Here is a 57301-nt window from a genome sequence, read left to right on the forward strand (position 1 = left end):
CGGGCGGCGCTGCGTCGGGCGGCGCTGAGCCGGGCGCGCTGAGCCGGGCGCGCTGTGCCCCGACGACATCGTCGACGTCGCACGACGTCGATCTCGTCGCACCACGTCGCGACGCCCCACGGCCCACCCCGGCCAGCGCCCGGCCCGCCCGCGCCCGCCCGGCCCGCGCCCGGCCCGCCCCCGCGTCAGCGAGCCGCCGCGAGACGCGCCAGGCCCTCGTCGATCGTCACCGACGGCGTCCACCGCAGGTCGGCGCGGGTCCGACGCTGGTCGAACCAGTGCGCCGTCGACAGCTGCTCGGCCAGGAACCGGGTCATCGGCGGTTCGTCCTGCCCGGGTCGGACCCGCCAGACGACCTCGACGAGCGAGCCGGCGGCCCGTGCCACCGCGGCCGGCACGTGCCACCGCGGTGCCGGCACGCCCGAGGCGGTGCAGATCCCGGCGAGCAGGTCCGCGACGGGGCGCGGTTCGCCGTTCGTGACGACGTAGGCGTTCCCGTGCACCCGCTCGTCCGCCGCGCGGTCGAGCGCGGCGACCATCGCGGACGCCGCGTTGTCGACGTAGAGGGTGTCGATGAGCGCTGCACCGGAGTCGAGCAGCGGCAGCCGACCGGCCCGGGCCCGTTCGACGATGCGCCCGACGAGCTGGGTGTCCCCCGGCCCCCACACCAGGTGCGGCCGGACCGCGACCACTGCGAACCCCGCCGCGTCGGCCCCGAGTGCGAGCAGTTCCGCGGCGGCCTTGGTCCGGGCGTAGTCGCCCCGGGCCCGGGTCGGTTCCGCGGGACCCGCACCGGCGCCGGTGAGCGAGCTGCCTGTGTGCGCGACCGACGGCGACGACACGAAGACGAAGCGCTCGGCCCCGGCGTCGCGTGCCGCGTCGAGCAGCAGCCGGGTGCCGTCGACGTTGACCCGTCCGAACTCGGCCGGGTCGCCCGCGAGCGACACCTTCGCGGCGAGGTGCACCACGGCGTCGACGCCGACGACGGCGCGCGACAGGGCCGCGGCGTCCGCCATCGTGCCGGCGACGTCCTGTACGCCGGCGACGCCGGACGGACGGCGCTGGAAGGTCCGGACCTCGTGCCCGGCGTCCCGCACCGCCGCGGCGGTCGCCCGGCCGAGGAACCCGCTCGCCCCGGTGACGAGCACCCTCACGGTCGGACCATCCGCCCGCCGGCGAGGACCCGCTCCGCCCACCGCGACAGCCGTGCCCGGTCGACCTTCGAGTTGTGCCGGATGTCCGTGGGCAGCACCGGGACCGTCAGCACCGCGGCGAGCGGCACACCGGCGGCGGCACGCACCGCCGCGGCCAGCGCGGGCTCGGCGAGCGCGGGGCGGCGGGACCGGCGGCCGGCGCCGGAGCGCTCGACCACGGCCACGACCTGCTGGGTGCCGCGCGGCCCGATGCCGGCGACGCCGGCGCGCCCGACACCGCTGACGGACTCGATGCGCTGCTCCGGCCCGACCGGCGTCACGACGCCGTCGGCCGTGGTGAGCACGTGCTGCAGTCGTCCCTCGACCCAGAGCCGGCCCGACCCGTCGAGGTGTCCGACGTCGCCGGTGCGGTGCCCGCGCGGGTCCGCGACACCGAGCCGTGCGGTCCGGTTCGTCCGCCACAACCGGTCGTACCGGTCGCGGACGTGGGGCGCCGCGACGACGATCTCGCCGGTGACGCCGGGCTCGTCGGTCAGCGCACCGGTCGGCAGGCCGTCGGCGTCGAGCGGCGCGATCCGGACGCGCACGTTCGCCGCGGGGACGCCGACGCAGATGCCCTCCTGCGCCGAGGCGGCGGCGGACCGCACCCCGTCCAGGTCGACATCGGTCATGAGCAGCCCCTCGGTCATGCCGTAGGGCGTGTGCGCGCTCGCGTTCGGCATGAGCGCCGTCGCCGCGGCGAGCAGCGGCTCGGACACCGGTGCGCCGGCGGACAGGAACAGCCGGACCCGTCCGAGCGCGCGGTGGTCGTCGTCGGTGAGCGCCGGGGCCGTCGCGACGACGTTCGCCAGCGCGGCTGGCGACAGGAACACCACGGTCGCGTCCGCAGCGGCCACCGAGTCGGCGACGGCCCGGGCCGTCAGGGTCCGGGGAGCGGTGACGTCCATGTCCGGGGCGACCGAGCGCGCGCCGAGGGCGGGGCCGAGCAGCGCGAAGGGGGCGAACCCCGCGACGAGTCCGGTGCCGACCCCGATGTCGTACTGCGCCGCCAGGACGTCCCGCACCGCGCCGAGCTGTCCGTGCGTGTACACGACGCCCTTCGCGGGGCCGGTCGACCCCGAGGTGAAGAGCACCGCGGCGGGTGCTCCGGCGTCCGGTGCGGCCGGCAGCGTCGCCCCGCTCGCGAGCCGACGGGCGCCGCGTCGCGCCACGTCGACGAGGGTGTGCTCGACGCGCAGTGCGCGGCGTGCGGAGGCCGGCAGCGCGACGGTTGCGATGCGCCGCCCCGGCCACCCGAGCGCACGGGCCGCTCCGAGTCCGGGCAGCGCGCCGATGATCCACGCCGGCCGGGCGCCGCGCACCGCACGGGTCAGTCCGCGCAGTCCGAGCCCGGCGTCGGCGACGACGACGACCGCTCCGATGCGGACGCAGGCGTAGAGCACCGCGGTCAGGTCGGCACCCGGTGTGACGAGCAGCGAGACACGGTCGCCGCTGCGGACGCCCAGGTCCGCGAGTCCGGCCGCGATCTCGTCGACGCGGCGGGCGAGCAGCCGCCACGAGACCGTGCGGGGTCCGCCGGCCGCGGCCATCTCGACCAGGGCTGCGTCGTCGCTGTCGCGCAGCTCGTCGAGACGGCTCCACAGCGGGCGGCTCGCGTCCGCGTGCTGGTCGGGGGCGGACGGGAGGCCCGGGGTGGCGTCGTCGGGGACGCTCCCGTCCGGCAGGCCGTCGCCCAGCCAGTCGAGCACCGTGCCGGCGACGTCGGCGTCGTCGGGCAGCAGGTGGCCGGCGCCCTCGAAGCGGTGCACGTCGGCGTGCGGCAGCCGGGTGGTGAGGTCGTCGAGGTAGCGCTCGAGGAACACCGGGTCGCGGGGTCCCCAGAGCAGCAGCGCCGGGACCTCGAGCGCGGCGACGCCCGCGGCGATCCGGTCGAGCTCGGCGGCGCTCCGGTGGTCCGCGTCGACGGGGATGTCGGCGACGAAGCCGCCGATGCCGCCGCGGCGGGCCGCTCCGCGGTAGGGCGCCCGGTACGCGTCGGCCACGGCGCGCTCGAGCTTCGGGTGCGCGATGGCGAGGGTCGTCTCGAGGAACGCCGGCGTCACGACCGTGGCGCGGCCGAGCATGCCCGGCCCGAGCGCGAGGCGGAGGGGCGCCGGGATCGGCGCGTCGTCGGGCTGGTGCACGGCCGTGTTGCACGTGATCGCGGCCGCGAGGACCTCGGGGTGGTCGACGGCCCAGCCGAGCGACACGACGCCGCCCCAGTCGTGGCCGAGCGTGACGACGGGACCGGTCAGCCCGAGTTCGTCGGTCAGGGCGCCGAGGTCCGCGACGCGTTGCGCGAGCCCGCGCTCGACACCGCTGCGCTCCGAGAAGCCCATGTCGAGCTGGTCGACGGCGACCACGCGCCAAGCCGGACCGCCCGCGCGGGCGGTCTCGAGCGAGGCGCGGAGCACCGACCGCCACAGGTACGACCACGTCGGGTTGCCGTGGACGCACAGGATGGTGCCGACCGGCTCCACGCCGAGCGCGGCCAGGGACCCGGCCGTGTCGAGGAGGTGCCAGGTGCGCGCGGCGCGATCCGTGCCTCCCAACCGCTCTTCGGACCACTCGGGGACCGTGACCAGACGCGACCAAGCCGGGTCGAGCCCGGGCAGGGAGGGCGGCTGCGTCGCCGGAGCGGTGCTCGCGGCGACGCGGGGCAGCCGCGACGTCACCAGTGCAGTTCCATCATCGCCGTGTTGATGCCCGAGCCGACGCCGCCGAGGAACACCCGGTCACCGCGACGGATGCCACCCGAGGCGACCTCGTCGGCCAGGGTGATCGGGATCGACGCGGGCCCGACGTTGCCGAACCGCTGGTACGTGGTGGGGACCTTGTCGCGCGGGATGCCGATGGCCTCGACGAACGCGTTCGTGTGCACGTCGGAGACCTGGTGCAGCACGTAGCGGTCCATGTTCGCCCAGTCGAAGTGGGCGCGGGCCTCGGTCCAGGCGGCGACGACGAGCTCCATGCCGCCCTTGAGCAGCATCTTCGCGTCCGTGAACATGCCGTCGACGCTGCCGACGCACAGGTCGTACCACTGGGTCGCCGCACGGGTGACCCCGCCGATGATCCGGTGTCCCTCGGGGTGCAGGTCGGCCGGGCCGAGCACGGCGGCCGCGGCGCCGGACCCGAGGGTCAGGCTCGCGAACTCGCTCATGAAGTCCTTGCGGTTCCGGCCGCCCTGGTTGAGGCGGTCGATCGTGTTGAGTTGCACCTGGTCGGCATCCTCGCCGTCGACCACCAGCGCGTACTTGATCTGCCCGGAGTCGATCATGCCGGCGGCGACGCTCATCGCGTTGACGAACCCGAGGCAGGCGTTCGCGATGTCGAAGTTGATCGCCGACGACGGCAGGCCGAGCCCGTGGTGCAACCGCACGGCGACGCTCGGCTCCAGGTGCGGGCGCGTCACCGACGTGTTGATGAGCAGCCCGATCTCGTCGGGACGGACACCGGCCTCGGCCATCGCGCGACGTCCGGCGTCGATCGCGGCGTCTTGGAAGGTCTGGTCCTCGCCCCAGTTGCGACGCTCGATGACCCCGGCCACGCGCTCGAGCAGCCCCATCGGCAGACGCAGACGACGGAGCACCCCGCGCAGGCGCTGCTCGATGTCCGCAGAGGTCGTCACGCGTTCGGCGGTGGTCGTCGCAACGGAGAGCAGCGACACGTTGTGGTGCTTCGCCGTGGCGTTGCCGGGCTGCTCGGGTTCGCTGCGCGGCGCTCGTCCACCGCTCACTGCCTGGTCGACCGGCCGTTCCGTCATGATCGTCACCGATACATACTTCCCCATCCGGGCTGTGTGCGCGATCCGGATGCGGTTCGGCGCAAGAACTCCTCATGATGCATTGCATCTGAAATACATATTGCATACGATGGCTTCGTCCACTTCTGATCGGAGCCCGCATGCCCTCGCGCACCACGTCCACCGCAGCCGCCGCCCTGCTCCTGGCCCTCGCGCCCCTCGCCGTCCCTGACATGGCAGCCGCGACCAGCGCCACGGTCGACGCACCGTCGAGCGACGAGCGCCCCGACGAGGTCGACGTCGAGTCCCCCGAGCAGCCGACGGACGAGCCCTCCGGCTCGCTCGTCCCGGCCGCCCCCGAGGAGACCGCGCCGCCGGAGGTCGTGGAGACCCCCGCGGCTCCTGAGGTCGAGCCGGCACCGACGCCCACGGCCACCCCGTCGGCGGAGGCCGCGGCTCCGCGCACACCGAGCGCCACCGCCACGCCGGACGCGGTCACCCCGAACGAGACGACCATCGACGTCCACGTCGAGGGACTCGCAGACGCGACCGGCAAGGCGGGCGACCTGTTCCAGAGCTCGATCTTCAACATCAAGAACGAGAGCGGCTTCACCATCCCCTCCCGCACCCTCGACATCCACTGGACCATCGACGGGCCGGCGACGTTCCCCACCTCACCCCGGCCGTACTCGGTGGCGAACTCGGGCACGGCGAACGTCGCGAACTGCACGTTCACCTCACCGAAGCAGACCGACTGCATCGGCGCGAACCCCCAGTCGATGGGCACCGGTGGGGCGAACTTCAACCACATCCGGGTCCCGGTCCGCGTCGATGACACCGCACTCCCCGGCGACGTCGTCAGCGTCCACGGGTACTTCGAGCCGAACGCCGCGACCGACTACGTCAACTCGAACCCGCTGACGTCGTCGACGTGGAAGATCACGATCCCCTTGACCGCCGCCGTCATCGACGCACCGGAGGCCCCGGTCGGCCCGACGCCCACGGTGATCGGCACGGGTGTCCCCGGCGGCACGGTCGACGTCACCGTCGGCGACCGGTCGCCGGTCGAGGTGCCGGTCAGCGACGACGGGACGTGGTCCCTCCCCGTCGCCGAGGCGCTGCCGCACGGCCCCGTCACCGTGACGGCCGTCCAGCACCGCAACGGCTTCACCGCCGAGCCGGCAACCGCCACCCTCGACGTCGACGCCATCGCACCCGAGGCACCGACCGTCGACGACCCCGGCACCCTCACCGACCCGACCGGCCCGATCACCGGCCGCTCCGAGCCCGGCACGACGATCATCGTGCGCGACGCCGACGGCACCGAGCTCGGCCGCGGTGAGACCGACCTCGACGGGGACTTCTCGGTCACCCTCGACGAACCCCTTGCCGAGGGGTCGCACGACCTCGAGGTCGTGGCGGCCGACCGCGTCGGCAACGAGTCCGACAGCACCCCGGCGACCGCGGTCGTCCCGGACACCACCGCACCGGACGCCCCGACGGTCGCGCGACAGGACCTCGCGACCCCGACCGGTCCGGTGCGCGGGAAGGCGGAGGCTGGCTCCACCGTCATCGTCCGTACCGAGGACGGCACCGAGCTCGGCCGCGGAGAGGCAGACGAGAACGGCGACTTCGCCGTCGAGCTCGACAGTCCCCTCGTCGAAGGCGACCACGACGTCGAGGTCGTCGCCCAGGACGACGAGGGCAACACCTCCGACCCGACGCCGGTGACCGTCACCGCTCCGGACGTCACCCCTCCGGACGCACCGATCAGCACGACCCCGGAGTACCTCGCCGACGGCACCGGTCCGTTCACCGGCGCCGCGGAGGCCGGCTCGACAGTGATCGTGCGGGACCTCGACGGCAAGGAGCTCGGCCGAGCAGAAGCCGACGAGAACGGCCAGTTCACGGTCGTGCTCGACGAGAAACTGTCCGACGGCGCCCATGCACTCGAGATCGTCGCCGAGGACGCCTCCGGCAACGTCTCGGTCGCCACCCCCATCACAGTGGACGTGGACGAGGACGCCCCGAACCCGCCGGTCGTCACCGGTCCGACGGACCTCGCGGACGGCACGGGTCCGATCACCGGAACCGCCGAGGCCGGCAGCACCGTCATCGTCCGCGACGAGAACGGGAAGGAACTCGGCCGCGGCACCGCAGACGACAACGGCGACTTCGAGATCGTCCTCGACGAACCCCTCCCCGAGGGCGAGCACGAGTTGGAGCTCGTCGCCGAGGACAAGGTCGGGAACACCTCGACCGTCACCCCGGTCACCGTCGACGTCGACACCGAAGCCCCTGAAAAGCCGGTCGTCACCAGCCCCGCCGACCTCGCCGACGGAACCGGACCCATCACCGGCACCGCGGAGGCTGGCTCGACCGTCATCGTCCGCGACGAAGACGGCACCGAACTCGGCCGCGGCACCGCGAACGACAACGGCGACTTCGAGATCGTCCTCGACGAACCCCTCCCCGAAGGCGAACACAACCTCGAGGTCGTCGCCGAGGACAAGGTCGGCAACACCTCCAAGCCGACCGAGACCACCGTCGACATCGACACCGAAGCCCCTGAAAAGCCGGTCGTCACCAGCCCCGCCGACCTCGCCGACGGCACGGGTCCGATCACCGGCACCGCAGAGGCTGGCTCGACCGTCATCGTCCGCGATGAAGACGGCACCGAACTCGGCCGCGGCACCGCCGACGAGAACGGCGACTTCACCATCGTCCTCGACGAACCCCTCACCGAGGGCGAACACAACCTCGAGCTCGTCGCCGAAGACAAGGTCGGCAACACCTCGAAGCCGACCGAGACCACCGTCGACATCGACACGAAGGCACCCGACAAGCCGGTCGTCACCAGCCCCACGGACCTCGCCGACGGCACGGGTCCGATCACCGGCACCGCAGAGGCCGGCGCCACCGTCATCGTCCGCGACGAAGACGGCACCGAACTCGGCCGCGGCACCGCAGACGACAACGGCGACTGGACTGTCGAACTCGACCGGCCCCTCACCGACGGCGACCACGAGCTCGAAGTCGTCGCGCAGGACAAGGTCGGCAACACCTCGAAGCCGACCGAGACCACCGTCGACATCGACACCGAGGCTCCGGAAAAGCCGGTCGTCACTAGCCCGTCCGATCTCGCGGACGGCACGGGTCCGATCACCGGCACCGCCGAGGCTGGCTCGACCGTCATCGTCCGCGACGAGGACGGGAAGGAACTCGGCCGCGGCACCGCAGACGACGACGGCGACTTCACCATCGTCCTCGACGAACCCCTCACCGAGGGCGAACACAACCTCGAGCTCGTCGCCGAAGACAAGGTCGGCAACACCTCGAAGCCGACCGAGACCACCGTCGACATCGACACGAAGGCACCCGACAAGCCGGTCGTCACCAGCCCCACGGACCTCGCCGACGGCACGGGTCCGATCACCGGCACCGCAGAGCCCGGCGCCACCGTCATCGTCCGCGACGAAGACGGCACCGAACTCGGCCGCGGCACCGCCGACGAGAACGGCGACTGGACGGTCGTCCTCGAACGGCCGCTCGCCGAAGGCGACCACAAACTCGAGGTCATCGCCCAGGACAAGATCGGCAACGTGTCCGACCCGACCGAGACCACCGTCGACATCGACACCGAAGCCCCCGGCGCTCCCGTGCTCAAGGCCTTCGACGACATCGTCGACGGCACCGGCGTGGTGCGCGGGACGGCCGAGCCGGGCTCGACGGTCGTCATCCGTGACGCCGACGGTCGGGAGATCGGCCGGGGCACCGCCGATGCGGAGGGGCACTTCGCCTTCCGCACGACCGTGCCGCTGGAACCGGGAGCGCACCTGCTCTCGGTGGTCGCGATCGACCGCGTCGGCAACGAGTCGCCGGGATCGAGCATGCTCGTCACGCTCGTGCCCGAACAGGACGGCGGGGACGGCGGGGACGGCGGGGACGGCGGGGACACCCTGCCCGAGATCACCACGCCCGTGGTGACCCTGCCCGGCACCGTCGCACCGCCGGTGGGCACCGGCAGCGTCGCGGCCACCGGCACGTCCGACCAGCGTCCGGCGCGGAGCACCGGACACGCCACTTCCGCTACGGCGGACGAGCTCGCCTTCACCGGCGTCGAGCTCGGCGGCTGGCTCGCCGCAGCACTGACGGCGCTTGGGCTCGGCGCGTTCCTGCGCCTGCTCGGCCGTCGCCGGCGCGACGACGTGCAGCACTGAACCACGGACGTCGGACGGCAGGCCCGGCTCGCGTTCCCCGACCCGGGGACGCGGGTCGGGCCTCCCGTCCGTCCGTCTCAGCTGTCCGTCTGCAGCGGCTCCTTCGGGAGCTTCCGCACCTTCGCGCGCCGCTTGCGGCGCTCCGGGATCATGGAGCGCATCTCCTCGAGCTTGCCGAAGCAGAGCAGGCGGTCACCGGACTCGAGCGCGACGCCGCTGCGCGGGTTCGGGATGACGTTCGAGCCACGGTGCAGCGTCAGGACCGTGATGTCCCGGTCCCAGAGCCCGGACTCCTTGATCGTCTTGCCGACGAGGTCCGCGTTGGTGTGCACGAGGAGCTCGGCGACGCCGTACCCGGTCGAGACGGAGAGGCGCTGCCGCACGTCGATCTCGGGGAACGCGACCTGGTTCGCGATGTAGTCGACGATGGCGCCGGCGATGTCGAGGCCGGTGGCGCGTTCGACGCCCTCGAGGCCCGGTGAGGAGTTGACCTCCATGACGAGCGGCCCGTCGTTGCCCTCGAGCATGTCGACGCCGGCGACCTTCAGACCCATGATCTGCGCCGACCGGACCGCGACGGCCTCGTACTCCGGCGACAGCGTGACCTTCTCGACGGTGCCGCCGCGGTGCACGTTCGACCGGAACTCGTCACCGGACGCGGTCCGGCGCATCGCCGCCACGACCCGGTCGCCGACGACGAGGGCCCGGATGTCGCGGCCGCGACTCTCCGAGATGAACGACTGGATGAGGACGTTCTGCTTCGTCGAGTGCAGGGTCTCGACGATCGACTCGGCGACCTTCGCCTCGGGGGCCAGGATCACGCCGATGCCCTGCGTGCCCTCGAGCAGCTTGATGACGACGGGTGCTCCCCCGACGCGCTCGATCGCTCCTCGGACGTCGGTGCGACCGGCCACGAAGGTCGTCGCCGGCATGCCGATGTCGTGCCGGGACAGGATCTGGTTCGCCCGGAGCTTGTCGCGGGAGTTCGTGATGCCGTTCGCCGTGTTCGGCGTGTAGACGTCCATCTGCTCGAACTGCCGCACCACCGCCGTGCCGTAGTACGTGATCGAGTTGCCGAGCCGGGGCAGCACGGCGTCGTAGTCGCTCAGGAGCTTGCCGCGGTAGAGCAGGTCCGGGTCCTCGCCGGACAGGTCGATCGCGAAGCGCAGCGTGTTGAGGACCTTGACCTCGTGACCGCGGTCGAGCGCCGCGGCGCGCAGGCGCTGGGTCGAGTAGGCCTGGGGTGCGCGCGACAGGATGGCGAGTTTCATCGGGGAGTGCTCCGCGGGAGGGGTTCGACGGCGACGCTCCATCCAAGCATGCGACAGGATGGGGTCATGTCCCGCACCCCGAGGTCCCCCGACGGCGGGCTCGTGGTCGCCGGCTGGCGCGAGTGGGCGGGACTCCCCGACCTCGGCGTCCCGTGGATCAAGGTGAAGCTCGACACCGGTGCGCGCACCTCTGCGCTGCACGCCTTCGACCTCGAGGAACTGCCCGACGACCGGGTCCGCTTCTCACTCCACCCCTGGCAGGACACCGACGCCGACGCGTCCACCGTCGAGTGCGCCGTGCACGACCGGCGGACCGTGCGGAGCTCGACCGGTCACACGCAGGAACGCATCGTCGTGCGCACCAGCATCACGCTGGCCGGGCGGGTCGTCGAGTCCGAGGTCACCCTGAGCAACCGCGACCAGATGGGCTTCCGGATGCTCATCGGCCGCGAGGCCCTGCGCCAGGGCTTCCTCGTCGACCCGGCCCGCTCGTTCATGGCCGGCCGTGCCCCGAAGGAGATCCGGCGGCGCAACCGCGGTCGCGCCTGACCGGGGCGGGCGGGGGCCTGCGGGCGCGGTCGCGGTGCGGTCGCCTGTTCGCGAGGGCGACAGAGTGCCGCGACTGTTCCGCGCGGATCTGTCGCTTCGGCGACAGGGTCTGGACCGGACGGGCGGGATCTGTCGCTTCGGCGGGGTGGACGGGCCACGCACCGGACGGGAGGCTCGACTTGCGTCCGGCAACGCGCCTCCCGTCCGCCGCCGCCTCCGAAAGCGACAGAACGCCGCAACTGTTCCGCGCGGATCTGTCGCTTCGCCGACAGGGTCCGGACCGGGCGGGCGGGATCTGTCGCTTCGGCGAGGTGGACGGGCCGGAGCCGGACGGGAGGCTCGACTCGCGTCCGGCAACGCGCCTCCCGCCCGCCGCCGCCCGCGAAAGCGACAGAACGCCGCAACTGTTCCGCGCGGATCTGTCGCCTCGGCGACAGGGTCGGGACCGGACGGGCGGGATCTGTCGCTTCGGCGGGATGGACGGGCCGGAGTCGGACGGGTCAGCGGCCGAGGTGCTCGCCGAGGAAGGCGAGCTGCTGCGGCGCCATGCGACGCCAGTAGCCGTGCGTGTGCGCGCCCGGCTCGAAGCCGCCGGCGGGAGGGGTCGTGAAGCCGTCGACGTAGGCGTGCACCGCGGGTGCGAACCCGTCGCCGTTGCCGCAGTCGACGCGGACCGCGACCCCGTCGAGCTCGCGCTGCCGGCCGAGGACGGTGTTCGCGCGGAAGTCGGCCGCGTCGTCGAAGGCGCCGCGGGCGGTGTCCCCGGCGGCGGTCCAGAGCGCGGGGCTGATCGCCGAGACGGCGCGGACGCGGTCTGCGCCGAGGGCCCCGGCGAGCCGGAGGGCGCCGTAGCCCCCCATCGAGTACCCGGTCAGGGCGAGCCGGTCGAGGTCGGCGCCCCGCCGGGCGATCAGGGGCAGGAACTCGTCGAGGATCATCACGGCGGGGTCGTCGCCGTCCGACCGGCGGTGCCAGTAGCGGTTGCCGCCGTCGACGGCGGCGATCGCGAACGGCGTTCCCCCGCCGGCGACGTGCGCGGCGAGGAACCGGTCCCAGCCGAGCGCCCTGCCGAAGAAGCTCCGGTGGTCGTCGCCGTAGCCGTGCAGGGCGACCGCGACGGGCAGCGGTGCGTCCGACTCGGGAGCGGCGATGGTCCAGCCGACGGTGCGGCCGCCCCGCGCCCGCGAGGTGAACGTGCCGGAGGTCGTCGGGACGGGTGCGACGTCGGGGATGCTGCCGGCGGAGCCGTTCAGGCCGAGGACCCGGTACATGCTGGTGCGGCCGGGCAGCAGGCCGTGGTCGACCGCCCCGGCGGTGGCGGCACCGCCCACGGCGACGGCCGCTCCGCCGATGAGCAGGGAGCGGCGGGTGACGGTCGCGGCGCGTGACCGGGTCATCCGGCGGCCACGTCGTCGTCGTGGGTCACGGGCGTCGTGACGCAGGTGCGGGTCGGTCGCATCCTCCGCACGGTAGCGAGTCCGCCGGCGGGGACACCCCGACGCGCCGGACCGGTGCGTGTGAGGACGTGCAGCAACGGTGGGGTGGCCGTCGCTCAGACCGCGGCGTCGACCAGCGCCGCGGCGACGGTCCTGGCGGTGTCGGAGTCGAGCGCCGGGTTGCGCAGACGCATGGCGAGGGAGCCGGACACGACGAGGAGCAGCTGCTCGGCGAGCACGCCGGCGCGGTCGCCGACGACCAGCTCGGCCGTGGCGGCGAGGCGCCGGCGGAGCGTGCCGGTCTCCTGGTCGAGGACCGCGTGCACCTCGGCGGGTGCGTCCACGTACTCCGCCGCGGTGCCGAGGAACGCGCACCACCGCGACCCCGCAGGCGTCGACCGGTAGTCGTCGAGGGCGTCGAACACGGCGAGCAGCCGCCCGCGGTCGTCGGGGGCCGCGGCGACCGCACGGTCCCAGGTGGCGAGCCAGTCGTCGTGGCGCCGACGGAGTGCGGCGGCGACGAGTGCCTCCTTGCTCGGGTACCCGCGGTAGAGGGTGGCCGCCGAGACGCCGGCGCGCTCGAGCACCGCGTCGATCGGGGTCGCCGCGATGCCGCGGGTGAAGAAGAGTTCCTCGGCCGCGTCCAGCAGCTTCTGCTCGGTTCCTGGACGCATCGGCATGAGAGCACCCTAGGCTCTGCAAAGTGAAACGATCGTTTTCGTTCGGACAGCTGTTCCTGGTCGGGAGCGGACTCGCCCTCGTCGCCGTGACCTACGGGCTGGTGCGTCTGGCGTACGGACTCTTCCTGCCCGACGTGCAGCGCGACCTCGGGCTGCGCTCGGACGCCGCAGGGTGGGTCTCGTCGGGGGCGTCGGCGCTGTACTGCGTCGGCGCGGTCGCCGGGTTCCTGTTCGCCGCGCGCGCTCCCCGGACGCTCGTGGCCCTGGCCGCCCTCGTCGCGGGCGCCGGCGCGGTCGCGATGGCGACGGCGACCGGACCGGTGCCGTTCGGGGTGGCCGCCGTGTTCGCGTCGACAGGCGCGGGGCTGGCGTCCCCGGCACTCGTGCAGCTCGTCGCGCGGGCGGTGCCCGAGCGGGCGCAGGACACCGCCCAGGCCGTCGTGAACTCGGGCACGGGGCCGGGCCTCGTCGCGGCAGGGGCGCTCGCACTCGTCCTGCTGCCCGACTGGCGCACCGCGTGGGCCTGGTCCGGGGTCGTCGCACTCATCGTCGGCGTCGCGCTGCTCGCCGCGTCCCGCGGGCCGGGGTCCGGCGACGGGGCCCCGGCGCCGGGTCGCACCTGGTTCGCGCAGCACCGCCGGGTCCTGGCGCTGGCGCTGCTCTTCGGCGCGGGGTCCGCGGTCGTCTGGACGTACGGCCGCTCGGTGCTGGTGGACGCCGGTGCGCCGGACGTCGTGTCGGTCTCGGCGTGGATCGCGCTCGGTGCCGGCGGGGCCGCGGTCGTCGTCACCGCACGGTGGACGAGCGGCCTCCGGGCCCGGGTGCTCTGGGCGGTCACCGCCGGCGCGGTCGCGGTCGCCGTCGTGACGCTCGGGACCGCCCCGCAGTCGACCCCGGTGGCGATCGCGGCGTGCGCCGTCTTCGGCTGGGGCTACACGGCGGCGACCGGGGCGCTGATCGCGTGGACCACCGAGATCGACGCCGACCGGTCCTCCGCCGGGACGTCGGTGCTGTTCGTGGCGCTCGTGCTCGGGCAGGCGGCCGGAGCTGCGACGGCGGGCGCGGTGCTCGCGGCGGTCGGTCCCGGCGGCACGTTCGTCGCCGGGGCGGCCGTCACCGCGGCGAGCGCCGTGCTCGCGGTGGTCGGCCGCCGCGCCGCCTCCGGCGCCCACGACCGGAGCGTTGCCCGGGAGCCGACCGCGCGGTAGCGTGACGGCGAACACCCTCGCCGGGGCCTCCCCGGGACGACGACACGACAGCGGAGTCATGGCAACGAAGCGCTGAGCCGGCACCAGAGCCGGCTCCCCCTCACCGCGGACCACCGGTCCGCGCGCTTCCAGTACGCCCGCGCGGCACCGACGCCGCGCGACGACTCCGAGGGACCCACCGTGTTCTCCATCCGCGCCCGGCTCCGGGCCGCTTCGTCCTCGCTCGCCGAGCACCGCTCCGTCACCGCTGCCGTCCTCGTCGACACCGTCGGTGCCGGCCTCACGCTGCCGCTGACGATCGTCTACTTCACCCTGACCACCGACTTGTCGCTCGGCGTGATCGGCGCCCTGTCGACCGTCGCGTCGCTGCTCGCACTGCCGGTCGGCCTGCTCGGCGGCGTGCTCACCGACCGCTTCGGTGCGCGCGCGTCGATGGTCACGAACAACCTGCTCTCCGCCGCCGGCTTCGCCCTGTACCTGGTCGCCCACGAACCGGTCACCGTGCTCGCGGCGGTGTTCCTGGCGACCGCGTCGGAGCGCCTCTACTGGACGGCGTGGACCGCCTACGTGCACGACCTGGCGGCGGGGCGACCGTTCGAGCGGTGGTTCGCGTTCCTCGAGGCGACGAAGGCCGCGGCGCTCGGGGCCGGCGCCGTCGTCGCCGCGGTCGTCCTCGCCGGGGGCGGCTCCGACGGACTGCGGTGGCTCGTCGTCGCGAACGTCGTGTCGAGCGTCGTCGCCGCGGTCGTGTTCGCCACCCAGCGCACCGGGAGCGCACGACCGCCCGTGACTGCCGCCCGCGACCTGTCGGAGGGCCGTGCGGGTTCCCTGCGGGCGTTCGCCACGGACCGGTCGATGCGGCTCGTGACGCTCGGCCAGTTCCTGCTCGGACCGGCGATGGTGCTGCCGAACGTCGCGCTGAGCGTGCTGTTCGTCGAGCGGTGGCACCTGCCCGCCGCGGTCGCACCCGTGCAGTTCGCGATCGCCACCGGCCTCGCGGCCCTCCTGCAGACCTCCGTCACCCGGTGGGTCGCCGGGTGCGACCGCGGCGTCCTCGTGGCCGTCGGTGCCGGTCTCACCGCCCTGACGACGGTGCCGCTCATCGTGCTCCCGCCGCTCGCCGGCACCGGGGCGTGGTCGTACGTGGTCGCCGTGGGGGTGGTCCTCGCGGTGGCGGACATGGTCGCGATGCCGGCGTCGAACGCCGTGATGGCCGAGGCCCCGCACCCACGGGTCCGCGGGCGGGCGATCGGCGTCTTCCAGACCGCGGGCTCGGTCGGCATGGCGCTCTTCCCGCTCAGCCTCGGACTGCTCGACTCCGACGCCCCGTGGCTGCTGTGGCTGCTGACGGCGGTCGTCTTCTCGGGCGCCGCGTGGGCGTGGAGGGCTGCTGTCGCGGGCCTGCCGGAGCGGGTCCGGACCGCGACGGCGCAGGATGCCGAGAGCTGACCACGTGTGACGATCCGTGACGCTCCGGGCACCGGAACGGCGCACTCCGTGCCTACGCTCCTGCGGACGGCGACCCCGCCGACCACGACCACGGAGGACCCGATGCCCCAGGACACCATCGCTCGCCGCGTCGACGAGTTCAACACCGGCTTCACCGCGCAGATCGGCCCCGAGCTGAGCGGTGTCTTCGACCGCGAGCAGGCGGACCTGCGCGCCGCCGGTCTGCCCGACACGGTGCTCGGGACCGGCGACGCCGTGCCCGACGCGCCCCTGCTCGACGCGACCGGCGGCGACACGACGCTGCGCGAGGTCCGCGGTGACGCGCCGACGGTCCTCGTGTTCTACCGCGGGGCCTGGTGCCCGTACTGCAACCTCACGCTCCGCACCTACAAGCAGGAACTGCTGCCGGCGTTGCAGGAGCGGGGTGTGCGGCTCGTCGCGGTGTCGCCGCAGACGCCGGAGGGCACCGAGCAGGCGATCGCGAACGGCGAGCTCGCGTTCCCGGTGCTGTCCGACCCGGAGAACGTCCTCGCCGGACGGTTCGGGGTCGTCACGGCACCGAACGCCGAGGCCCGCGCAGCCCACACGCAGCTCGGCTTCGACGTCGCGGACAGCAACGCCGACGGCACCGCGGCGATCCCGTTCCCGTCGGTCTTCGTCATCGACGAGGACGGCACGGTCCGGTTCGCCGACGTGCACGTCGACTACACGACGCGGACCGAGGTGGCGACCGTGCTCGAGGCCGTCGACGCCCTGCGGGTGGACACGACCCGGTAGCGTCTCCTGCATGGGGGCGACGGGGGAATGGTCACGACTGCCGGTGGGACGGCGCGAGTACCGGCAGGACGCCGTGCTCGCCGCCGTGCTCGCCGGCGGGCTCGTCGTCACGACGTTCCTGTACAGCTCGGCCGGCACCTACGGTGACGACCAGGCCGCGTGGTGGGTCTCCGGGCTGATGATCGTCGCGAACGCGGCGCCCGTCGCGTTCCGTCGGCGCTTCCCGATGACGGTGGTGCTCGTGGCAGGCGTCGCGTTCGCCGCGACGCAGCTGTTGCACGTGCCCGAGGTCCTCCTCATCAACTTCACGCTCTTCATCCCCCTGTACACGGTGGGGGCGTGGTGCTCCGACCGGCTCCGGGCCGAGGTCGTCCGGTGGGTCGTCATCGGCGGCATGTTCGCCTGGCTGTTCATCGCGATCTCGTTCGGCTGGGCGTCGCCGAACGCACTGCCGAACGACACGGAGTCGCCGGTGGCGCCCTACGTCGCGATCTCGCTCGTGAACATCCTCATCAACGTCATCTACTTCGGGGCCGCCTGGTACGCCGGCAACCGGGCCTGGGCCGCGGCCGTCGCGCGGCACGAGCTCGACGAGCGCACCGGCGAACTCGCCGCCGAGCGGGAGCGGTCGGCGGCACAGGCCGTCACGATCGAGCGGGTCCGCATCGCGCGCGAGCTGCACGACGTCGTCGCGCACCACGTCGCGCTCATGGGCGTGCAGGCCGGAGCCGCGCGCCGGGTCATCGACCGGGACCCGGTGCAGGCGACGGTGTCGCTCGGCGTCGTCGAGGAGAGCGCCCGCACCGCGGTGGAGGAACTCCGGCGGATGCTCGGCACGTTGCGCTCCGAGGACCACGACACCGGGGCCGCGACGGACGTCGCCGACGCCCCGAGCACCGAGGGCATCGCCCGGATCGCCGCGCTGGCGGAGTCGGCGCGTGCCGCCGGCCACCCGGCGGAGTACGTCGTCGTCGGCGTGGAACGGCCGGTGCCGCCGACCGTGGCGGCGGTGGCGTACCGGATCGCGCAGGAGGCCGTGACGAACGTCCTCAAGCACGCCGGGCCGACCGCCCGTGCGGACGTCCGGCTGCGCTACCTCGACGACGGCGTCGAGGTCGAGGTGGCCGACGACGGCCACGGCGCCCGTGCCGCGCGGAGCACCGCCGGCAGCCGACTCGGACACGTCGGGATGCGTGAACGCGTCGCGGCCGTGGACGGTCGGATCGAGATCGGGCCCCGTGCCCGCGGAGGCTACCTGGTGCGCGCATGGCTCCCGACGACCTGACGATCGTGCTGGCCGACGACCAGGAGCTCGTCCGGGCCGGCTTCCGCGTGATCCTGGAGTCCGAACCGGGCTTCCGCGTGGTCGGCGAAGCCGGCGACGGTGCACAGGCCGTCGAAGCGGTCCGCGCGCTGCGCCCCGACGTGGTCTGCCTGGACGTGCAGATGCCCGGGGTGGACGGCCTCGAGGCCGCTCGGCGGATCGCGACGCTGCCGGATCCCCCCGCCGTGCTCGTGCTCACCACGTTCGACAGCGACGACGCGCTCTTCCAGGCGCTCGAGGCCGGGGCGAGCGGCTTCCTGTTGAAGAACGCCTCCCCCGAACGGCTGATCGACGCCGTGCGCACCGTCGCCGGCGGGGACGCCCTGCTGGCCCCCGACGTCACGCGACGGGTGATCAGCCGGGCGACCGCGGCGCACGCCGTCCCCCGGGCCGCACCGCCCGCGCCGGCGCCGGCGCCGACGATCGTGCTCGCCGAGGTCGGGCTCACCGAGCGCGAGTGCGAGGTGCTGCGCCTGCTCGCCCGGGGCCTGAGCAACGCCGAGATCGCCGCCGAGCTGTACGTCGGCGACGCCACCGTGAAGACCCACGTCTCGAACGTGCTGCAGAAGCTCGGGCTCCGGGACCGCATCCAGGCGGTCGTGTGGGCGTTCGAGCACGGCGTCGCCCGCTGACCGCGGTCCGGTGCGCGCGCATGCACCGACGGGACACGTGACGGTCGACGCGTGCATCGTCGCAACGTGCACACGCACCGGGTGCATGCGCATCGTTCGACAGGACGCGTGACGATCGACGCGTGCATCGTCGCAACATGCGCACGCACCGGCGCCGCACCGCCGCACCGCACCGCCGCCCGCGCCGCCGCCCCGCCGCCCGCGGCCCGCCGCCCCGCCCTCCCCCGCGCGACGGAGCAGACGGAGCAGGCGCCGCACCGATCCCCGCCCCGGGTGGGAGGCGTCGGGCACACCCCGCGCAATAGCGTCGGACGCAGCGACGACGACCGTCGCGGACAGTGCCACGAAGGGACGACATGCTCACCATCGACGGGGTGACCAAGCAGTTCGGCGACCGCCGGGTGCTCGACGACGTCGGGTTCACGGTCGGCAGCGGCCGGCTCACCGGGTTCGTCGGCGGCAACGGCGCCGGCAAGACGACCACCATGCGGATCATGCTCGGGGTGCTCCGGGCCGACGCCGGAACGGTGTCGATCGACGGCACCGAGGTCGGACCGGCGGACCGGCGCCGCTTCGGCTACATGCCCGAGGAACGCGGCTTGTACCCGAAGATGCCGGTGGCCGAGCAGGTCGCGTACATGGCCCGGCTGCACGGGGTCGACAAGCGCACGGCGACCTCGCGCACGAGTGGCCTGCTCGAACGCCTCGAACTGACCGCGCACGCCACCGACCCCGTCGAGAAGCTGTCGCTCGGCAACCAGCAGCGCGTGCAGATCGCGGCCGCGCTGGCGCACGACCCCGAGGTGCTCGTGCTCGACGAGCCGTTCTCCGGCCTCGACCCGATGGCCGTGGACACGGTGCTCGGCGTGCTGCGCGAGACCGCGGCGCGCGGGGTCCCGGTCCTGTTCTCGAGCCACCAGCTCGACGTGGTCGAGCGGCTCTGCGACGACGTCGTCGTGATCGCCGGCGGCACCATCCGCGCCGCCGGGCCGCAGGAGGAGCTCCGGAAGCAGGCCGGCCCCGCCGCGTGGGAGCTGCTGGTCGACGGCGACGTCGCCTGGCTCCGCGACGAGCCGGGGGTGGCCGTCCGGGAGTTCGACGGCGGCTACGCGGTCTTCGAGGCCGACGCCGCGACCGCCCAGCGCGTCCTGCAGCGTGCCGTGCAGCACGGCACCGTCGGGTCGTTCGCGCCGCGGGTGCCGCGGCTCAGCGAGGTCTTCCGGGAGGTCGTGCGGTGAACAGCTCCTTCGTGCAGGCCGTGCGCCTCGTCGCCGGACGCGAGATCCAGGCGCGCATCCGCAGCAAGGCCTTCGTGGTGTCGGCGCTCATCCTCATCGGCATGGTCGTGGCCTCGATCGTCGTCGGTGGGATCGTGGGCAAGGCCACCGCCGACGACACGACCCCGGTCGCCGTCGTCGACGGTGTCTCGCTGCCCTCGACGAGCGGACTCGACGTCACCGACGCGGCCTCCGTCGACGCGGCCGAACGACTCGTGCGGGACGGCGACGTCGACGCGGCGATCGTGCCGTCCGACGACCCGCTCGGCTACACGGTCGTCGGGCTCGACGACGCACCGTCCGAGGTCGTCTCGGCGCTGAGCGTCTCGCCCCGGATCGAACTGCTCGACCCGGACGCCCTGCCCGGCGGTCTGGTGTACCTCATCGCCATCGCGTTCGGGGTCGTCTACTTCGCCTCGGCCGTGACGTTCGGCCAGTCGATCGCGCAGAGCGTCGTCGAGGAGAAGTCGACACGGGTGGTCGAGATCCTCATGTCCGCGATCCCGGCCAGGGCGCTGCTCGCGGGCAAGGTGCTCGGCAACAGCGTCATGGCGTTCGCCCAGATCGTCGCGGTGGCCGTCGCCGCGATCGTCGCACTGGCCCTGACCGGGCAGGACAACGTGTTCGCGATGCTCGGCCCGAGCATCCTGTGGTTCGTCGGGTTCTTCGCCGTCGGGTTCGTGCTCATCGCGTCGCTGTTCGCGGCGGCCGCGGTGCTCGTCTCCCGCCAGGAGGACGTGGGCAGCGTCACCACCCCGGTGATGATGCTCGTGATGATCCCGTACTTCCTCATCATCGTCGCGTACGACAACCCGCTCGTGCTCGGGATCATGTCGTACGTGCCCTTCAGCGCCGCGATCGGGATGCCGATGCGGATCTTCCTCGGCTCGGCCGCGTGGTGGGAGCCGGTCCTGGCGCTCCTGGTCGTCGTCGCGTCGGTCGTCGTCGTGGTCGCCGTCGGCGCCCGGGTCTACGAGAACGCGCTGCTGCGCAACGGCAGCCGCGTGAAGCTGTCGGAGGCGCTGCGCGGCTGACGGACAGGAGGCCCGGATCACGTGAGCGGGTCGGCTCACGTGATCCGGGCCTCCCGTCGCGGCGGCGGCCCGTCCGGACCGGACCGGACCAGGTCAGAGCAGGCCGAAGGCGGCCTGCATCCCCAGGCTCGTGCCCGCGACCAGGACCCAGAGCGCGATGCCGAGCAGCATCGGACGGAAGCCCGCGCGCCGCAGGGCCGCGAAGTCCGTCGAGCAGCCGATCGCGGCGAGCGCCACCGTGACGAGGAACGACGCGACCGTCGCGAACCCCGGGGCCGCCGCCTCGGGCAGGACCCCGACGGTCCGGAGCAGCACCACCACGAGGAACCCGACGAGGAACCACGGCACCAACCGGAGCACGCGGAACCCGCGACCCGGCCCCGGGGCGGGGGCGGGCTGCTCGCGGGAGGCGCGGCGGGCCTCCAGTCCGGCCAGCCCGATGACGATCGGGATGATCATGAGCGTGCGCACCAGCTTCACGACGACCGCGGTGTCGGTCGCCTGGCGGCCGTAGACGGTCGCGGTGGCGACGACCGACGACGTGTCGTTGACGGCGGTGCCGGCGAAGACGCCGAAGGCGTGCTGGCCCAGGCCGAGCGCGTGCCCGAGCAGCGGGAACGCGAAGACCGCCGCGATGTTGCAGAGGAAGATCGTCGACATGGCGTAGGCGACGTCGGCGCTGACGGCACCGATGACGGGGGTGACGGCGGCGATCGCCGACGCACCGCAGATGCCCGTGCCGACGCCGATCAGGGTCCGGAGGGCGCTCGACACCCGCAGCGCCCTGCCGATCCCCCACGCTGCGACCAGGCAGACGACGAGCGTCGCGAGCATCACCGGCAGGGTCTCGCCGCCGATGCGCAGGACCTCGCCGATCGACAGCTGCGCGCCGAGCAGCACGACCGCGGCCTGCAGGACCCGGCTCGACGAGAACTTCACGCCGGGTGCCAGTGCGGCGAGCGTGCCTCCGGTGCGACGACGGACGAGCCAACCGACCACGGCGCCGATGACCACGGCGGGGACGGGCCCGCCGACGACGGGGAGTTCGCGACCGACCAGGGTGGCGACGATGCCGATCGCGACGGCGAGGGCGACACCCGGGACGGCGGTGCGGGCGGACTGCATGCGTCCAGCATCTCGCGCCCGCGGACACCCTGCTGCTCCGACGGGCAGGATGGGTCCGTGCAGTACGCGGGGGAACGGTGGGTGCAGCGGCTCCGCGACGGGGTGCCTCCGAAGCGGTGGCCGTTCCTGGTCGGGCTGGTCGTCGTCACGCTGGTCGGCGCTATCGGCCTGTGGCTGACGGTCCTGCACCTCGACGACATCGTGCGATCGGAGGCCCGACGGCCGTGGTCCGGGCCGCTGCTGTCGGCCCTCCTGTTCGCGTTCGGGCCGGTCGCCGCGGCGCTCTCGTGGCTGCGCGGACGGCGCGACCGACGGGTCCTGGCCCGGATCCGCGCCCACGGTACGGCTCCGGCGTTCCACCTGCCCGTGCTGCAGTCCGCACTGCACGCCCTCGACGATCCGCCGGAGATGTGGACCGTCGACCGTGCCGGCCTGCACGCCTGGTCGCCGGAGCGGCCCGACCCGGTGTTCGACCTCGTGTGGGACGACGTCGCGTCGATCGACCTGGCGTCGCAGGACGTCCGCGGGCAACGGGCGGACGTCGGGATCCTGGTCGGTCGGGTCGCGGGCAGCGCCCTCGTGCTGCGACCGCGGCCCACGATCGGGCGCCCGTTCGGCGCGAGCGCGACGAAGCTCCACATCACGATGGAGGTGCTGCGGTCGCTGCAGCGCGAGCTCGGGTCGCACCGGGGCACCGCCCACCCCGGTCGGACGACGGCGGACCGGTGACGCCGACGGACGAAGCGTGGGTGCAGCGGTTGCGCGACGGGACCGTGCCGCGGCGGGGCCCGGAGCTGCTGGCGGCGGTGGTCACCATGGCGGTGGGTGTCGCCGCATCCGTCGCCGAGTTCGCGTTCCCCGACTTCCTGCGGAGCATCGACACCGTAAGGATGCAGAGGACGCTCTTCCTCGTCCCGCTGCTGGTCGCCGCGTCCGGGATCGTGCTGGCCGGGTCGACGCTGTCGTCCGGCCGGTCCGACCGGCGCACGCTGGCGCGCATCCGGGCGGGCAGGGCCCAGCGGTTCCACCTGCCCGTGCTGGCGTCGGGGCTGCGGACCACCGACGACCTCGCCGGACCCCGACCGGCGATCTGGACCGTCGACGAGTCCGGCCTGCACGCGTGGGCGCCGTCGCGGGACACCCCGGTCCTCGACCTGCCGTGGGCCCGCGTCCGGCGGTTCGCCGTCGCGACGAAGGCCGTCCGCAGGCAGCGCGTCGCGTTCGGGATCTGGATCACGACGACCGACGGCTCGGACGTCGTCGTGCAGCCGCGAACCGCACTCGGCCGGGGGTTCGAGGCCGGTCCGGTGGAGCTCGACACCCTCGTGCGGGTCCTGCGGTCGCTGCAGCGCGAGCTCGGGTCGGACCGCGGTGCGGCCGACCGTCACTGAACCGGCGGGGTGTCGCCCGTCATGTCCACGCGGCCGGTGTCCGCGTTCCAGGTGAAGGTCGCGGTGGTGCGGCCGGACGGCGACGCGTTCGGCTCGCCGGCCTTCGGGTAGCGGTACGTCACGACGATCGTCTCGTCGCTGCGGCGCTCGACGGCCGGTTCGAAGGCGTACTGCTCCGCCGTCGCGGTGCCGAGGTACCGGCCCTGGTGGAAGAGCAGGATCGCGTACGGCGACCCGGCGGTGCCGCCCCGGAGGGTCACCACGGACCAGGACAGCGCGGCGCAGGCGTCGTACCCGGAGGTGTCGGCGTTCGCACCGTCCCACCGGAACCCGTCCAGCCCGGCGGGCAGCGGCAGCGAGGCGACGGCGTCCGACACGGCCGCCGCACCGTCGGCGGGGCCGCACGTCGGGGTCGGGGTCGTCGCCGGGCTGTCCGTCGGCGTCGGGGTCGACGCCGGGGTCGACGGGTCGTCGGTCGGTGCGGCGGTGACGGTCTCGGTCACGGTCGGGGTGGCGGCGTCGCCGCCGTCTCCCCCGCCCTCGCCGCCGGAGCAGCCGGTGAGCAGGGCGACCAGGACGGCACCGGTCAGGATCACGGACGTTCTCGAGGTCAGCACTCCTCCCACGGTGCCAGGGACCGCCCTCCGATGCCCGGACGTGCTGCCACACTGGTGGTGTGCGGGGGATGCAGCCGGGGGCGATCGTGGTCGAGGACGACCGGGTCGACGGACCCCACGGGCCGGTGCCGATCCGGCACCACCGCCCGGTCGGCGCGTCCGTCGACGGTCGCCCGACCCTGGTCTGGCTGCACGGCGGCGGCTTCTTCCGCGGCGACCTCGAGCTCCCCGAGTCCGACGCCGTCGCACGCGACCTCGCGGCACGCGGCACACCGGTCGTGACCGTCGACTACCGCCTCGGGCCGCTGCCCGGGCTGCCCTGGGTCGGCCGGGGCGGACCCCGTGGCCGCCGCCGCGCGCCGCACGCCCGCGACGAGGTCGCCGCCGTGCTCCGCAGCCTGCACGACGAGGCGCCGTCGGGACTCGTGCTCGGCGGCGCGAGTGCCGGGGCGTGCCTCGCGGCGGCGACGGTGGCGGTCGCTCCCGCGCTGGTCGGCGTCGTGCTCGCCTACGGGTTCTTCCACCCGACGATCCCCCGCGACCCCGCCGTCCAGCGACTCGTCCGCGGGCACCGCCGCGTCACGCACGCGCCGTTCCTGCTCGACCGGAGCAGCCGGGCGTACGCGGGACCCGGGGCGGGCTCCACGTTCCCGGCGCCCGAGCACCGCGGCGCCTTCCCACGCACGCTGTTCGTCGACGCCGAGCGGGACGTCATGCGGGCCTCCGGCGAGCGCTTCGCGACGGACCTCGCTGCAGCGGGTGTGGACGTCGAACGGCACGTCCTCACCGGCAGTCGGCACGCGTTCCTGAACCGGCCGGGCACCCCCGACTCGACCGCAGCGCTCGACCTGGTCGCGGCGTGGCTCGGCCGGTCCGTCCGCTGAGCGCTGCCCGGGTGCGAACGACGGACATCCGGCGGACGGTCCGGCCGCCCCGGACGTACCCTGGGACCGGAAGCGACGGCGGTTCCTGTTCCCCGCGCCGCGCTCCCTGCCGTGACGCTCAACCATCGTGACGAAGAGTTCCCCCGTGACCGAACACCTCATCGAGTACGTCGCCCGTGACCGGACGGGCATCACCGCCGTCGTGACGACCACCGGCGTCATCGACGTCGACGTCGTGATCGAGAACATCCGGTCCGGGCACTCGGGGTACTTCGTGGCAGCCGACTCGTGGAAGCGCGCGCCGGTCCGGAGCATGTCCTTCATCGGCGGGACGTACCTGTTCGCGAACTGGGACGGTTCGAAGCGGAACATGCTGCACGACCTGGCGTTCCGCACGCCGACCCGGACCGTCCAGACCCCGCCGGCCCGCGAGTCCTGGTTCGCGCGGCTCGTCGCGGTGCTGTCGGGGCGCCGGGCACTCCCCGACGGACGGCACCTGCAGCACTGACCGGGCCGCGGGTCGGGTCCGACCGGTCCGTGCGGTCGGCGCGCGCCGTCGGGCTGCGCGGCCCGCGCGGTCGGCACGCGGCGTCGGGCTGCGCGACTCGCGCGGTCGGCACGCGCCGTCGGGCTCCGCAACCCGCGCGGTCGGCCCGCGCCGTCGGGCGGCGCGGCCCGCGCGGTCGGGCTGCGCGGCCCGCGCGGTCGGCGCGTGCTCAGAGCCGCAGTGCCAGCGCGTTCGCCGTGAGTCCCGCCGCGGTCCCGCACAGCAGCACCGTGTCGCCGGGGCCGAGACGACCGTCCTCCAGGCACTTCGCGAGCGTGTACGGCACCGAGGACGACACCATGTTGCCGTACTCGGCGACGGCGTCGACGTAGCTGTCCCGCGGGAACCCGATGCGCCGCATCGCGATGCCGAGCGCCCCGCTCGCCTGGTGCGGCACGACGAGGTCGACGTCGTCGAGGCCGAGCCCGGCGCGCTCGAAGAACCGGTCGAAGAACCCGGGCAGGACCTTGAGCATCCCCATGAGCGCCCGACGGCCGTGCATGTCGAAGCGGTAGTCGGCGGGGTCGCCGTCGGCGTAGTCCTGGGCAGGGTACCGCGACAGACCGCCCCGCAGCTCGGTGTCGTGCGCGTGCTCGGGCCAGGTCTGCTGCAGGCTCGACAGCACGCCCTGCTCGCCGGTGCCCCGCTCGAGCACGACCGCGGCGGCCGCGTCCGAGAACAGCTCGTACGACTCGCGCTGCTCCGGGTCGAGGAACCGTGAGCCGACGTCCCCCGAGACGACCAGGATGCGCTCGTACTCGCCGTCGGCCAGGTACCGCGAGGCGATGTCGACGGCGGTGATGAAGCTCGTGCAGGTGGAGTTCACGTCGAACGCCGCCGCGCGGGCGCCGGGCGTGACGCGTTCCATGACGAGCGACGCCGTGCACGGGATCGGCTGCACCCCGGCCGCACACGCCGCGATGACGCAGTCGACGTCGTCGGGGGTCAGCCCGGCACGTCGGATGGCGTCCTCGGCGGCGGCCGACAGCATGTCGAGCTGCGAGACGTCGTCGGCGATGCGGTGGCGCGTGGCGGTGCCGGAACGCGACTCGAACGTGACGACCCGGTCCGGCAGGTACGTGCCCCAACCGCTGATCCGGCAACTCCTCATGATGGTCCCCCTTCGTCGGTGCTCCGGTGCGCGTCCGCGCGGCCGGGTTCGTGGTCGTCCCCGGCCGGCAGGTCCGCACCGGTGCGGTGCTGGTCGACACCGACCTGATCGACACCGAGCTGATCGAGACCGAGCAGGTCGACGTCGGTGCGGTGGTGGTCGTGGCTGAAGAGCAGCCGCACCCCGGAGCGTTCGGCGTCGAGCAGCTGCGCGGCCGTCGTGCGTTGCGCCGGGTGGTCGTCCGCGACGGCGCGCGGCACGGGTCGGATGCGGTGTTCCTGGCCGAGCAGGTCGCGGCCCCAGGCGGCGTCCGCGGCGAGGAGCACGCGGCCCTCGATGACCGCCCCGAGGTGACCGGGCGCGTGGCCCGGCAGGTCGACCAGTCGGTACGAGCCGTCGCCGAACAGGTCGGCGGTGCGCAGCCCGCCGGGTCCGGTGCCCTGGCCGAAGGCGTCGTCCGGCACCACCAGGAGCCGTCGGTCCAGGTCGTCGGGCAGCAGCCCCGCCAGGACGCCGTCGCGGAGTCGCGGTGCGGCCAGGGTCCGGCGCACCGGTTCCGACACGACGACGGCGGCCGAGGGGAACGCGGACAGGCCGCCGACGTGGTCCGGGTGCAGGTGGGACAGCACCACGTGCGTCACCGTGCCGGGGTCGGACACCTGCGCACCGGCCGACGCCCCGGCCGGCACGTGCGGGGGCAGCAGGAGCCGGTAGGCGGCGCCCGCCGGGCCGGTCCGCCACGGCAGCGGCGCGTACCCGGTGTCGAACAGCACCCGCCGGTCGCCGTCCTCGTACAGGAACACGTTCGCCGGGAAGACGCGGCGCTCACGGGCGGCACCACGCAGGAGCTGGTGCACGCCGTGGACGGTCGACCCGCAGGCGAACGCGCGGAGGCTACCCACCGGCGCTCCCCGGGGTCGTCGCCGTGCGGCCAATCGACGCGTAGCTGGCCAGGGCGGCGTCGAGGCCGACGGTCGGCTCGTAGCCCAGGACCTCGCGCGCCCGGGTGATGTCGAGCGTCTGCGAGTGCGTGATCGTCGAGACGGTGTAGCGCGTCACCGGGGGTTCGGGCCGCCCGGGCAGCACACCGCAGACCGCCTCGAGCAGGCCCGCCGCGCGGTACACGGCCCCGGCCGGCAGCGATCGGTGCCGCAGCGGCAGCCCGAGCCCGGTGAGCAGCTGGTCGAGCAGCGCGACGAACGGCCGCGGATCCCCGTTCGTCACGTTGAACGCGAGCCCGGCGGCGTCGGGCACCCCGATGGCCAGGCGCACGGCGAGCGCGACGTTCTCGACGGCGGTCAGGTCGACGAGGCCCCGGCCGCCGCGCAGCAGCGGCACCCCGACGCGCTCGTGCACGCGCAGCAGGCGGGGCACCAGTCCCGGGTCGCCGGCCCCGATGATGCCGCGGGGGCGGAGCACCACGACCTCGACGTCCCGTGCCGCGCGGAGCAGCGACTCGGCGTGCAGCTTCGACCGGATGTAGTGGTTCATCGGCCGGCTCGGGTCGACCTCGTGCTCGCGGATGCCGAGGCGGTCCCGCGGCGCGGCGTAGACGCCGGGCGAGGAGACGTGCACGATGCGGCGCGCGCCGACCCGTCGCGCGTACTGCAGCACCCGCGCGGTCCCGGTGACGTTCGCGTGCTCGAACTCGGACCACCGACCCCACGGCGACGAGAGCGCCGCGCAGTGCACGACGACGTCGGCGGGGACGGACGAGCGGCCGAGGTCGTCGAGGTCCCCGACGAACACCGGCCCGTCGGGCAGCGCGTCCGCACGCCGACCGGCCGCGGTCACCCGGTGTCCGTGCGCCCGCAGGTCCCGCACGACGTGGCCGCCGAGGAACCCGGTGGCGCCCGTGACGAGCACGTTCTCCCCCATCCTCCGATCCTAGGGTGCTCGCTGCCCGCCCCCGGGCCGCCGTCTAGGCTCGTCCACGTGCGGATCGCTCTCGTCACCGACTACTACCTGCCGACGCTCGGCGGCGTCCAGACCGCGGTGCGCGCGCTCGCAGAGACGCTCACCACCGACGGACACGAGGTGACGGTGTTCTGCCCGCTCACCACGCCGTCGACGGACCCCGGTGTCGTGGGGCTGCCGGTCTCCCCCGTCTTCCGCCCGGACGGCTACCCCTTCGCGTGGTCGCCGCGGCGGCTCCGCCGGCTGCTCCGCCAGGAGTTCGCCGACCGTGGCATCGAGGTCGTGCACACCCACTCCGAGATGTTCGCAGCGCTCGGCGGTGTCCGGGCCGCCCACGACCTGGGGCTGCCGATCGTGCACACCATGCACGGGCGGATCGACGTCTACACGCGGAACGTGCTGCCGCTCCCCGCGGTCACCACCGTCCTGCTCGCCGCCCTGCACGGCCGACAGATCAGCCACGACGGCATCCGGGTGGCCGGCGACCGCCCGTACACGAGGACACGCACCGGCCGGCGGATGTGGCGCGTCATGCTCGCGCAGTCCCGGGCGTCCACGCACGTCGTCGTGCCGTCCGGGCACTTCGCGCAGAAGCTCGTCGACCAGGGCGTCCGCACGCCGGTGACGGTGCTCACCAACGGCATCGAGACGAGCGTGCTCGACGCGATCGGCACGGTGCCGGCGCGGACCCTGCGCGCCGACGAACCCCTGCGGATCCTCTGGGTCGGCAGGCTGTCACCGGAGAAACGTCCGGACGTGCTCGTCCGGGCGGCGCACGCGTTCCCGCCGGGGGTGCAGGTCGATGTGCACGGCGACGGGGTGGCCCGCGCCGACGTCGCCCGCGCCGCCGAGGGCGCTCCGGTGACCCTGCACGGCTCGACACCGCACGACGGGGTGCTCGACGCCATGCGGTCGGCGCACCTGCTCGTGTCGAGCTCGTTCGACTTCGACAACCAGCCGATGGTGATGCTCGAGGCGATCGCGACCGGGCTGCCGGTGCTCTACTGCGACCCCGACCTGGCCGAGGTCGTGCCGGAGGGCGGCGGCTTCCTCGCCCCGACCCCGGACGCAGCCGGCCTCGCCGCCGTGGTCGGTCGGCTCCGCGCCGATCCGGATGCGGTGACCCGCGCGAGCGAGGCGGTGCTCGCCGACCGCGGTCGCGTCGCGCAGCCCACCGCGGCCCTGGTCGACGTGTACGAGCAGGCCGTGGCGGCTGCGCGCGACGAGGGGGCGTCGCCGCCTACTGGTCGCCGTCCTCTTCCTGGTTGAAGTGCGAGTCGTCGCCCGTGTGGCTGGCGGCCAGGCCGTCGGGGTCGTTCGGGATGGTGTTGTCGTCGCCGAGGCCGCCCGGCTTCTCGGTGCCCTCCGGGTCGTTCTTCGGGGCGTCGTGGGTGCTGGCGTTGTCGCTCATGGGCTGCTCCAGTGCAGGGTCGGTCCGGGGGCGCTGCCACCGGCGGTGCTGAGGTCTCGGACAGTACGGCCCGTGCCTCGGAATCCGCCGACGACGGCGCCGCGGGGCTGCGCTGCCGGGTGACACCGACCGCGCCGTTCGGTAGATTGTTCAACAACTCCGGCGACGACAGGGGACCTCGTGACGACGATCGACCTGAACAGCGACCTCGGTGAGGGCTACGGCGCCTGGACCACGGCCGACGACACCGCGATGCTCGACGTGGTGTCGAGCGCGAACGTCGCCTGCGGTGCCCACGCGGGTGATCCGGTGATCATGCTCGCCACGGCGCGCGCCGCCGCCGAGCGCGGGGTCGCCGTCGGCGCCCACGTCGCCTACCGCGACCTCGCGGGCTTCGGCCGCCGTCCGGTCCACGTCACGCCCGACGAACTCCACGCCGACGTCGTGCACCAGATCGGCGCACTCGCCGCCGCGGCACGGGTCGCCGGCACGGCCGTCACCTACGTCAAGCCGCACGGCGCGCTGTACAACACCGCGTGCGCCGACCCGGTGCAGGCCGAGGCCGTGGTCCGGGCGGTCGCCGACGTCGACGGGTCCCTCGCGGTGCTCGCGCTGCCGGGGTCCGAGCTGCTGCTCGCCGCCGAGCGCCACGGGCTCCGCGCGGTGAGCGAGGTCTTCGCCGACCGCGCCTACGAACCCGACGGTTCGCTCGTGTCCCGGAGTCGACCCGGCGCGGTGCTGCACGACCCGGACGAGGTCGCGGCGCGTGTGCTCCGCATGGCCACCGACGGGGTCGCGACCGCGGTCGACGGCTCCGACGTCCCGGTCCGCGCCGACTCGGTGTGCGTGCACGGCGACTCCCCCGGCGCGGTCGCGATGGCCCGGGCCGTCCGCGCGCTCCTCACCGAGCACGGCATCCGGATCACCCCGTTCGCGCGATGACCGCCCCCGACCTCCGGACCGCGGGACGGACCGCGCTCCTCGCGACGTTCGACTCCCTGCCCGACGTCGTCGCGTTCCGCACGGGGCTGGCAGCGGTCCCGGTCCCCGGTCTGACCGAGGTCGTGTCCGGCGCCCGGACGCTGCTGCTCCGGTTCGACCCCGCCACGACCGACGCAGCCCGCCTGCGGGCCGACCTGCAGCGGGTCGCCCCGGTCGCCGCCGCGACCGCGGTCGACGGCGCCCCGCTCGTCGTCCCGGTGGTCTACGACGGCGAGGACCTCGACGCCGTCACCGACCTGACCGGTATGTCCCCCGACGAGCTGGTCGCCTGGCACACCGGCCAGGTCTGGACGAGCGCGTTCTGCGGTTTCGCCCCCGGGTTCAGCTACCTGACCGGCTCGGAGCCCCCACTCGACCTCCCCCGCCGTCCCGCCTCCCGCACCGCCGTGCCGAGCGGGTCGGTGGCGCTGGCCGGTGAGTTCAGCGCCGTCTACCCGCGGGTCTCGCCCGGTGGCTGGCAGCTGATCGGACGCACCACGGTGCCGATGTGGTCCCTCGACCGCGATCCGCCGGCCCTCGCGCCGGCCGGCACACGGGTCCGCTTCGTCGACGCGGGTCGGGCATGAGCGCCCTCACCGTCACGCACGTCGGCTACGGCGTGACCACCCAGGACCTCGGCCGGCCCGGCTTCAGCGACATGGGGCTCGGCGCGGCGGGCGCCGCCGACCGCGGGTCCGCAGCGCTCGCGAACCGGCTGGTCGGCAACCGTCCCGACGCGGCCGTCCTGGAGGCCCTGCTCGGCTCGGTCGCGCTCCGTGCGGACGCGTACGTGGTCGCCGCCACCACCGGCGCGGCCTGCCCCGTCGAGGTCGAGCGCGCGGACGGCGGCGTCCGGGGCGCGGCGTCGCACGAGGTCCTGCTCCTGGCGCCCGGTGACACCCTGCGCATCGGCACCGCGACGGTCGGGCTGCGCGCCTACGTCGCGGTGCTCGGCGGCGTCGCGGTCGACCCGGTGCTCGGCAGCCGGTCGTGGGACTCCCTCGCCCGGCTCGGCCCACCACCCCTGGCCGTCGGGGACGTGCTGCCGGTCGGTGACGCGCGGGTGTCGTGGCCGAACGTCGACGCCGTACCGCAGCCCCCGGAGGACCTCCCGGGCGGACACGTCCTGCTCGACGTGGTGCCGGGCCCGCGTGCCGACTGGTTCACCGCCGGGTGGCGGAGGACGCTGACCGGGCAGGACCACCACGTGACCCCGGACAGCGACCGCGTGGGGGTGCGAACCACCGCCGACCGGCCGCTCGAGCGCGCGGTCACCGGGGAGCTCCCGAGCGAGGGCGTCGAGACCGGGTCACTCCAGGTGCCGCCGGAGGGCCACCCCGTCCTCTTCCTCGCCGACCACCCGGTCACCGGTGGCTACCCGGTGGTGGCGGTGCTGACGCCGACCGCCGTCGACCGCGCCGCGCAGCTGCGCCCGGGCGACCGGCTGCGGTTCCGGGTCGTCGAGTAGGCCGGGCCGGAACAACCACGCGGTGTCGGGAGTTGTCTCGGACATCCCCGACGAAAGGCACCACATGTCGATCACCGTCCTGCTCGAGGTCCGGTTCCAGGCCGAGGCCGCCGCCGATGCCGTCGAGTCCGCCGTCCGGCAGACCCTCGCCCAGACGGCGTCGTTCCCGGGCAACGAGTCGCTCGAGGTCCTGGTGGACGACGACGACCCGACCCGCATGGTCGTCGTCGAGTCCTGGACCACCGCGGCTGACCACGACGCCTACGTCGCCTGGCGCGCCACCCCCGAGGGATCGGCTGCCATCGGACCGCTGCTCGCCGAGGCACCCGTCACCCGCACCTTCGGCCGCACGGTCCCGCTCGACTGACCGGACGGCCGCCGAGCGGGACCGACGCCCCGGGCCGGTTCAGCCGGTGTACCGGTACGTGCTCACCCAGTCGATGTCGAGGTGCCCCGCCGCACCCCAGTTCCCGACCTGGAACATGTACCGGTGCGCCGTCGTGGGCACGTTCGACGTGACCGTCGTGACGACCTTGCCGTCGAGGAGGTACCGCACCGACCTGCCGGGGATCCACTCGACCGAGTAGACGTGCCAGCTGCGCCAGGTCACCCCGGTGCTCATGCTCGTCGCGTTCGCTTCCTGTCCGGGGGTCATCGAGTGTTGGTGCAGCATCGGCGACCCCTCGAAGTTGCTCTCCGGGTAGTCGATCTCACCGTCCGACCAGACGTCGGACGACGGCCACAGCATGAACGCGGCGCCGTTCCCCGTGCCGCCGGTGGCCTTGGCACGGACGGTGAACTTCCCGCCGACGTGCGACCAGGCCCCGGACGGTGTGCCGAACGTGCCGGCCGCTCCGTGACGCCCGTCGAGCGCGACGTCCATGAAGCCGTCGTGGGCGCTGACCTGCGACCCGGCCCAGTACATGCCGCCGGTGCCGTCCGGGTAGGGCTGCCACGCCTTCGCGTACCTCGACGCGAATGGGCCGTTCGCGGCTGCGGCGGTGCTGAAGTCCTCGACGAAGGTCTGCCGGAACTTCCCGACGTCGCCGACCGGGGCGGTGACCCCCGCGTAGGCGACGCTCCCCGTCCCCATCGACGCCACGACGGTGGCGCCGACGACCGCGGCGACGAGAGCGGTTCTCCTGATCCTGTGGTGGTGCATGTGTGCGTCACTCCCTGATGTGTGACCGATGACGCCCGCTGGCCCGGGCGTCCGCCGGATCTCGGCTCGGCGTCGAGGCTAGGTGTCTTCGACAACACATGCAGGGGGTTGACAGGGCACCGGTCAGGAGGCGACCATGCGCCCGCGCGGATCAGCGCGCAGCGTCCTCGCGGGCCTCCATCGCGTCCCAGGCGAAGCTGGCGAGCCAGTGCGTCGAGTAGTACTCCTCGCCGACGCTCGCCGCGAGCCCGGAGGCCAGCAGCCGGTCGGCCGCGTCGTCGAGCAGCCCCGCGATCCCCGCGCCCGCCCCGGCCGATCCGTCGGCGCGCAGGGCGTCCGCGATCCGGCGTGCCGCACCGGCACGGGACAGGTCGAGGCCGAACAGGTGGACCTGCTGCGGGTCGTTCTCGTCGCGGACCACCGTCGACCGCAGGATCGCGTCGTCCGGCTGCACCTCGGCGAAGAACGTCTGCGCCCAGGTCGCGAACTCGTCGGCCGGCAGGACCGCGCGCACCAGGTCGGCCTCGGCGAGCCCGGCCGACAGGAAGTCGTGACCGCTGCGCTCCCACGCGAAGGGCCATCCGGCGTCGTCGCCGAACCACTCGCGCGTGGCACGCTCGACCGTCGCGGCGAGTGCGTCCCGGCCGAGCGACCGGGCGGCCTCGAGCACGAGCAGCAGCCCGAACGCCGAGTTCGAGTGCACGCCGTGCCGGACCGGGTGGGCGGCACCGTCGACCCACCGGGTGACGAGGTCCTCGAGCACGTCGACGACGGGTGCGAAGCCGGGCGCGAGCTGCCGGATCGCGGGCACCTCGGACGCCGAGACCTCTGCGGCGAGCCGGGCGAGCCAGGCCCAGCCGTAGGGGCGCTCGTAGTGCGGTGTCCCACGCAGGTAGGCCGCCTCGGTCGCGAGGTGATCCGTCGTGAGGTGCGCCTGCAAGATCGAGGTGAGTCGGGCCTCCAGACCGTCCGACAGGCCGTGCGCCACCAGGCGCGTGGCGAGCCAGTGCATGTGCACGGACGAGTGCCAGTCGTAGGACGTCGCGAAGGCCGGGTGGAGCTCGACGGGCAGGGCACGGTCGTCCGGACCGGACGTGGTGTGGTGCGCCGCGTACGGGTACTCGCGGGTGGTGTTCTCGGCGGCGACGGCCGCGAAGCGGTCGGCCCACGCGGCCCGGGTCAGGTCGATCGGGGTGGCATCAGAACGCGACAAGGTACATGACTCCCATGTTGACGACGAGCAGGACGGCGGCGGTCGGGATCTGCGCCTTGATCGGGCCGTACTTGTCCCGCATCTCGAGCAGTGCGGCCGGCACCAGGTTGAAGTTGGCGGCCATCGGCGTGACCAGGGTGCCGCAGAACCCGGCGAGCATGCCGATGGCGAAGATCGCGGCGGGGTTGCCGTCGAAGCCCTGCACCAGGACGGGCCAGCCGATCGCCGCGGTCATGATCGGGAAGGCGGCGAACGCGTTGCCCATGATGATCGTGAAGAGCGCCATGCCGAGGCAGTAGACCACCACGGCGGCGAGCAGCGAGCCCTCCGGCAGGACGGACTTGATGATCGTACCGACGGCGTCGCCGACCCCGGCCTGGGTGAAGACGATGCCGAGCGTCGACAGCATCTGCGGCATTAGCGCCGCCCAGCCGATCGCCTGCAGCAGGCGGCCGCCTTCGCGGATCGGGGTGGCGATGCGCGGCGGGCGCAGGACGAACACCGCGACGACCACGGCCAGGACCGAGCCGATGCCCAGGCCGGTCAGGGTCGCGCTGCCCTCGGCGAGCAGGGGATCGCCGCCGATCCGGACCAGCGGGCCGAGCGTCGCCACGAGGACGGCGACCACGGGCACGACCAGCGCCGGGATGAAGAGCCTGTTGCCGAAGCGGGTCGCGAACGCCGCACGCTCGTCGGGGCTGGTGGTGGCGAGGACGCTCGTGCTGGAGGACGGCTTCGTCGCGACGCCCGTCGGTTCGGCCGGCCCCGTCTCGGCGCCCGTGCCGGCTCCGGGGATGCTCGCGACCCGGGTGCGGCTGGTGGTCCCGGTGAACCCGAGACCGGCGAGGGCGACCATCACGAGGACGGCGATGCCGAGCACCCACGAGGGCGCGGTCTTCGCGGCGACGAAGGTGCCGTAGAAGAAGGACAGGCCGAGGATGCCCCAGAACGCCGCGTTGCCGAGGCGCTTCGCGTGCGCGGTGTCCGTGACGATGAGGACCGCGACGGCGATGAAGAACGCGCCGATGAGCCAGTAGAGCCATTCGCTGGTGATCACGCCGGGACCTCCGTGCCGGGGGCGATCGACACGTCGGCCGCCATCTTGTCGAGCCGTCGGTCGAGCAGCAGCAGCCGGGTGCCGTGCACGAGCAGGGCGGCGATGCCGGTCGGGATGGCCCAGAGTGCGAGGTCGATGGGTTCGAGCGCGAGCCCGTACGTCGAGTCGACGAAGGTCGTGATGAGCAGGATCGATCCGACCGCGACGAAGACGTCCTCGCCGAAGAAGACCCCGACGGTGTCGGACGACGCCGAGTAGCCCTTGATCTTCTCGCGCATGCGCTCGTCGATCCGGCCGTACTTCTTGAGCGCCGCGCCCTCGGCCATCGGGTGCACGAGCGGGCGGACGGTCTGCGCCGGGCCGCCGATGCTGGTCAGGCCGACCGCTGCCGTGACCTGCCGGATGGCGAGGTACCCGGCGAGCAGGCGCCCCGTGGTCAGCTTGTCGAGCTTCGCGATGAGGCGCTTCGCCTGGTCCTGCAGGCCGTAGCGCTCGATCAGGCCGATGACCGGCAGGACGAGCGCGAAGGTCGTGACCGAGCGACTGGACGCGAAGCCGTCGCCGAAGGCGGTGAGGATGCCGACGGGACCGATCCCGCCGATGGCCGCGGTGACGATGCCCGCGACGGTCACGACGAGGAGCGCGTTGACGCGCAACGCGAACCCGACGATGACGACGGCGACGCCGATGAGGACGAACATGCGGGCCAGTCTGGACTGCATTGTTCAACAATCGCAAGAGGGCGTTCTGCTCTGTAACACGACGGTCACACAGCACGCCCCCGCGTGCCCGTGCCGGATCGTGTCAGGATCGACGGCATGACCCGAACCGTCGGCGGCGCCGAGTCCTCCGCGGCGCGACTGCGCACGATGATCGCGGACGGGGAGTTCGCCCCCGGGGCCCAACTGTCCGAGGAACGGCTGAGCGACCAGCTCGGCGTCTCGCGCAACACCCTGCGCGAGGCCTTCCGGCTGCTCGCGCGGGACCGGCTCGTCGAGCACGTGTTCAACCGCGGGGTGTTCGTCCGCCGGCTGTCCACCGCCGACGTCGTCGACCTGTACGCCGCGCGGCGCGTGCTCGAGCAGGCGGCCGTCCACGCGTGCGACCCGTCGGCTCCGGCGCTGGCCGACGCCGCCGCCGCGGTGGCCGAGGCGCGCGCCGCCGCTGCCGCCGGGGACTGGCGTGCGGTCGGCACGGCGGACATCCGGTTCCACGCCGCGCTCGTGCGGGCCGTGCCGAGCGAGCGCCTATGGGGTCTGATGGACGGACTGCTCGCCGAGATGCGGCTGGCGTTCCTGACGACGGACGACCCGGCGTCCTTCCACGCGGGCTTCGTCGAGCGGAACGAGGCGATCGTCGACGCGCTGCGCGCCGGCGACCGCCCGGGCGCGTCCGCGCTGCTCGAGCACTACCTCGACGACGCCGAGCGTGCGCTGCGGTCAGCCACGACGGCGGGGTGACGGGGACGGGCACGGGCACGGGCACGGGTACGGGTACGGGTACGGGTACGGGTACGGGCACGGGTACGGGCACGGGAGGTCGACGCGGGACGACAGGATCGATGTCGTCCGACGTCGATGGTGTCCGCCCCGACCCCCGGGCGGGCGCCGATCCGGCCTTGTCGTCTTCGTGCCCGCCGCGTATGGTAACGATACCAACGGGAAGGAGAGCAACGATGCTCAGCTCGACACGAAGCACCGCCGTCCGCGGGGTGCGGGTCACGGCCGCCGCGATCGTCCTCGGCGTCGCCGCCGTCGGCGTCCCCCAGGCTGCGGACGCCGCTGCCGCACCACCGGACGCCGTCTGGCAGCAGCGCGCGAGCGCCACCTACGACGCCATGCAGGACGCCCTGTACACCGGCTCCGCAGGTCACGGGCTGTACCGGGAGAACACCGACACGAGCACCGGCAACCCGTACTCGTTCCTCTGGGAGTACCGCGAGGCCACGCAGGCGGCGCTCGACCTGCAGGGCATCGACGGTGCCGGCGCCGCCTACGCGCACTCCGCCGCTGCGCGGGTGGACGGCTTCGAGCGGTACCACGCGGTCGCTCCGGGAGGACGACCCGGCTACGAGTCCTACCTGCCCGCACCGCTCGGCACCGGCGGCGACGTCTACTACGACGACAACGCGGTCGTCGGTCTCTCCTTCGTCAGCCAGTACCAGGCCACCGACGACCCGGCGTACCTCGACCGCGCCGAAGCCGCCTTCGACGTCGCCGCGCGCAGCTGGAACACCGACGCGACGCTGCCCTGTCCGGGCGGCTCCGACTGGATCGACCGACCGGACAACACGGTCCGCGCCGCGAACGTCACCGGGCTCACGGCGCAGCTCGCCGCGCACCTGTACGACGAGACCGGCGAGGCGTCCTACCTGCGCACGAGCACGAAGCTGTACCAGTGGAACAACCGCTGCCTGCGCGAGTCCGCTGGCCTGTACCGGAACAGCATCGGCCCCGACGGCACCGTCGACCCGACGCTGTGGACCTACAACTCCGGCGCGATGATCGGGACGGCCACGATCCTGTACCGCGCCACCGACGACCCGAAGTACCTGCGCCAGGCAGCCGCGGCCGCCAAGGCGTCGCTGCGCTACTGGACGGCCGAGGGTCGCCTGCAGCAGCAGCCCGCGGTGTTCAACGCGTTCTACGTCAAGGACCTGCTGCTGCTCGACTCCGTGCAGCACGACCCCGCGTACCGCGCCGCTGCCGAGCAGTGGGCGACGGCGACCTGGCGTGACAACCGCGACCCGGCGACCGGGCTGTTCCACTTCCAGCCGAGCGGCGGTGGCGACCCGGACTGGTCGCGCCCCGCCGCGACGCTCGACCAGGCAGCGATGATCCAGGTCTTCGCCGTCCTCGCGTGGTCGCCCGACCGGCTCGGCGAGGTCAGTTGACCACCGCACTCCCGACCGGGGCTCCCGTCGGCGTCATGGACGTCGGCGGGAGCCACGTCACGGCCGCGCTCGTCGACCCGGCGGCGGTGGGCGCGGTCGACCGCGAGGCCGGCTCGGCGATCGACCCGCACGCGCCGCTCGGCGTCCTGCTCGACCAACTCGTCGGCCCTGCCCGGTCCCTGCTCTCGGCGGATCCACCGCGAGGATGGGCCGTCGCGATGCCCGGACCGTTCGACTACGCCGCGGGCACCGGCACGTTCGCCGGGGTGGACAAGTTCCACTCCCTGGCAGGCGTCGACCTACGACGGGCCTTCGCCGAGCGCCTCGACGTGGAACCGGAGGACGTCCGCTTCTGCAACGACGCCGTCGCGTACGGCATCGGCGAGTGGGCCGCCGGGTCCGGCGCACGGGCACAGCGCATGGTCTGCATCACCCTCGGCACCGGCGTCGGCTCGGCCTTCCTGGCCGACGGCGTCGAGGTGAGCACCGGCGACCTGGTGCCGGAGGAGGGCGAGGTGCACCGCCTGACGATCGACGGACGCCCGCTCGAGGCGACCTTCTCCTCCCCCGCCCTCCGTCACGCCTACCGCGCGGCAGCGGGCGGTGACCGCACCGTCGAGGAGATCTGCGCCCTCGCGCGACAGGGCGACCGGCTCGCCGCCGAGGTCGTCGACCGCGCGGCACGTGCCCTCGGCACCGCGCTGCGGCCGTGGGTCGAGCGGTTCGCCGCGGACCGTGTGGTCGTCGGCGGGTCGGTCGCCCGGTCGTGGGACGTCGTCGGCGGCCCGCTCCGCGACACGATCGCGCCGGACTTCCCCACGGACGACGGCGGCCCGGTGCTGGCGGCCGCGCTCGGCACGAGGGCCCCACTGGCCGGAGCCGCCGTCACCTGGAGCCGTGTCGCCGGGCACGACGACCGCTGATCCGCGGTCCGGCCCCACGGTCCGGCCCCGCCGTCCGGATCCGCGGTCGGGCGTCGGGATCGGGCACAGCCGACCCCGGGCGCCGGCCGTGGCCGGCGCCCGGGGTCCGCTCGCATGCTCCGTCAGTCGCTCAGACCGGTCCCCCGCACGGCGGCCTTCACGGTGCCGAGCCGCTGTCCGACCCCGGCCCCCCAGGGCCGGATCGTGTAGCGACCGACGCTCGCGGGAACGATGAACGTCTCGGCGTAGTGCACGACGAACGGCTCGAAGGCGCCGTCGGGGCTCTCGACGACGGCCTCGGCACCCTCGACCAGGTTGAGCACGTTCACGGTGCCGTCGGTGTCGTGCGCGACGACGCCGTCGAACCAGTGCCGCCGGACCTCGATGAACTCGAGCTCGTGCAGCCCGGTGCGCTCCTCGACCCAGCCGTCGCCGCGAGCGACCTCGGTCACCTGGTTCACGAGCTCGTCGCGGGCGAAGTCGGTGCGGCGGTCCCACTGGATGTTGGCGAAGGCGTGGTCGAGGTGCACCGGGCGCGGCACGCCGTCCAGGCCGACCCGCCCCCAGTCCCACATCTTGAACGTGAAGATGTACGGCGTCGCCGAGATCTCCAGGACCATCGAGTCGGCGCCGGAGCAGTGCACGGTGCCGGCCGGGATGAGGAAGTGGTCGTGCTTCCGAGCCGGGAACCGGTTGACGTACCGGTCCGCAGCGAAGGGTTCCTCGCCCGCCGAGGCCGACCGGAGTGCGGCCTGCAGCTCGTCCGGGTCCGCGTCGTCACGGAGTCCCAGGTACACGACGGCGTCGTCGGCGGCGTCGAGCAGGTAGTAGCTCTCGTCCTGGGTGTAGGGCATGCCGAACACGTTCTGCATGTAGTCGGTGAGCGGGTGGACCTGCAGCGACAGGTTGCCGCCGTCCATGGTGTCGAGGAAGTCGAACCGGATCGGGAACTCGGCGCCGAACCGGGCGTGGGTCTTCACGCCGAGCAGTTCGCGCGGGTGGCGGAACACCAGGTCGAGCGCCGGCAGCTCCACGACGGTGTCGCCGATGCGGAACAGCAGACTGTTCTCCTCGGGGACGCAGTCGAAGCACCACGCGTAGTTGTCGGCGTCGCCGACCTCGAGGACCTCCTTCATCCACTGGCCGCCCCACACCCCGGGGTCGAAGAACGGCACGACGCGGAACGGCCGCCGGCTCGCGAGTTCCAGCCCGGCGCGGAAGGTGTCGCCGCTGATGAGCTTCGCCTCGGCCATCGAGGCGTTCGCGTCGAGCACGAGGTCGATCCGGTCGAACAGGGCGCGCTTGTGCCGGTCGGCCGTGCGCCACTCGACGAAGTAGCCGCGCTTGACCTTGCGGAGCTGGTCCTCGTCGCCGTTGTCGGCACGCCAGTTCGGCGCCCCGGCCCGCTGCCGACGCTGGATCTCCCAGCGCGCGAGGTCGGCGAGCACGACCGTGTCGAACGCGGTCGGTACGAGCGTCGCACCCCAGCCGACCACCACCACGGGGCCGTCGGTCGACCGGACACGCTCGGCGACCTGCTCGAGGTGTCCGGCGTCGTAGAAGTCGGCGAGGACCTGGTGCCCGAGCACCCCGAACACGCGGTCGTCGGTGAGGTTCGCGGCGATGCGCTCCTCGATCTCGGCGTTCGGCAGTGCGGCAGCGTCCTCGACGTCGATGACGAGGGCGTCGGGCACGGCAGCGGTGAGCTCACGGCAGAGCCCCGTCAGGTCCGACCCCGGGTACGTGTCGACGGCCATGGTGTGGTGCTCGGACGCGGTCAGGACCTCCGCCAGCCGACGCCAGGCGTCCGGACCGGCCCAGACGTCGTGGCCCGGCGGCAGCTCGATGACGGGAGCCTTGTCGTACTGGCCGGCGGTCACACCGGTGGGCAGGAAGGTGGACATGGGACCCCTTTCGCACTGATAACGTTACCAACATACCGTCGCACCCACGTTCCTCCGCAACCAGCACCTCGGCACCCGGTGCCCGCCGGTCTGCCCAGGTGCAGTTCCGCGCGTCGGTGGTCGATCCGCGCGTGGTGAGCAGAACCGCGCGTCGGAAGCCGTTCCTTCTCACCACCTACGCGCGGAACGGCTTCCCACACCACCCGCGATGGGACAGAACGTGCGTGGCGCCGGACGGGAGGCCCGGTGCCAGCCCGCCGCGAGCCTCCCGTCCGCGCCGCGTACGCTCCCCGCGCGCCGGCGGCAGTTCCGCGCGTGGTGAGCAGGATCGCGCGTAGGGAGCAGGTTCTTCCGGCCCCCGACGCGCGGAACAGCTTCCTACTCCACCTGCGATGGGACAGAACGTGCACGCCCGCCGGACGGGAGGCCCGGTGCCGGCCCGCCACGTGCCTCCCGTCCGCGCCGCGTGCGGTCCCCGCGCGCCGGCGGCGGTTCCGCGCGTGGTGAGCAGGATCGCGCGTAGGAAGCAGGTTCTTCCGGCCCCCGACGCGCGGAACGGCTTCCCACTCCACCCGCGATGGGACGGAACGTGCACGCCACCTCAGTGGTGCACGATGCTGACCGGCAACTCGACGCGCCGCGGTGCCTCGCCGTCGGCGCTCCCGTCCAGGCGGGACAGCAGCATCCGCGCGGCCACGCGGCCGAGCTCAGCGGGGTCGTGGTCGATCACCGAGAGCGGGATCGGCGCCATGTCGGCGAAGTCGAAGGAGTCGAAGGCGAAGAGCCGCGGCGGCCGGGCGACCGTGCCGTCGGCGACCACTCCGGCGATCGCGCGGATGGCGCCGACGCTGATCCGGTTGTTCGCCGCGAAGACCGCGGTCGGCGGCTCCGGCTGGTCGAGCAGCCGGCGCATCGCGTGTTCGGCCGCGGCGGCGTCCTGCAGCTCGAGGACGACCAGGTGCTCGTCGGGCTCGGACCCCCGCTCGTCGAAGGCACTACGGAAGCCGGCGAGGCGGCGTTGTCCGGTCGACACCGTGACCTTGTTGCCGAGGAAGGCGATCCGCCGGTGGCCCTCGTCGAGCATGATCGCGGTCGCGTCGTGGGCACCGCGGACGTCGTCGATGAGCACGGCGTCCGCGGGGGCGTCCTCGACGGTGCGCGACGCGAGGACGACGGGCGCGTCGTTCAGCCGGTCGGCCGTGAAGCGGGTGCCGTCCTGGCCGACGGGCACGACGATGAGGCCCTCGACCTGGCGACCGAGGAAGTCCGACAGCAGCTGCCGCTCGAGGTCGCCGTCCTCGTTCGTCGTGCCGACCAGGATGCGGCGGCCGGTCGCGGCGACGACCTGCTCGATGCCCTGCACGACGCCCGCGTAGTAGGGGTTGCCGATGTTCGTGATGAGCACGCCGACGAGGCCGGACCGCTGCCCGGGGCGCAGGCTGCGCGCGTTCTCGTTGCGGTGGTAGCCGACCTCGGCGATGACGCGCTCGACGTGCTCGCGGAGCGCCGGGCGGACGTTCTTGCCGCCGGAGAGTACGCGGGAGACGGTCATCGGGCTCACCTCGGCGACCCGTGCGATGTCCTTCACGGTCATCGTGGCCTTGCGGCCCGGCTCGGGTCCCTCGGCTGGCTGCATGCGTCCCTGTATACCGGACGGCCCACTTGCGGCCGTTCGTCGGCCGTGTATGCTCCACTTGGTAACGTTATCAATTCACCGTCGAATGGATCGTCCGATGCCGAACCCGCTCTCCCGAGGGCCCGCCGTGACCCGCCGTTCCGCACTCGCCGTCGGTGGCGGCGGCCTGCTCGCGCTCGCCCTGTCGGCGTGCGCCCGCGGCTCCGACACCCAGCCGTCCGCGCCCGGCACCGTCACGTTGAACAGCGACAACCCGACGTGGGGGCCCGGCTACGCGGCGGCCTCGGCGGTGCTCGCGAAGCGGACGGGGTACCGCATCACCTCGCGCTCGGTGGCGAGCGTCGCGAACTACGGGCAGATCATCCGGATGACGGCGCAGACCGACAGCACCACGGACCTCATCAAGTGGACGAACGGCTACCGACTGCAGGACATCGCCCGGGCCGACATCCTCACCGACCTGAACAGCGTGTGGGACGACGTCGAGCGGCGCGGGTGGGTCGACCCCGGGCAGCGCGAGTCCTTCAGCTACCGGGGCAAGGCGTACGGCGTCCCGCTCTACAAGAGCTACTACGCGGTCTTCTACAGCAAGAAGGCGTTCGCCGAGCACGGCATCCAGGTCCCGACGACCTTCGACGAGGTGATGGACGCTGCGCAGAAGCTCAAGGACGCCGGCATCACACCGTTCCTGTCCCCCGGCGCCACCACGTGGGAGGCCGAGATCTGGTTCATGCAGCTGCTCGCCTCGACCGACCCGGACTACTACCAGGCCGTCACGACCGACAAGGCGGAGTACACCGCCGACCAGGCCGTCGAGGCGATGGACCTCTGGTCGGGCATGTACGCCGACGGGTTCTTCTCCGCCCCGGACGTCACCTCGAACGACCTGCCCGGCCTGGTCGGCAAGGGCAGGTTCGGGATGATGCTCTACGGCACCTGGTTCGCGAACACCCTGCTCGCGGCGGGTCTGACCGACGACGACATCGGCTTCTTCCGTGTCCCGCCGCGGGGCGACGCGCCCGCCGCGGTCGTCGTCGAGAGCGGGTCGCTCTCCGTGCCGGTCAAGGCCCACCGGCACACGGCCGCCGTCGACGTCGCGAAGAACTGGCTCGCGACCGACGTGCAGACCGCCTGGGTCGGGTTCCTCGGTGACACGAGTCCGAACCCCGACGCCCTGCCGAAGTCCGACCTGGTGCAGGACCTGGCGAAGGACATCGCCGCCACCCGACCCGTCCAGCTGACGCGGTACTGGGAGGCCTCCCCCACCCCGCTCGTCGAGGGCAACGTGCAGGACCTCGGCGCCTTCATGGTGAACCCGTCGAAGGCGAACGGGGTCGCCACCCTGCGGTCCATGGAGAACCGGGCCCGGACCGAGTGGAAGATCTGGAACGCCGCATGACCATCACCCAGCCGCCCGTCCCCGAGACGGCCGTCGACCCCGCGGCCCGCACCGCTCCCGCCCGACGCCCGACCGCGCAGCAGCGCGTGCCCCTGCGGGCACGACTGACCGGCGGAGCGTTCCTCGCGCCGGCCGTCGTGCTCGTCGTGGTGCTCCTCGTCGCCCCGTTCCTGTTCACGATCTACCGCAGCTTCTTCGACGACAACGGCTTCACCCGCAGCTGGGTGGGCCTCGAGAACTACCGGGCGATGTTCGCGGACCCCGCGTTCGGCCAGTCCGTGCTCAACACCTTCCTGTGGGTGGTCGGCACCCTGCTGCTCCCCGTCGGGATCGGACTCGCGATCGCCGTCGGGACGTGGAAGCTCAAGCTCGGCGGACTGGCACGGTTCGCCATCGTGCTGCCCTACGCGATCTCCGGCTCGGCGACCGCCGTCGTCTGGACCTTCATGCTCTCGACCGACGGCGGCCTCGACACCCTGCTGCGGACGTTCGGGCTCGACGGTCTGGTGTCGCAGTGGCTGCTGCAGTGGCCGCTCAACACCGTGATGATGATCATCGCGACGACGTGGCAGGCCACCGGCGCGTGCGTGATCCTGTTCCTGGTCGGCCTGCAGTCGATCCCGCCGAACACGCTCGAGGCCGCGCAGATCGACGGTGCCTCCGGCTGGCGGCTGTTCTGGTCCGTGACCTTCCCGCAGCTGCGTCCGATGACCGTGGTCGTCGTCGGCATCTCGATCGTCGGCAGCCTGAAGGTGTTCGACCAGGTGCTGCTGCTCACGAACGGCGGCCCCGGCACCGCGTCGGAGACCCTGGCGCTGACGATGTACCGCGAGACGTTCACGCTCTCCCGCTACGGTTCCGGCGCCGCCGTGTCCGTCTTCCTCACCCTGGTCGTGGTGGTCGCCTCGTACGCCTACCTCCGCCGGCAACTCCGTCCCACCGACTAGCAGGAGCCCGAGATGACCAAGACCTCCCGCCGGATCCTGACGGTCGTGCTGATCGTCGTGTCCCTGATCTGGCTGATCCCGTCGTACCTGCTCGTCGTCAACGCGTTCACCCGCGGCGCCGACTACTCGGGCACGCCGTCGTGGTGGCCCACCTCGTGGTCGCTGTTCGAGAACATCGGCATCGCGTTCCGGAACGCCAACGTCGGCCAGGGCATGGCCAACAGCCTGCTCTACTCGGTCGTCGGCGCGGGTGCCGCGGTGTTCATCGCCGCGCTCGCCTCGTTCGCGGTGACGATCATGCCGGTGCGGCGCCCGACGCTGTGGTTCTGGGTGATCTACATCGGCACGATCCTGCCGCTGCAGGCGTTCCTGTCGCCGCTCTTCACCGGGTACGCGGCCGCGTCGCTGTTCGACACCCAGTACGGCATGCTGCTCGTCTACGTGGCACTGACGATCCCGTTCGCGTTCTTCGTGGTGCGCGGGCACATGACCGGCCTGCCGAACGAGGTGCGCGAGGCCGCGTCGCTGGACGGCGCCGGCTGGGTGCGGATGTTCTTCCAGGTCCACCTGCCGCTGTCGACCAGCGCACTGCTCGCCGCCTTCGTGTTCCAGTTCACCTGGATCTGGAACGACCTGCTGTTCGGCCTGACGCTCTCGTCGAGTCCGAACATCCGGCCGGTGATGGCGACCCTGGCCGACCTGACCGGCAACTACTCGACGTACGGACCGCCGGTCGCGTTGGCCGGCGCGCTCGTTGCGTCGCTGCCGACGGTGATCGTGTTCTTCGCGTTCCAGCGGTTCTTCGCCCGTGGCCTGAACCCGACCGCCTGACCCCGACCGCCTGACCCCGACCGACCGGCCGGCCGCCCCTCCGGCCTCCGGCCCGGCCCGGCCCGTCCCAGCCCGATCACCCGCCTCCCTCGCCTCCCCGGCCGCCCCCGGCTGCCCGACCACCCCGACCTCGAAGGACTCCCCCGACGATGACCGACACCGCCCTCGTCTCCGCCCAGCCCTGGTCCCACCTGGAGGCCCGCGCCGGCCTCCTCGACCGCGCCACCGTGGCCGCCGCGACCGTCGGCGGGACGCGCGTGCGTGTGATCCCGGAGCCGCTGCTGACCGAGCGCGACGGCGTCCCCGTGCAGAGCGTGCGCGTGCTGCTCGGCGAGGACACCGAGACCCACACCGACACCGACACCGAGCCGGACGCGACCACGTCCGCCTTCGGCGCGACCCTCACCGGGCCGGACGGCGACCGGGTCGTCGCCCACGCGCCGTCCCCCGACGCCGGGTCGGTCCGGCTGCTCGTCCGGACCGTCGACGCGCCGACCGACGTCACCCTGGCGCTGCCCGGGCTCGGCGACGAGACCGTCTCGTTCGTGCTGCTCCCGCAGCGCGCGTGGTCCGTGCACGTGGTGCACCACTCGCACTTCGACTTCGGGTACACCGACCCGCAGACGACCGTGATCTCGTCGCAGCGGTCCTACCTGGACTCCGCCGTCGAGCTCGCCAGTGCGACCCGGGACTGGCCCGACGCAGCCAGGTTCCGCTGGAACGTCGAGGCGCTGTGGGCGTTCGCGGACTGGGAGCGCCACCGCCCGGCCGCGAAGGTCGCCGAGTTCGTCGAGCTCGTCCGCCAGGGCTCGATCGGCCTCAGTGCGATGCCGTACAACCTGCACACGGACACCTGCTCGACCGAGGAGCTGCACGAGCTGTTCCGCGAGGCCCGCCGGATCCGCGACCGGTACGGCATCGACTTCACCACTGCGATGCAGACCGACGTCCCCGGGCAGGTCGCCGGCCTGCCCGACGCCCTGCACGACGTCGGCGTGCGGTACCTCGCCGTCGCGCACAACTGGGCCGGGCGCTCGATGCCGCACCAGAACGGTGCGCTCGACCTGCCGCGCATGTTCCGCTGGCGCACCCCGGCCGGCAACTCCGTCGTGGTCTGGATGACCGACAGCCCGCACGGCCTGGCGTACATGGAGGGGCCCATGGTCGGCCTGACCGAGTCGTACGAGGTCGCCGAGGCGTACCTGCCCGCGTACCTCACCGCGCTCGCGACGCGCGGCTACCCGTTCCCGCCCGGGGTGTTCGGCGCGCACGGCGAGCAGGCCGAGGGACGGCCCGGCTACCCGTGGGACGTGCTGCACCTGCGGACGCAGGGCTTCATGGGCGACAACGGGCCGGCGCGGCTGCACCTGTCCGAGGTGGTCCGCCGCTGGAACGAGACCTGGACGTCGCCGACGCTGCGGGTCTCGACGAACGAGGACTTCTTCGCCGAGGCCGAGGCACGGCACGGCGACGACCTCGTCACGATCGAGGGCGACTGGGGCGACTGGTGGGTCGAGGGCGTCGGGTCGGCCGCCGTGCCGCTCGCCCTGGTCCGCGAGGCACAGGCCACGGTGAGCGACGCCCGCTCCTTCTCGCAGGCAGCCGCCTGGCTCGGCGGTCAGGCCGTCCCGACCGAGCACGCCGACGCGGGGTCGGCCTGGGACGCGATCTCCATGTTCAACGAACACACCTGGGGCGCGAGCAACTCGTGGACCCACGGTGACGAGGGCTACGACTCCGGCGAGCGCCAGTGGCAGTGGAAGGTGGGGCAGGCGATCACCGCCCACCAGCGCGGCCGCGACCTCGAGGAGCACGCCCTCGTCTACCTCGCCGACACGGTGGCGGCACCCGACGACGCCCTCGCCGCGATCGTCGTCGCGAACGCCTCCGGTGCGACGCGCACGGGCGTGGTCCGGTTCCTGCTCAAGGAGTCCTCCGTGCCGCTCGACGCCCCGGTCGCGCTCCGCGACGGCCGGACCGGCGACGCGCTGCCGGTCGTCGTCGAACCGCAGTCGAACGCACTGCACCGCGAGTCCGGTCGCTGGGTCTCGGTGCAGCTGACGGACGTGCCGGCGTTCGGCTTCGTCCGGGTCGACGTGCTGCCGGGCACCGCGGAGCCGGAGCCGCCGCGCGTCCACGACCCGCTCACGACGCCGGCCGCCGAGCTCTTCACCCTCGAGAACGCGTACCTGCGGGTCGCCGTCGACCCGCGCACGTCGACCATCCGGTCCGTCGTCGAGCTCGCGACCGGCCGCGAGATCGTCGAGCAGGACGCACCGGCCGGCTTCAACGGGTACGTCTACGACGAGTACGGGTCGTCCGGCGCGGGCGTCAACCACCTGGCGAACAAGCTGTGGAGCTCCGACCGGCTCGAACTCCTCGCCTCGCGCACGGTCGGCGGCCCCGCGGTCCTGGTCGAGCGGGTCTCCGACGCCGTCGAGGAGCGCCTGGTCTACCGCTTCGCCGCCGCCGGGGTCGACGCGGTCACGGTGACGCTGCGGCTGCGGCACGGCGAGCCCCGGCTGCGGATCGCGAACCGGCTCGAGAAGCCGGTGACCCGCACGAAGGAGAGCGCGTTCTTCGCGTTCCCCTTCGCCGCGGCGGAGCCGGTCGTCCGCTACGAGGTCTCCGGCGGCGTCACCGGTGACGGCCTGGCGCACGTGCCGGGTGCGCCGCAGCACATGCGCGCGATCCGCAACTGGGTGAGCGTGCAGGACCGCGACGACGCCGTGGTCTGGGTGACGAAGGACGCACCGCTGGTCCACCCGGGCACGATCTCGTTGCCCTACGCGCCGTTCCCGGCGAGCACGAGCCCGGCGCGAGCGGCGACCGTCTACTCGTGGCTGCACAACAACGTGTGGGACACGAACTTCCCGATCGAGCAGGGCTTCACCGCGACGTTCGAGTACGCCCTCGGGGTCCGTGCCGAGGCCGGGCAGTCCGTCGAGGCCGTCGCCCTGCAGACGACGGCGGACCTGGTCCGTCCGATGGCGACGGTCCCCGCAGCCGGTCCCGGCTCGGGCGCGGACGCGTCGGCCGAGCTCCTCACCCTGGAAGACGACCGCGTCCGCCTGGTGTCCGTGGTCGCGGGTCCGGACGACCGGCAGTCGATCGTCCGCCTGCAGTCGGTGTCCGACCAGCCGGTCACGCTCACGCTCCGCGTCGGCACCGCCGTCGGTGCGGCGGCACGCAGCACCTACCTCGGCGACGACGCACCCGGCTCGGTCGAGGTCCTCGACGACGGCGTGCGACTCGCGCTCCGACCCTTCGAGGCCACGGCCGTGCGGCTCACGAGACTGCCGCAGGACTGACGGACGGGAGGCGCGGGGCGGGGCCGACCCGCGCCTCCCGTCCGTCACCGGTCGCGACCACGACGCGGACGCGACCCGACGGGCGGGCTGCGGCCCGCCGCCGTGCGGCGGTACCCTCGCAGCAGTGACAGCTCCCACCGCCCTGTGACCCAGGGCCCACCCAGCGACACCCGTTCGCTCCTCGGACGAGGGGCGGTGGTCTCGTGTGCCCGGAACCGGGACTCCGATCGGAGTCCCCGCTCCCCCGCCACCCACACGACACCGTCCGAGAGAGCCCGTCACCATGACCACCGATCGTTCCACCGACCCCACCGCTGACCGTTCCGCGCTGCGAGCCGACTGCGCGAACTGCGCCGCCCTGTGCTGCACCGCCTTCGGGTTCCAGCGCTCCGCCGACTTCCCCGTCGACAAGCCCGCCGGCACCCCGTGCCGGAACCTGACCGCCGGGTTCTCCTGCTCGGTCCACGACTCGCTCCGTCCCCGGGGGTTCCGGGGCTGCACCGTCTTCGACTGCTTCGGTGCGGGGCAGTACGTGTCGCAGGAGCTGTTCGGCGGACGGAACTGGCGGGACCACCCCGAGGTCCGCTCGGGGATGTTCCGGGCGTTCGCCGTCGCGCGGCAGCTGCACGAGCTGCTCTGGTACCTCGCCGAGGCCCGGACCCGGGCGGTCGGGCCGGAGACGGCGGCGCAGGCCGCCGCGCTCGAGCAGCAGGTCCGGGCCGTGCTCGACGGGGACGTCGACGGGCTGCTCGACCACGACGTGCAGCGGACGCACGCCGCCGTGCGGGACACGCTCGTCGAGGTCAGCGCGGAGGTCCGCGGCGGCTTCCTCGCCGACGACGTGGCCGATCAGGCAGGGCTCCGGCCGGGCGCGGACCTCGCCGGCCGTGACCTCCGGTCGCTGCGGCTGATCGGTGCCGACCTACGCGGGGCGTCGCTCATCGCGGCGGACCTGCGCGGTACCGACCTGGCGTCCGCCGACCTGCTCGGCGCGGACCTCCGCGACGCCCGGCTCGACGGGGCGGACCTGTCGTCCGCCCTGTTCGTCTCGCAGCCGCAGGTCGACGCCGCGCGAGGCGACCACGACACCCGGCTGCCGGCCGACCTGCGTCGTCCTGGCCACTGGGAGGGGACGACCGGGGGACGCGCTTGTCCCTCGTTGTGCTGATTGTCGCCGTCGACCGACCGGTCTACCGTCGCTTGCGCGCGGCAACGGGGTCGCTGTCCTCGATCGGCTGCGCCCCACCGCCGCCGTCCACGAGCGGCTGATCGAAGGAGATCACGTGCACGAATCCGCCAAGCCCTCGGCCCTCAGCCGCCGCGCGTTCCTCGGAGCGGGTGCCGCCGGGCTCGCCGCCGCGGCGTTCCCGGTCACCGGCGAGTCACTCGGCCTGCTCCGCCCCGCTGCGGCGAGCGCGGCGGCGCTGCTCCCGGTGGGCATCGTCAACCGCACCGGGAACTACGCCGACGAGAACGTGTGGATCCACGTCGTCGGGACGGACCTCGGCACCGGTCAGCTCGGGCACGTGACGCCGGAGGGCACCTTCCACGCTGCCAGCACGAGCGACAACGGTGCGGACGGGATCGCGCACTGGGGCGTCCGGCTCAGCGACGCGCGGACGGTGATCATGCCGGCCGGCGGCATGTCCGGCCGCATCTACGTCTCGCTCGGGCAGGAGATCCCGTTCCGGGTCGTCGGCACCGCCGGTGGCGCCGGCGTCGTGCAGCCCGTCGGCTGGGTGAGCGGCGACCCGACCTTCTCGGTATTCCACGACTACTTCGAGTTCACGTGGCAGAACGGCTCGATGTACTGCAACTCGACCCAGGTCGACATGTTCAGCATCCCGATCGCCATCCAGCTGCAGGGCGCTCGGAACCAGACCATCGGCGTGGTGCGCGACGGCGGCCGCTCGGCGTTCTTCGACCGCATGCGCGGCACCGAGGGGTTCGCCGACCTCGTCGTCGACGACGTCCGCGTCATCGCGCCGGGGCACGGCATCGACGTCGGTCGGTTCAGCGGGACCTACCTGGACGGGTACGTCCGCGAGAGCTGGGACGCGTACACGCAACGCGACCTGCTCGTCGACGCGAACGCCGCGCGGTACACCCTGCGGACGAGCGGCGACGTGATGACCGCGACGCGGGTGGGCGGCGGCCAGGTCGCGCAGTACCGACTGCCGTCGACGCGGGACGTGTTCTACTGCGACGGCAACCTCGCGGCGCCGAACGACGGGGTCGTCGGGCCGATCGCCGCGGTGCTCGGGGCGGCGCTGAACCGCTCGACGCTGCGCGACGTCGGGACGCAGCCGACCACCGACCCGTCGGGCTTCTACCGTCAGCCGCGGACGAACCACTACGCGGCGGGCCTGCACGACGTCCACACGGACGGCAAGGCGTACGGGTTCCCGTTCGACGACGTGGGGAGCTTCGCCTCGTACATCGAGGACGGCGCCGCCACCTCGTGCACGCTGACGATCGGCCCGCTCGACTGATCGCGGGCGCAAGCACGTGGCAGGTGCCGGCGACGCGCGGCGCGCGGCGTGCAGCTGCCGCGTCGTTCCTCAGGTGTCGGTCGCCCCGAGCGCCGCGAGCACCGCACGCTCGTCGGCCAGCGGCAGCCCCGACCGCCGGGCTCGCTCGACGCCGCGCGCCTGCTCGTCCTCGAGCACCCGACGCAGGGTCTCCTGCAGCGGTCGGGTGCGGCCGCCCGCAGCGCGGAAGGCCGCACCCGACCGTCGGGCGAACCCCGCGGCGGACGTCGGCAACCACAGCGGCAGCGAGCGCGGACCCGCCCAGTACTGCACGTCGTGGGCGAGCAGCGCGTCGTCGTCCGCCTCGACGAACCCGCCGGTGTACCCGGCGAGCGCCGCGACCTGGCGCAGGACGTCGCCGAGCCGCTGCGGCGCTCCGACCACGTTGACGGTGCCGACGAAGCCGGTCAGTCCGGCGTGCACGATCCACGCCGCCAGGTCCGTCACGTCGACGACCTGGACGGACCGCTCGGCGAGGACGGGGACCAGCACCGGGCCGGGTCGGCTCAGTCGGGCCGGCCAGTACCCGAACCGGTCGCTCGGGTCGCCCGGACCGACGATCAGACCCGGGCGGACGATCGCGAGCCGGTCGCCGAGCCGCGCTCGGGTGGCCCGTTCGGCGGCGACCTTCGCGGCGCCGTACTCCGACAGGTCGTCGGGCTCGACGAGCGCCGCGGACTCGTCAGCATCGGGCTCGGCGTCGTCGGCGTACACCGACACGGTCGAGACGAGGGTCCAGTGCGCCGCACGATCGGCGAGCGCATCGAGCGCGGGGCCGACGAGGTCCGGCGCGTGCGCGAGTTCGACGACCTCGTCCCAGTCCCCCGTCACCGCGTCGTACGCGCCCGGCTGCAGCCGGTCCGCCCGCACCAGTTCGGCACCGTCCGCGACCGCACCGGACTCGCCGCGGGCGAGGCACACGACCTCGGCCCCGGACTCGACGGCAGCCCGGGCGACCTCGCGACCGAGCCACCCCGTCCCGCCGAGGACCAGCACACGGCGCACGTCGCCCGTCATCATCGGAGCCGGGTCAGCCGACGATGGCGGCGACGGCGTCCACGACGACCTGCCGACGCCGTGCCGGGGTGACCGCGTGCACGAGGGCGTCGTACTCCGGCGCGGTGGTCGGCGCGGTCACGCTCCAGAGCGCGGCGAGGTGCAGCACCAGACCGAGCAGCACCGCGGGCCGGTAGGACCGGGGCAGCACCCCCGCACGTTGTGCGTGCTCGACGGCTGCCACCGCTTCGGTGTTGCGGGCGACGACTGCTTCGAGGGGTTCGGCGTCGCCGCGCTCCAACCGGTGCCAGGCCGCGAGCCGCGGTGCCCACGGGCGGCGGGCCAGCGAGTCGTGCAGCCGTCCGGCGAAGGCGGGGAGGTCGTCGGTGTCGACCGGCACCTCGGCAAAGGTCTCGGCGACGGTCTGCTCGACGAGGGCGTCGAACAGGCCCTCCTTGCTGCCGAAGTAGTGGAAGACCTGGGCCTTGTTGCTCGACGCCGCCGCCGCGATCCGCTCGACCTTCGCTCCGTTGCACCCGAGCGCCGCGAACTCGTCGCGCGCGGCGAGCAGGAGTCGCGCCCGGACGGCGTCGGCGGCGGGCGGCGTGAATCGGGCCATGCCGACCACCGTACCGACCCGGGCGCCCGGGCGGGTCGCACCGTGGGGTGGTCGCGACCACGGCCGGACGGGAGGCGCGGTGTCAGCTGGCACCGCGCCTCCCGTCCGCGGTGGGTGCGGAACCGCGCGTCGGAAGCAGGATCGCGCGCGGAAGGCAGGATCGCGCGCAGGAGGTCGGAAAAAAGGGCTCCCTACGCGCGGGACGTCGCACCACGCGCGGAACTGCAACCAGGGCCCGGCGCTCCGCGGGTGGTCAGGCGACGACCTGGACCCGAGCGGGCACGTCGGCGATCGTGAACGGCGTGGACGTGCCCCGCACGTCGACGCGGTAGTCGCCGCGGAACCCGCGGACCTGCACCGCTCCGCGTTCGTCGGTGCGCAGCACCGTCGGGCCGAGCCACCACTCCTGCTTGACCAGGCGACGGAGCGCGTCGTAGGACGGCTTCGGCGTGCCGTCGGCGCGCACGAGGCCGATCGGCGCACCGAGCCAGGCGTCGGCGTCGGTGATGCCCCAGTAGGTGATGGCCTCAACGGCGGGGTGCCCGACGAGGCTGCGGTAGTGCCGCTCGACGTCGTCGGCCTGGCGCGCCTCACCCTCGGGCGTCGACGGCCACGAGTCGACCTGGTGGTCGTTCAGGTCGACGATGTGCGCGGGCATGAGGTCACCCGAGACGAGCGAGGTCTCGGTCAGGTGCAGCGGCAGCCCGTACCGGGCGAAGCGGTCGACCATGGCGAGCATCGTCTCCTCGCCCCAGTAGCCCTGGTGCATGTGGGTCTGCAGGCCGATGGCGTCGATCTGCACCCCGGCCTCGAGCACGCCCTCGATCAGGCACTCGTACGCGCTCGACAGGTCGAAGTCGTTGAGCAGCAGGGTGGCGTTCGGGTTCGCGGCGCGGGCCTCGTCGAAGGCCATCCGGATCATCGGGATGCGGCCCCGGGCCCGAGCGAGCGGCGTGATCGCGTTGTCGCCGTTGTCGAACAACGGCATGATGACGACCTCGTTGATGGCGTCCCAGGTGTCGATGATGCCGGCGGCGTCCGACACCTCGCGGCGGATGCGCGCACGCAGCAGCTGCTCGACCTCGTCCGTCGGCAGCCCGAGCAGCCAGTCGGGCTGGACGGTGTGCCAGACGAGCGGGTGCCCCTTCACGGCGATGCCCCGCCCTCGGAACCACCGTGCGGCGGCGAGCAGGCGGCGGGTGTCGGGGGCACCGCGCTCGGGCTCGAAGCGACCCCAGTAGAACGGGAGCGTCGCGGTGTTGAACACGTCCGCGAACAGGTCGGCGAGGTGCGCGGTGGCGTCTGGGTCCGCGTCTGCGTCTGCGTCTGCGGCGAGGTCGACGAAGTCGAAGCCGATGTTGCCGAAAGTGAAGGCGTGGCGGGTCTGCTCGACGGTCACCTCGGTGTCACGCAGCGGAGCACCGCTCGCGTCGACGATCGTCAGCGTGGCCGCTCCCTGTCGGTGTGCCGGCCCGGTCGGTGTCGTGGTCTCGTGCGGCATCGCTCGTCCTCCGACGTCGGCGTCGACGTCCCGCGGGGCGCTCGCCGGGCGGAGTCGTCCGCCGGTGACCCGACGTGCGCGCCACGGTAGCACTGGGCCCGACGGGCCGGGGCGGGACAGCGCGGTCGGCGATGTCCCGCGCGTTCCTTCCCACAGCGCCTGGCATGGGAAGCAGGATCGCGCATGGCAGGTCGGAAGAACGGGCCTCCCATGCGCGAAACACCTCACCACGCGCGGAACACCTCACCACGCGCGGAACTGCACCCCTAGGACGCGACGGGCCGCGCGAGCTCGACGAGTCGGAGCGGCGCCGCGCCGGGGACCTCGCCGAGCAGGTGGAGGTCACGGGTCCGACCGGTCGCCGTGAAGCCCCGGCGCGCGTAGAAGCGCCCCGCCGGCACCGCCTGGTCGTACACCTCGAGGCGGAGCTGCTCCCCTCGTCCCCGCGCCCAGGCGATGACGTGGTCGAGCAGTGCGTCCGCCACCCCGTGGCCGCGCCCCCGGAACCCCGGCGTGACGTAGACCCCGGTGAGCACCGGGTCGGCCCCGTGGGCGTCCCCGACCTGGCCGCTCATCATGCCGATCCACCGCCCGGTGGCGTCGATGGCTGCGAGGCTCGTCGCGTCCCCGGCCTCGCCGCGTCGGGCCCGGAGCCGCCACTCGTCCTCGGACATCCGGAGCGTGTACTCGCGCGTCGCGCCGTACGAGATCGGGTTGTCCGTCGCATTCTCGACGCGGAGCGCCCGCACCCGCTCCCAGTCCTGTTCGGTCGTGGTCCGGATCGAGAAGGCGTCGGGCATGTCCGCAGCGTACCGGCGCCGACCGGACCGCTCGCTCCGGTCCGCTCGAGCCCCTAGAGCGACATCCCGAGCACGGTCCGCACCGCGATGGCCCCGCCCCGGTCGTCCTCACGCCGCTCCATCCCGAGCTTGCGCGCGACCCGCTCCGAGGCGGTGTTCTCCGGATGGATGATCGCCACGAGGTCGCTCGCGTGCAGGACGTCGCGGGCGAGGTTCCGGCAGGCAGTCGCGGCCTCGGTCGCGAAGCCCTGCCCCTGCAGCGCCGCCCGCACGTGGTAGCCGACCTCGAGCGCCGGCGTCCCGTTGACGTCCTGCCACGTGAGACCACAGTCCCCGACGAAGTCGCCGTCGAGGGTCTCCACGATCCACAGCCCGTGGCCGTGCTCGGCGTAGTTCTCCTGGTTCCAGGCGATCCACCGGGCGGCGTCCTCGCGGCTCTTCGGCGCGGGGTAGAACGCCATCACCTGCGGGTCGCCGAGCAGCGCGGCCATGTCGTCGAGGTCGTCCGGCGTCATCTCGCGGAACCGGAGCCGCATGGTGGGGGCAGGGAGCATGACAGCACGGTAGCGCTGACCGTCACCACGGTCCGGCGGCCCTACCATCGGGGCATGGTGGACAGGGTCGTGCTCGTCATGGCCGAGTACGGCGTCGACGCACCGCTGTGGCTCCGCGGGGAGCGCGATCCGTACGAGGTCGACGATGCAGTCGACCGCGCGCTGAGCGCAGAGCTGCGCGTCGCGCTCCGCGAGTGGAACGAGGTGTTCGAGTCGACCGAGGAGTGGCCGTCCGCAGCGGTCGGCGCCACCCACCGCACCGACGCGTTCGAACTGGCCGCCCGCGTGCAGCTCGAGCTCGGCGACGGGACGCACGTCTGGTGCGGCGCCGGCGCGGGGATCGACGTGGTCGCCGAGTCCGGTCGTGCGGTGGTGCTGACCGCTGCACGGTCTGGCACCGACGTCGAGTTCCTGCAGGACGGCCGCCGCGACGTCCGGACCGCCAGGGAGGCCGGTGCGTACCCGGCCACCGCGAAGGCGATCGTGCACTGGCGAGCACTCAGCGAGCGCGTCGGGTTGCCGTACGGGGACGCCGAGACCCGAGCACTCGGACTGCGCACCGCCGGTCGCGTGCAGGCCGACGTCGGCGCGGGCATGCAGACCGTGTTCTTCGCCGGAGCCGCGGAGCCGTACTCGCTGCGCGACCTCGACTGAGCCGGTCAGGTCCGCGCTTCGGTCCGCACCGGCTTCAGCCGTTCCGGCGCGTCCGTCGCCGGCGTCCACTCGCACGTGAAGGACCCGCGGTACCCGAACAGGAAGCCGAACACGCGGTTGTGCACC

The 57301-nt window shown here is 73.4% G+C and carries 52 protein-coding genes (1 of these 52 cut by a window edge); 28 read left to right on the forward strand and 24 right to left on the reverse strand.

The annotated features are described in order from the left end of the window. Positions 1-185: 185 nt before the first annotated feature. From BIU94_RS15370 to BIU94_RS15380, 3 genes are read right to left on the reverse strand one after another with little or no spacing between them, the layout of a single operon-like run. Positions 186-1154, reverse strand: a complete 969-nt coding sequence (locus BIU94_RS15370) for an NAD(P)-dependent oxidoreductase (protein WP_071262691.1) — start codon at positions 1152-1154, stop codon at positions 186-188. Next, positions 1151-3868: an alpha/beta fold hydrolase gene (locus BIU94_RS15375; RefSeq protein WP_254784827.1), complete on the reverse strand. Its 2718-nt coding sequence runs from the start codon at positions 3866-3868 to the stop codon at positions 1151-1153. Before BIU94_RS15375 ends, BIU94_RS15370 begins: the two co-directional genes overlap by 4 nt. Continuing rightward, positions 3865-4956: a 3-oxoacyl-ACP synthase III gene (locus BIU94_RS15380; RefSeq protein WP_254784834.1), complete on the reverse strand. Its 1092-nt coding sequence runs from the start codon at positions 4954-4956 to the stop codon at positions 3865-3867. The genes BIU94_RS15375 and BIU94_RS15380 overlap by 4 nt, the downstream gene beginning before the upstream one ends. 140 nt (positions 4957-5096) lie before the next feature. Between BIU94_RS15380 and BIU94_RS15385 the strand changes: the two genes are divergently transcribed. Then, a complete protein-coding gene (locus tag BIU94_RS15385; protein WP_071262692.1) occupies positions 5097-9155 on the forward strand; it encodes an Ig-like domain-containing protein in 4059 nt (1352 codons plus the stop codon). A 77-nt stretch (positions 9156-9232) separates the two neighbouring features. On the opposite strand, the gene BIU94_RS15390 is transcribed toward BIU94_RS15385, so the two are convergent. Next, positions 9233-10426 carry a RimK family alpha-L-glutamate ligase gene (locus BIU94_RS15390; RefSeq protein ID WP_071262693.1) on the reverse strand — a complete coding sequence of 398 codons (1194 nt, stop codon included), beginning with the start codon at positions 10424-10426 and terminating at the stop codon, positions 9233-9235. A 66-nt stretch (positions 10427-10492) separates the two neighbouring features. Between BIU94_RS15390 and BIU94_RS15395 the strand changes: the two genes are divergently transcribed. Beyond that, the gene (locus BIU94_RS15395) at positions 10493-10975 is read left to right on the forward strand and encodes a RimK/LysX family protein (protein ID WP_071262694.1); all 483 of its coding nucleotides are present in this window, start codon (positions 10493-10495) and stop codon (positions 10973-10975) included. Between the two features lie 500 nt (positions 10976-11475). Here the strand turns inward: BIU94_RS15395 and BIU94_RS15400 are convergent, their stop codons facing one another. Further along, positions 11476-12372 carry an alpha/beta hydrolase family protein gene (locus BIU94_RS15400; RefSeq protein ID WP_071262695.1) on the reverse strand — a complete coding sequence of 299 codons (897 nt, stop codon included), beginning with the start codon at positions 12370-12372 and terminating at the stop codon, positions 11476-11478. Positions 12373-12527: 155 nt separating this feature from the next. Next, positions 12528-13091, reverse strand: a complete 564-nt coding sequence (locus BIU94_RS15405; protein WP_071262696.1) for a TetR/AcrR family transcriptional regulator — start codon at positions 13089-13091, stop codon at positions 12528-12530. A gap of 23 nt (positions 13092-13114) precedes the next feature. On the opposite strand from BIU94_RS15405, the gene BIU94_RS15410 reads away from it, so the two are divergent. The 7 genes from BIU94_RS15410 (at position 13115) to BIU94_RS15440 (ending at position 20792) form a co-directional block, all read left to right on the forward strand. Beyond that, complete coding sequence (locus tag BIU94_RS15410; protein ID WP_071262697.1) at positions 13115-14299, forward strand: MFS transporter; 1185 nt, start codon at positions 13115-13117, stop codon at positions 14297-14299. A 180-nt stretch (positions 14300-14479) separates the two neighbouring features. After that, positions 14480-15748 carry an MFS transporter gene (locus BIU94_RS15415; RefSeq protein ID WP_071262698.1) on the forward strand — a complete coding sequence of 423 codons (1269 nt, stop codon included), beginning with the start codon at positions 14480-14482 and terminating at the stop codon, positions 15746-15748. Between the two features lie 102 nt (positions 15749-15850). Next, on the forward strand, positions 15851-16525 hold the full coding sequence (locus tag BIU94_RS15420; RefSeq protein ID WP_071263022.1) for a peroxiredoxin-like family protein: 675 nt from the start codon (positions 15851-15853) through the stop codon (positions 16523-16525). A gap of 10 nt (positions 16526-16535) precedes the next feature. Further along, a complete protein-coding gene (locus BIU94_RS15425; RefSeq protein WP_071262699.1) occupies positions 16536-17810 on the forward strand; it encodes a sensor histidine kinase in 1275 nt (424 codons plus the stop codon). Further along, the gene (locus BIU94_RS15430; protein ID WP_071262700.1) at positions 17792-18481 is read left to right on the forward strand and encodes a response regulator transcription factor; all 690 of its coding nucleotides are present in this window, start codon (positions 17792-17794) and stop codon (positions 18479-18481) included. The genes BIU94_RS15425 and BIU94_RS15430 overlap by 19 nt, the downstream gene beginning before the upstream one ends. Before the next feature lie 356 nt (positions 18482-18837). Continuing rightward, on the forward strand, positions 18838-19719 hold the full coding sequence (locus BIU94_RS15435; protein ID WP_071262701.1) for an ABC transporter ATP-binding protein: 882 nt from the start codon (positions 18838-18840) through the stop codon (positions 19717-19719). Further along, positions 19716-20792, forward strand: a complete 1077-nt coding sequence (locus BIU94_RS15440) for an ABC transporter permease (protein ID WP_071262702.1) — start codon at positions 19716-19718, stop codon at positions 20790-20792. The genes BIU94_RS15435 and BIU94_RS15440 overlap by 4 nt, the downstream gene beginning before the upstream one ends. A gap of 93 nt (positions 20793-20885) precedes the next feature. Here the strand turns inward: BIU94_RS15440 and BIU94_RS15445 are convergent, their stop codons facing one another. Continuing rightward, positions 20886-21917 carry a YeiH family protein gene (locus BIU94_RS15445; RefSeq protein WP_071262703.1) on the reverse strand — a complete coding sequence of 344 codons (1032 nt, stop codon included), beginning with the start codon at positions 21915-21917 and terminating at the stop codon, positions 20886-20888. Between the two features lie 57 nt (positions 21918-21974). Between BIU94_RS15445 and BIU94_RS15450 the strand changes: the two genes are divergently transcribed. Further along, the gene (locus tag BIU94_RS15450; RefSeq protein WP_071262704.1) at positions 21975-22646 is read left to right on the forward strand and encodes a hypothetical protein; all 672 of its coding nucleotides are present in this window, start codon (positions 21975-21977) and stop codon (positions 22644-22646) included. A gap of 20 nt (positions 22647-22666) precedes the next feature. Beyond that, on the forward strand, positions 22667-23308 hold the full coding sequence (locus tag BIU94_RS15455; RefSeq protein ID WP_139196421.1) for a hypothetical protein: 642 nt from the start codon (positions 22667-22669) through the stop codon (positions 23306-23308). Here BIU94_RS15455 and BIU94_RS15460 read toward each other — a convergent pair. Beyond that, positions 23302-23904: an LppP/LprE family lipoprotein gene (locus BIU94_RS15460; protein ID WP_083404900.1), complete on the reverse strand. Its 603-nt coding sequence runs from the start codon at positions 23902-23904 to the stop codon at positions 23302-23304. The genes BIU94_RS15455 and BIU94_RS15460 overlap by 7 nt on opposite strands. Before the next feature lie 89 nt (positions 23905-23993). Here BIU94_RS15460 and BIU94_RS15465 point away from each other — a divergent pair, with 89 nt between their 5' ends. Beyond that, entirely contained in the window at positions 23994-24809 is an 816-nt protein-coding gene (locus BIU94_RS15465) for an alpha/beta hydrolase (RefSeq protein WP_071262707.1), read from the forward strand. A 145-nt stretch (positions 24810-24954) separates the two neighbouring features. After that, positions 24955-25317, forward strand: a complete 363-nt coding sequence (locus tag BIU94_RS15470; RefSeq protein ID WP_071262708.1) for a hypothetical protein — start codon at positions 24955-24957, stop codon at positions 25315-25317. Between the two features lie 208 nt (positions 25318-25525). Here BIU94_RS15470 and BIU94_RS15475 read toward each other — a convergent pair whose 3' ends face one another. Genes BIU94_RS15475 through BIU94_RS15485 form a run of 3 tightly spaced genes read right to left on the reverse strand, consistent with a single transcriptional unit; the run spans position 25526 to position 28345 of the window. Further along, a complete protein-coding gene (locus BIU94_RS15475) occupies positions 25526-26467 on the reverse strand; it encodes a 3-oxoacyl-ACP synthase III family protein (RefSeq protein ID WP_071262709.1) in 942 nt (313 codons plus the stop codon). Further along, entirely contained in the window at positions 26464-27324 is an 861-nt protein-coding gene (locus tag BIU94_RS15480) for an MBL fold metallo-hydrolase (RefSeq protein ID WP_175472207.1), read from the reverse strand. The genes BIU94_RS15475 and BIU94_RS15480 overlap by 4 nt, the downstream gene beginning before the upstream one ends. A 37-nt stretch (positions 27325-27361) precedes the next feature. Then, the gene (locus BIU94_RS15485) at positions 27362-28345 is read right to left on the reverse strand and encodes an NAD(P)-dependent oxidoreductase (RefSeq protein ID WP_071262711.1); all 984 of its coding nucleotides are present in this window, start codon (positions 28343-28345) and stop codon (positions 27362-27364) included. 57 nt (positions 28346-28402) lie between these two features. On the opposite strand from BIU94_RS15485, the gene BIU94_RS15490 reads away from it, so the two are divergent. Then, positions 28403-29653 (forward strand): glycosyltransferase, encoded by a 1251-nt coding sequence (locus tag BIU94_RS15490; RefSeq protein WP_071262712.1) that lies wholly within the window; start codon positions 28403-28405, stop codon positions 29651-29653. On the opposite strand, the gene BIU94_RS17905 is transcribed toward BIU94_RS15490, so the two are convergent. After that, positions 29625-29795, reverse strand: coding sequence for a hypothetical protein (locus BIU94_RS17905; RefSeq protein WP_175472206.1), 171 nt, complete (start codon positions 29793-29795; stop codon positions 29625-29627). The two genes, BIU94_RS15490 and BIU94_RS17905, sit on opposite strands and share 29 nt — an antisense overlap. Positions 29796-29975: 180 nt before the next feature. Here BIU94_RS17905 and BIU94_RS15495 point away from each other — a divergent pair, with 180 nt between their 5' ends. From BIU94_RS15495 to BIU94_RS15510, 4 genes are all read left to right on the forward strand, one after another. Next, the gene (locus BIU94_RS15495) at positions 29976-30737 is read left to right on the forward strand and encodes a LamB/YcsF family protein (RefSeq protein ID WP_071262713.1); all 762 of its coding nucleotides are present in this window, start codon (positions 29976-29978) and stop codon (positions 30735-30737) included. Then, positions 30734-31363 (forward strand): allophanate hydrolase subunit 1, encoded by a 630-nt coding sequence (locus BIU94_RS15500; RefSeq protein WP_071262714.1) that lies wholly within the window; start codon positions 30734-30736, stop codon positions 31361-31363. Before BIU94_RS15495 ends, BIU94_RS15500 begins: the two co-directional genes overlap by 4 nt. Next, entirely contained in the window at positions 31360-32244 is an 885-nt protein-coding gene (locus BIU94_RS15505; protein ID WP_071262715.1) for a biotin-dependent carboxyltransferase family protein, read from the forward strand. Before BIU94_RS15500 ends, BIU94_RS15505 begins: the two co-directional genes overlap by 4 nt. A gap of 64 nt (positions 32245-32308) precedes the next feature. Continuing rightward, positions 32309-32611 (forward strand): putative quinol monooxygenase, encoded by a 303-nt coding sequence (locus tag BIU94_RS15510; RefSeq protein WP_071262716.1) that lies wholly within the window; start codon positions 32309-32311, stop codon positions 32609-32611. A gap of 39 nt (positions 32612-32650) precedes the next feature. Here the strand turns inward: BIU94_RS15510 and BIU94_RS15515 are convergent, their stop codons facing one another. The 4 genes from BIU94_RS15515 to BIU94_RS15530 all read right to left on the reverse strand — a co-directional run bounded on the left by BIU94_RS15515 (position 32651) and on the right by BIU94_RS15530 (position 36377). Next, positions 32651-33406: a glycoside hydrolase family 16 protein gene (locus tag BIU94_RS15515; protein WP_083404902.1), complete on the reverse strand. Its 756-nt coding sequence runs from the start codon at positions 33404-33406 to the stop codon at positions 32651-32653. Between the two features lie 151 nt (positions 33407-33557). Next, on the reverse strand, positions 33558-34619 hold the full coding sequence (locus tag BIU94_RS15520) for a DUF2891 family protein (RefSeq protein ID WP_254784828.1): 1062 nt from the start codon (positions 34617-34619) through the stop codon (positions 33558-33560). Beyond that, the gene (locus BIU94_RS15525; RefSeq protein ID WP_071262718.1) at positions 34606-35676 is read right to left on the reverse strand and encodes a DUF979 domain-containing protein; all 1071 of its coding nucleotides are present in this window, start codon (positions 35674-35676) and stop codon (positions 34606-34608) included. Before BIU94_RS15525 ends, BIU94_RS15520 begins: the two co-directional genes overlap by 14 nt. Continuing rightward, entirely contained in the window at positions 35673-36377 is a 705-nt protein-coding gene (locus tag BIU94_RS15530; RefSeq protein ID WP_071262719.1) for a DUF969 domain-containing protein, read from the reverse strand. Before BIU94_RS15530 ends, BIU94_RS15525 begins: the two co-directional genes overlap by 4 nt. Before the next feature lie 117 nt (positions 36378-36494). On the opposite strand from BIU94_RS15530, the gene BIU94_RS15535 reads away from it, so the two are divergent. From BIU94_RS15535 to BIU94_RS15545, 3 genes are all read left to right on the forward strand, one after another. Continuing rightward, positions 36495-37136 (forward strand): GntR family transcriptional regulator, encoded by a 642-nt coding sequence (locus BIU94_RS15535; RefSeq protein ID WP_071262720.1) that lies wholly within the window; start codon positions 36495-36497, stop codon positions 37134-37136. 215 nt (positions 37137-37351) lie between these two features. Beyond that, the gene (locus tag BIU94_RS15540) at positions 37352-38569 is read left to right on the forward strand and encodes a glycoside hydrolase family 76 protein (protein ID WP_071290561.1); all 1218 of its coding nucleotides are present in this window, start codon (positions 37352-37354) and stop codon (positions 38567-38569) included. Then, the gene (locus tag BIU94_RS15545) at positions 38566-39492 is read left to right on the forward strand and encodes an ROK family protein (protein ID WP_083412438.1); all 927 of its coding nucleotides are present in this window, start codon (positions 38566-38568) and stop codon (positions 39490-39492) included. The genes BIU94_RS15540 and BIU94_RS15545 overlap by 4 nt, the downstream gene beginning before the upstream one ends. Positions 39493-39614: 122 nt before the next feature. Here BIU94_RS15545 and BIU94_RS15550 read toward each other — a convergent pair whose 3' ends face one another. Both BIU94_RS15550 and BIU94_RS15555 read right to left on the reverse strand, forming a co-directional pair. Then, positions 39615-41396, reverse strand: a complete 1782-nt coding sequence (locus BIU94_RS15550) for a class I mannose-6-phosphate isomerase (RefSeq protein ID WP_071262723.1) — start codon at positions 41394-41396, stop codon at positions 39615-39617. Positions 41397-41997: 601 nt separating this feature from the next. Beyond that, positions 41998-43032: a LacI family DNA-binding transcriptional regulator gene (locus tag BIU94_RS15555; protein WP_071262724.1), complete on the reverse strand. Its 1035-nt coding sequence runs from the start codon at positions 43030-43032 to the stop codon at positions 41998-42000. A 97-nt stretch (positions 43033-43129) separates the two neighbouring features. Between BIU94_RS15555 and BIU94_RS15560 the strand changes: the two genes are divergently transcribed. The 6 genes from BIU94_RS15560 (at position 43130) to BIU94_RS15585 (ending at position 52012) form a co-directional block, all read left to right on the forward strand. Then, positions 43130-44431: an ABC transporter substrate-binding protein gene (locus BIU94_RS15560; RefSeq protein ID WP_175473908.1), complete on the forward strand. Its 1302-nt coding sequence runs from the start codon at positions 43130-43132 to the stop codon at positions 44429-44431. Further along, positions 44428-45378: a carbohydrate ABC transporter permease gene (locus tag BIU94_RS15565; RefSeq protein WP_071262726.1), complete on the forward strand. Its 951-nt coding sequence runs from the start codon at positions 44428-44430 to the stop codon at positions 45376-45378. Before BIU94_RS15560 ends, BIU94_RS15565 begins: the two co-directional genes overlap by 4 nt. Positions 45379-45390: 12 nt before the next feature. Then, positions 45391-46209 carry a carbohydrate ABC transporter permease gene (locus BIU94_RS15570; RefSeq protein ID WP_071262727.1) on the forward strand — a complete coding sequence of 273 codons (819 nt, stop codon included), beginning with the start codon at positions 45391-45393 and terminating at the stop codon, positions 46207-46209. A gap of 149 nt (positions 46210-46358) precedes the next feature. Beyond that, a complete protein-coding gene (locus BIU94_RS15575; RefSeq protein WP_071262728.1) occupies positions 46359-49520 on the forward strand; it encodes a glycoside hydrolase family 38 C-terminal domain-containing protein in 3162 nt (1053 codons plus the stop codon). Between the two features lie 283 nt (positions 49521-49803). Then, positions 49804-50688: a pentapeptide repeat-containing protein gene (locus tag BIU94_RS15580; RefSeq protein WP_071262729.1), complete on the forward strand. Its 885-nt coding sequence runs from the start codon at positions 49804-49806 to the stop codon at positions 50686-50688. A 115-nt stretch (positions 50689-50803) separates the two neighbouring features. Continuing rightward, positions 50804-52012: a beta-1,3-glucanase family protein gene (locus tag BIU94_RS15585; RefSeq protein WP_071262730.1), complete on the forward strand. Its 1209-nt coding sequence runs from the start codon at positions 50804-50806 to the stop codon at positions 52010-52012. Between the two features lie 69 nt (positions 52013-52081). Here the strand turns inward: BIU94_RS15585 and BIU94_RS15590 are convergent, their stop codons facing one another. The 5 genes from BIU94_RS15590 to BIU94_RS15610 form a co-directional block, all read right to left on the reverse strand. Next, a complete protein-coding gene (locus BIU94_RS15590) occupies positions 52082-53056 on the reverse strand; it encodes an NAD-dependent epimerase/dehydratase family protein (protein ID WP_139196425.1) in 975 nt (324 codons plus the stop codon). Between the two features lie 25 nt (positions 53057-53081). Further along, complete coding sequence (locus BIU94_RS15595) at positions 53082-53666, reverse strand: TetR family transcriptional regulator (RefSeq protein WP_071263028.1); 585 nt, start codon at positions 53664-53666, stop codon at positions 53082-53084. A gap of 253 nt (positions 53667-53919) precedes the next feature. Then, a complete protein-coding gene (locus BIU94_RS15600; RefSeq protein WP_071262731.1) occupies positions 53920-55167 on the reverse strand; it encodes an endo-1,4-beta-xylanase in 1248 nt (415 codons plus the stop codon). Between the two features lie 266 nt (positions 55168-55433). Beyond that, entirely contained in the window at positions 55434-55967 is a 534-nt protein-coding gene (locus BIU94_RS15605; protein WP_071262732.1) for a GNAT family N-acetyltransferase, read from the reverse strand. A gap of 53 nt (positions 55968-56020) precedes the next feature. Further along, positions 56021-56521 (reverse strand): GNAT family N-acetyltransferase, encoded by a 501-nt coding sequence (locus tag BIU94_RS15610; protein ID WP_071262733.1) that lies wholly within the window; start codon positions 56519-56521, stop codon positions 56021-56023. Between the two features lie 54 nt (positions 56522-56575). On the opposite strand from BIU94_RS15610, the gene BIU94_RS15615 reads away from it, so the two are divergent. Beyond that, on the forward strand, positions 56576-57175 hold the full coding sequence (locus BIU94_RS15615; protein ID WP_071262734.1) for a hypothetical protein: 600 nt from the start codon (positions 56576-56578) through the stop codon (positions 57173-57175). A gap of 5 nt (positions 57176-57180) precedes the next feature. Here the strand turns inward: BIU94_RS15615 and BIU94_RS15620 are convergent, their stop codons facing one another. Next, positions 57181-57301, reverse strand: the 3' portion of a protein-coding gene (locus tag BIU94_RS15620) for a DUF4166 domain-containing protein (protein ID WP_071262735.1). Its footprint extends 551 nt past the window's final position; the window shows 121 of its 672 coding nt (coding positions 552-672); its start codon lies beyond the right edge, outside the window; it ends in the stop codon at positions 57181-57183.

The organism is Curtobacterium sp. MMLR14_006 (assembly GCF_001864985.1).
GTDB lineage: Bacteria > Actinomycetota > Actinomycetes > Actinomycetales > Microbacteriaceae > Curtobacterium.

Coding starts and splice junctions, on each gene's coding strand:
- BIU94_RS15380 (WP_254784834.1), bottom strand. CDS start 4,956: ATGACGGAACGGCCGGTCGACCAGGCAGTGAGCGGTGGACGAGCGCCG.
- BIU94_RS15385 (WP_071262692.1), top strand. CDS start 5,097: ATGCCCTCGCGCACCACGTCCACCGCAGCCGCCGCCCTGCTCCTGGCC.
- BIU94_RS15390 (WP_071262693.1), bottom strand. CDS start 10,426: ATGAAACTCGCCATCCTGTCGCGCGCACCCCAGGCCTACTCGACCCAG.
- BIU94_RS15395 (WP_071262694.1), top strand. CDS start 10,493: ATGTCCCGCACCCCGAGGTCCCCCGACGGCGGGCTCGTGGTCGCCGGC.
- BIU94_RS15400 (WP_071262695.1), bottom strand. CDS start 12,372: ATGACCCGGTCACGCGCCGCGACCGTCACCCGCCGCTCCCTGCTCATC.
- BIU94_RS15405 (WP_071262696.1), bottom strand. CDS start 13,091: ATGCCGATGCGTCCAGGAACCGAGCAGAAGCTGCTGGACGCGGCCGAG.
- BIU94_RS15420 (WP_071263022.1), top strand. CDS start 15,851: ATGCCCCAGGACACCATCGCTCGCCGCGTCGACGAGTTCAACACCGGC.
- BIU94_RS15425 (WP_071262699.1), top strand. CDS start 16,536: ATGGGGGCGACGGGGGAATGGTCACGACTGCCGGTGGGACGGCGCGAG.
- BIU94_RS15430 (WP_071262700.1), top strand. CDS start 17,792: ATGGCTCCCGACGACCTGACGATCGTGCTGGCCGACGACCAGGAGCTC.
- BIU94_RS15435 (WP_071262701.1), top strand. CDS start 18,838: ATGCTCACCATCGACGGGGTGACCAAGCAGTTCGGCGACCGCCGGGTG.
- BIU94_RS15445 (WP_071262703.1), bottom strand. CDS start 21,917: ATGCAGTCCGCCCGCACCGCCGTCCCGGGTGTCGCCCTCGCCGTCGCG.
- BIU94_RS15465 (WP_071262707.1), top strand. CDS start 23,994: ATGCAGCCGGGGGCGATCGTGGTCGAGGACGACCGGGTCGACGGACCC.
- BIU94_RS15475 (WP_071262709.1), bottom strand. CDS start 26,467: ATGAGGAGTTGCCGGATCAGCGGTTGGGGCACGTACCTGCCGGACCGG.
- BIU94_RS15485 (WP_071262711.1), bottom strand. CDS start 28,345: ATGGGGGAGAACGTGCTCGTCACGGGCGCCACCGGGTTCCTCGGCGGC.
- BIU94_RS17905 (WP_175472206.1), bottom strand. CDS start 29,795: ATGAGCGACAACGCCAGCACCCACGACGCCCCGAAGAACGACCCGGAG.
- BIU94_RS15500 (WP_071262714.1), top strand. CDS start 30,734: ATGACCGCCCCCGACCTCCGGACCGCGGGACGGACCGCGCTCCTCGCG.
- BIU94_RS15505 (WP_071262715.1), top strand. CDS start 31,360: ATGAGCGCCCTCACCGTCACGCACGTCGGCTACGGCGTGACCACCCAG.
- BIU94_RS15510 (WP_071262716.1), top strand. CDS start 32,309: ATGTCGATCACCGTCCTGCTCGAGGTCCGGTTCCAGGCCGAGGCCGCC.
- BIU94_RS15515 (WP_083404902.1), bottom strand. CDS start 33,406: ATGCACCACCACAGGATCAGGAGAACCGCTCTCGTCGCCGCGGTCGTC.
- BIU94_RS15530 (WP_071262719.1), bottom strand. CDS start 36,377: ATGTTCGTCCTCATCGGCGTCGCCGTCGTCATCGTCGGGTTCGCGTTG.
- BIU94_RS15535 (WP_071262720.1), top strand. CDS start 36,495: ATGACCCGAACCGTCGGCGGCGCCGAGTCCTCCGCGGCGCGACTGCGC.
- BIU94_RS15540 (WP_071290561.1), top strand. CDS start 37,352: ATGCTCAGCTCGACACGAAGCACCGCCGTCCGCGGGGTGCGGGTCACG.
- BIU94_RS15550 (WP_071262723.1), bottom strand. CDS start 41,396: ATGTCCACCTTCCTGCCCACCGGTGTGACCGCCGGCCAGTACGACAAG.
- BIU94_RS15555 (WP_071262724.1), bottom strand. CDS start 43,032: ATGCAGCCAGCCGAGGGACCCGAGCCGGGCCGCAAGGCCACGATGACC.
- BIU94_RS15560 (WP_175473908.1), top strand. CDS start 43,130: ATGCCGAACCCGCTCTCCCGAGGGCCCGCCGTGACCCGCCGTTCCGCA.
- BIU94_RS15565 (WP_071262726.1), top strand. CDS start 44,428: ATGACCATCACCCAGCCGCCCGTCCCCGAGACGGCCGTCGACCCCGCG.
- BIU94_RS15570 (WP_071262727.1), top strand. CDS start 45,391: ATGACCAAGACCTCCCGCCGGATCCTGACGGTCGTGCTGATCGTCGTG.
- BIU94_RS15575 (WP_071262728.1), top strand. CDS start 46,359: ATGACCGACACCGCCCTCGTCTCCGCCCAGCCCTGGTCCCACCTGGAG.
- BIU94_RS15580 (WP_071262729.1), top strand. CDS start 49,804: ATGACCACCGATCGTTCCACCGACCCCACCGCTGACCGTTCCGCGCTG.
- BIU94_RS15595 (WP_071263028.1), bottom strand. CDS start 53,666: ATGGCCCGATTCACGCCGCCCGCCGCCGACGCCGTCCGGGCGCGACTC.
- BIU94_RS15600 (WP_071262731.1), bottom strand. CDS start 55,167: ATGCCGCACGAGACCACGACACCGACCGGGCCGGCACACCGACAGGGA.
- BIU94_RS15605 (WP_071262732.1), bottom strand. CDS start 55,967: ATGCCCGACGCCTTCTCGATCCGGACCACGACCGAACAGGACTGGGAG.
- BIU94_RS15610 (WP_071262733.1), bottom strand. CDS start 56,521: ATGCTCCCTGCCCCCACCATGCGGCTCCGGTTCCGCGAGATGACGCCG.
- BIU94_RS15615 (WP_071262734.1), top strand. CDS start 56,576: ATGGTGGACAGGGTCGTGCTCGTCATGGCCGAGTACGGCGTCGACGCA.